Raw genomic sequence first — 43,093 nt, 5'->3', positions numbered from 1 at the left:
GTGGTGATTACAATTATATCTCTCTGAGGTGTTTTTTCATACTTTTAAGTGGCTAACTTCATTTTAGAACTTTTAAAGACAATAAAAACTGGTCAAAGACCAGCCTTTTATGATAATTTTTTGACGAATTCTGATTTGAGTTTCATCGCCCCAAATCCGTCCACTTTACAGTCGATGTTGTGGTCACCCTCAACCAAACGAATGTTTTTTACACGAGTGCCTTGCTTGATGTCTTTTGGTGCACCTTTGACTTTCAAATCTTTGATGACCATCACAGTATCCCCATCTGCTAAGCGTGTACCATTGCTATCTAAAACAACAAGTCCTTCTTCTTCGACTGCTTCTTCTGGATTCCACTCATAGGCACACTCTGGGCAAACCAAAAGGACGCCATCTTCGTAGACATATTCAGAGTTGCATTTTGGACAATTCGGTAAAGACATAGTTTCTCCTTATATATTAAATAGTGTCAATTTTTGAGAGTATACAATCTATTGTACCTAAAGTTGGCGCTATTTGCAATAGGTGTGAGACCTTTATTCAACTGTTACGGCTTTAGCGAGGTTACGTGGTTTATCAACATCAAGCCCACGCTGCAAGGACGCATAGTAAGCAATCAATTGCGTTGGAATAACCATTGAAATGGCACTCAAGAACGGATGCACTTTATTGACAATAATATCATCGCCTTCGCGCTCTAGACCTTCTTCTACAATAGTTAAAGCATTAGCACCACGAGCGACAACTTCTTGGATATTACCGCGTGTGTGCGCTGCTACAGCTTCATTTGATGATAATAGTGCAAGAACTGGTGTTCCCTCTTCAATCAATGAAATAGTACCATGCTTAAGCTCACCTGCTGCAAAACCTTCACATTGGATGTAAGAAATTTCCTTTAATTTCAATGCAGCTTCCATGGTCACATAGTAATCTGAACCACGTCCAATGTAGAAAGCGTTGCGTGTTGTCGCCAACAGTTTTTCAACCTTGTCTGCGATAAGATCCTTCTCTGATAGCGTCGCTTCGATAGCTTGCGCAACAATAGAGAGCTCATGCACCAAGTCAAAGGACTTAGCCACAGGACTGTTATTAGCTTCACCCACTGCTTTTGCTAAAAAGGCAAGTGTAGCTACTTGAGCTGTATAGGCTTTTGTAGAGGCAACAGCAATTTCAGGACCAGCGTGAAGTAACATGGTGTGCGTTGCTTCACGAGAGAGGGTAGAGCCTGGGACATTTGTAACGGTCAAGCTAGGAATTCCCATTTGGTTTGCCTTAACCAAAACTTGACGGCTATCGGCTGTTTCACCGGACTGGCTGATAAAGATAAAGAGCGGTTTCTTGCTTAAAATCGGTGTGTAGTATCCCCATTCAGAGGCAATCCCCAGCTCAACTGGCGTATCTGTAAGAGCTTCTAAGAAATTCTTTGCCGCAAAACCAGCATGATAAGACGTTCCAGCTGCGATGATATAGAGACGATCGGCCTCTTGCACTGCCTTGATAATCGCCTCATCTACAGTAACATTGCCATTTTCATCTGCATAAGTTAAGATGAGTTTACGCATAACAGTTGGTTGCTCATCGATTTCTTTTAGCATGTAAAATGGATATGTACCTTTACCAATATCAGACAAGTCAAGCTCAGCTTGGTAGCTGTCACGTTCAATGACGTTGCCATCATAATCTTGAACAGTTACTGTATCCTTGGTAACAACAACAAGCTCTTTGTCATGGATTTCCATGAATTCACTTGTTTCACGAATCATCGCCATAGCATCAGAGCAGACCATGTTGTAGCCGTCACCTAGTCCGATAAGAAGTGGTGATTTATTTTTAGCGACGTAGATAACCTCGCTGTCAGTAGCATCCATAAGTGCAAAAGCGTAAGAACCTTCGATAATGTGCAAAGCTTTTTTGAAGGCTTCCAAGACAGATAGACCATCTTCTTCGACAAATTTACCGATAAGGTGAACCGCAATTTCAGTATCGGTTTGCCCTTTCAAGTCATTACCAACCAAATAAGTATCTTTGATGTAGAGGTAGTTTTCAATCACACCATTGTGCACCAAAACAAAGCGTCCTGTCTTTGAGGTATGCGGATGTGCATTGTCCTCACTTGGTTTACCATGAGTTGCCCAGCGTGTATGCCCGATTCCAGCCGTTCCTGATACTTTTCCGACCACTTTTGCTTCCAACTCAGCGATACGTCCGACAGATTTCACAAGTTGTGCCTTGTTCTTATCCGCAACAAAAATACCAGCTGAGTCATAACCTCGGTATTCTAATTTTTCAAGTCCTTGAAGTAAAATATCTGTTGCGTTGGAATTTCCAACAACACCAACAATACCACACATAATTCTCATTGATGAGGAGTTCCTCATCTCTCCTTCTTATTATTTTGAAATTGGTATAGTTCAATTTCAACGCCTTATTTGACGGTAAAATAAGTATATAACGTTTTTCTATCCTTGTCAACTTAAAAATTGGTATAGTCTCATTTGGGTAAAAAAAGAGATTAGAAAATCTAACCTCTACTCTGTTTTAACAAAACCAAACTCGCTAAATGGATAGAGTTTGAAGCTAATAACACCTCTAATTTGGTTCTTTGAAATTAAACCAAATCGACGGCTGTCATTAGTATTTTGGCGGTTATCATTTAGCACAAGATATTTTCCTTTTGGAATGGTCTCATACTTACCATCTGTCAAACTGCTGACAGATAAATCCGATGTAAACGCCACCTGACTATCATTAGTCGACTGGAATTTGGCTTTTATACGCTCGATATAAGGTTCTTCTTGGTGAAGGTTATTGACATAAAGGATATCATCCATGACTGTAACTTGCTCCCCAGGTGTCCCAATCACACGGCTAATATAGTAAATGCCCTTTTCCTCATAAACAACAAAATCCTTGTACTGTGGCTCTTTATTTTTGTTAACCAGTACAATATCACCAGAAGATAGATAAGTATTTGCCGCATCATCGTGTACCTTAAAGGTTGAAAAGACGAAACGATGTAGCAAAAATATCGCTAAAATAGCTATGATGACTAATATAATATTACGAATAAAATCTCTTTTAACCATGACACTCCCTACTTTTTATCTATTATACCATGAAATAAAAAATAAAAAAAGAGAAGCCAAGTTAAAAACACAATTCAATTTTCAAGTATATTTTCACTTTTTATAAGCTATTTTTACAAAACAATAAAAGACTAGAAAACTCTAGCCTTTTATTGTTATTATTTAACAGTGCGGATACGCATTGTGTTAGTACCACCTGAACCAACTGGAACACCAGCAACGATAACGATGTTATCGCCAGATTGTACCAAACCAGATTGAAGAGCAACACGTTCAGCAACTTCGAACATATCGTCAGTTGAAGCTGGTTTGTCAGTCACAACTGGAATAACACCCCAGTTAAGCATCAATGAACGTTGTGTCAATTCATCAAATGTAACAGCCAAGATGTCTGTATCAGGACGGTATTTAGAAATCAAGCGAGCTGTGTTACCTGATTCTGTAAGTGCAACAACCAATTTGATGTCCATTGAGTTAGTAGCATCTTTTACAGCTGAAGCCACAACTTCAGTCTTAGTTGTACGGCTGAATTTAGTTGAGTCAAGACGACCGTATTCGTTAAGAAGTGTTTGAGCGTTCTTATCGATAGTTGCCATTGTAGTTACTGACTCAAGTGGGTATTTACCATTTGCAGACTCACCTGAAAGCATTGTAGCGTCTGTACCGTCGATAACAGCGTTGAAGACGTCAGATACTTCTGAACGAGTTGCACGTGGTTTGTCAGTCATTGTTTCAAGCATGTTTGTTGCTGTGATAACAACTTTACCAGCAGCGTTTACTTTGTCAATGATGATTTTTTGGTAAACTGGAACCATTTCAAATGGTACTTCGATACCCATGTCACCACGAGCAATCATGATACCGTCAGCTGCTTCGATGATTTCATCAAGGTTATCAATACCTTGTTGGTTTTCGATTTTAGCAAAGAGTTTAACGTGACCATTTCCAGTTTCTTCACAGATAGCACGCACTTCGTTAACGTCTTTTGCAGTACGAACGAATGAGATTGCGATGAAGTTGATACCTTGCTCTAAACCAAAGCGGATATCTGCGTTATCACGGTCAGCAAGTGCTGGGAATGGGATTTTAGTGTTAGGGATGTTAACACCTTTTTGTTTAGCGATGATACCGTCGTTTTGTACTTCTACTTCAAATTCACGAGTAGCAGCATCTTTTGCAAGAACTGTAAGACCAAGTTTACCATCGTCGATAAGGATAGTTTGACCTTCTGCTACATCATCAAAGATATCAAGACCACCAGCAACGTTCAAAGCGATAAGGTCTTTAGTTGATTTGATACCTTGTTTTGTCGCAACACGAAGTTTGTCACCTGTTTTGTAAGAGTATTCTTTAGCGTCGCCTTCGAACAACTCTGTACGCATTTCAGGACCTTTAGTGTCAAGCAAGTAACCAACACGTTGTCCAGCAATTTCTTCGGCACGACGTACAGTAGCCATACGTTCACCTTGCTCAGCGTGATCACCATGTGAGAAGTTGAAACGGAAAGTGTTTGCTCCAGCTTCGATCAATTTAGCAATATTTTGTGCTGAAGCTTCAACGTCAAGTTTTTCACCCCAGTAACCATCTTCACCAAATTTTTTACCGCCGCGAAGTTCTACCGCAGGACCAAGTGTTGCAACAATTTTTACACGTTTATTCATGATAAATATGAACTCCCTCTATTTGTGTTATTTTAATAACGTATTAAGAATAGTGATGATTTAGTGTGCTAAATCACGGTTAAGTGCCGCAAAGTCAAGACGTGCTTTGTGCGGAGTATTAACTTTGATTTTGCCATCGTCTGTAAGACTAAACAAGGCACCTTCTTCTTTAGTTCCTAAAATAGGACTCTCAACCAACTCTTCGTTGTGAATACCAACGGCTACCCCACCACGTCCTTCTTTTAGCAATTCGACTGCATGCGCACCCATCCAAGATGCTAACACACGGTCACGAGCTGTAGGTGTTCCACCACGAAGGATGTGACCAAGGTTTGTCACACGAAGGTCGCTTGTATCGCCAGCTTCTTTCATCTTAGCGGCGAACTCTTCACCACTCATAACCCCTTCAGCAAGAACGATGAGGTGATGTGATTTGCCTTTGTTTTCATAGCCATCACGCACATTAGCAACGACAGTGTTAATGTCGAATTCTTCTTCTGGGATGATGATTTGGTCAGCACCAGCAGCGATACCAGACCACAAAGCGATATCTCCTGCATTACGTCCCATAACCTCAACAACGAAAGTACGGTGGTGACTTGCAGAAGTGTCACGGATTTTATCCAAGGCTTCTGTAGCAGTTTGAACAGCTGTGTCAAAACCGATAGTGTAGTCTGTACCTACGATATCGTTATCAATAGTTCCTGGAAGACCTACTGCTGGGAATCCATGCTCAGTCAAGCGCATAGCTCCGTGGTAAGAACCATCTCCACCAATAACAACGACACCTTCAATGCCATGTTTTTTCAACTGCTCGATACCAGCCAATTGCCCTTCTAATTGAGCAAACTCTGGATAACGTGCTGAACGCAAGAAAGTTCCGCCGTGTGAAAGCGTGTTTGACACACTGCGAGCATCTAAAGGAAAGATGTCGCCATCAACCATACCAGCGTAACCTCGGTTGATACCATAAACTTCCATTCCCTCAGAAATTGCTTTACGAACAACCGCACGAATGGCAGCGTTCATCCCAGGGGCGTCGCCACCACTGGTTAATACAGCAATACGTTTCATTTTGCTTGATACTCCTTTAAATATTTTAACGTTACTATTATAGCACATGCGACACAAAATGGGGAAGTTTATGTCGTTTTTTTATCGAAAAACCGTTTTCAGCACAAATTTATGCAGTTCTTCTTCTAAAAAAGCGCTTTTTTCTACCATGTGATGTTGGCTTTGGAGCGTTTCTTTACTATCTTGATAGTGAAGAATGACTGGAATGTTGCCTGGGTATTTTTTGAGAATCTCCGAAATGGCTTGGTCATGCTCGTGATTTTCAAGTAAAAGCCACAAGCGCTCACTGATCACTTCTTCTGCTGTTTCTAACACCATTTGTAAGTGATTGTCCCGTTCGTTGATTTTGCCAGTGAGATAATAGTAGCTTTCTTCGTGTAAGCTCGCTTTGTACTTGGCGTAAACTTCAGGGAAAATAGTGACATCCAACCTTTTATTGGTATCTGTCACGCTTAGAAATGCCATTTGTTGCCCTGTTGACTTGGTGCGAATAATCTTGATACGCTCAATTTGGATGAGAATCGTTGCTCTTGATGATATCTCTAGACTGGATAGACTGGTATAAGGACGTGTAGCCTGCTTGGCTAAGACCTTTAGCGGATGTGGGCTGACGCCTATTCCTAATATGTCTTGCTCAAGTTTATATTTTTCAGCAGCGCTATAATCTTCAGCTTCTTGCCAATTATAAGAAGACTCAGCAAAGAGACTGCCTAGCTCATTGACAAAAACGAAGAGATTATCTAAATTATCCTGAACTTTTCTGCGATTGGGCTCAAAACTGTCAAATAAACCAATAGCCACCAGAGGCTCGATAATATCCTTTTTACGAAAATGAACTGGCAGACGAGTGAGGAAGTCCTCGATACTCTCAAAAGGACGATTTTCAATAATCCAATAGGCAAGTTCTCTTGGAAAACCCTTGATGTTATTCAATCCTAAGTGAATCTTCTTGTCCTTAACCTTATCCTTATAGGGAATAGTATTTAGCGATAGTTTTGCCAGTTGATAGCTAGCTTCAAGAGCGTCTGTAATGTAGTCAGCGCTTGAGTAGTTGAGCATGATGTCGTAAAAAATATCGGGATAGTGGGCTTTAAAGTAAGCAATCTGAAAAGCCAGTGCACAGTAAGCATAGGCATGACTGCGGTTAAAACCGTAGCCAGCAAACTTAGCCATACGCTCAAAAATCTGCTCAGCCATGTTACGCTCATGCCCCAAAGCTAACGCCCCTTTGATGAAATCAGCGCTCATCTCCTGCATCTCATCGGCTTTTTTCTTGGACATCGCCCTACGCAATAAATCGGCTTTTCCCAAAGTAAAGCCAGCATAGACCTGAGCGATTTGCATGACCTGCTCTTGATAGAGCATAATGCCGTAGGTCGGCTCTAGGATAGAAGCAATAACAGGGTCAAGCAGGTCCACTTTTTCCCGTCCAAAGCGTCGATTGATGAAATTGTCAATATAATCACTAGCGCCTGGGCGGTTCAAACTGGTTGTTGCAACGACATCCTCAAAGCAGGTAGGCTTGACACGTTTTAAAAGATTGATGGCGCCTGCCTGCTCAAACTGAAAGATACCTTTTGTGCGACCGCTGGCAAATAGGGCTAACGTCTCCTTGTCCTCCAAGTCAATGCTAGCAATATCGATGGTAACGCCGTAGTCTGCTAAGACTTTTTCTTTCATTTTTTGGACAAAGGTAAGGTTACGCAGTCCCAAAAAGTCCATCTTGAGCAGACCATTTGCCTCAACAGCACCAGCGTCGTACTGCGTAATCATCATATCCTCACCGCTCTTGAGCGGAATATGGTCAGTTAGTTCGTCATCACTCATCACTACACCAGCTGCGTGAATGGAGGTCTGGCGAGGATTACCCTCGATACGCTTTGCAATCGCAAAAGCCCTTTGGTATTCTGGACGGCTGTTCATCAACTGACGAAAGGCAAGATTTCTCTCATAAACTGTAGTCAAGGTGTCTCGAAAGCCTATTTTTCGGGTGATATTCGTCAGTTCATACTCTGGTGTGCCAAAGCGCTTAAACACGTCACGTATAGCCTGCTTGGCACCAAATGTCGAAAAGGTAACAATCTGCGCTATATGCGTACTTCCATAGCGGTCACGGACATAATGAAGAAACTCACTACGGTAAATATCTGGCAAATCGATATCAATATCAGGCATGCTGAAACGCTCTTCATTTAAAAAACGCTCAAAGAGCAATTTATTGCGCACAGGGTCAATGCCTGTAATATCAAGAGCGTAAGCGACCAAACTCCCTGCTGCAGAGCCACGTCCCATTCCCATATAATAGCCACGACTGCGCCCAAAGCGCAACAAATCCCAGACAATTAAAAAATAATCATCAAAGCCCATACGATGAATAATCGCCAACTCATGCTCAAGTCTTTCTTGATAGGCTTTTGTCCAAAGATTTTTCTGCTTGAGCCCATCCTCTGTTCGCTTGCGCAACTCTTCATAAGCAGGCATTTGACGGTTGAAACGTGGCAATTTTAATTGGCTATCAAAGCTATAGCTGATAGGCTCCACAAGCTTTTCGAGGTTTGTAAGCGCCTGTGGGTGCGACTGTTGAAACATGTCCTCAACAACATGATGGGGCAAAAAAGACTCTTCCTGCCTAATGGTAGGGACTTCTCTGAGGGTGACATTGTCTCTGATAGCACGAAGCACCTGCAAGCTCTCAATATCGCTACTATCAAAGTAACGGACACTCAACATGGCAAGAGTCGGTCTATCATAGTCTTTTATAGGAGACTTTGGAGACACACCCCAAAAAAAGGCAAGCCCTAAATCTAACCACTCCAAGTCCTCTTGGTAAGGCACAACCACAGCCAAATCCTCTTGGTAATCAATCAAGTCTTTATGCTCTAAGCCTGTTGTCATTGCCTTTGTCGCTAACTTCATCAGATGACGATAGCCTGTGCTACTGCGTGCTATCAGCTGGATAGGCACGTCTTTCTCATCCAAAGCAAGCTGGAACTCAGCACCAATCACGGGCTTTAAGCCTGCTTTTTGAGCCTTTTGAGCAAAATGATAGGCAGCGTACATGTTATTATCCATGATACCAATCGTTTGGTAGCCAAGCTCTTTTGCTTGTGAAATATAATGGTCAATGTCAACCAAACTGTCCATAAAGGAATAAACGGTTTTTGTATTTAGCTGCGCAAACATGACTGCCTCCAAAACTAGTGCTTCTTTTTTCTTACTATTATACTAAAAATTTGTATTAAGGGGAAACACTAACTAGGTGTAACACCTCGTTAATAAAGGCCAAGTCTTGACTTTTTGGTTAGGCTATTGTATTATAAAAATGTAACATAGTTTGCAAAGCTTTTTAGCTAATATTAAAACATCTCGAAAGGAGTGTCCTTGTATGGCCTGGACTTTTGATGAAAAGTTACCTATCTATGCACAAATTGCTCAACATATCAAGCTTAAAATTATTAGTCAAGAAATCAAGACAGGCGAAAAATTACCAACTGTCCGTGATTATGCCCAAGAAGCTGGTGTCAATCCTAACACCATGCAACGAGCTTTTACCGAGTTAGAGCGTGAGGGGATGGTCTACTCAAAAAGAACATCGGGGCGTTTTGTGACTGAGGATGAAGCATTGATTGCAAAAGTGCGTAAAGAAGTTGCAGAGACAGAGTTGGCTCAGTTCGTCAAAAAAATGACCAGCATTGGTTTTGAACAAAACGACATTGTCCCAATTTTGGATGATTACATCAAAGGAGAATAATGAGATGACGGATATTTTACAAGTGCATCGCATCACTAAAAAATATGGGAAACACACTGCTTTAGAGGATGTTACGCTAAACCTGCCAAGCGGGAAAATCATTGGTCTACTAGGACCAAATGGTAGCGGTAAGACAACACTTATCAAACTCATCAATGGGCTACTAAAGCCAACCAGTGGTGAGTTGGTTGTTGATGGCTACAAGCCATCTGTTGTAACAAAAAAGATTGTCTCTTACCTGCCTGATACCACTTATCTGGACGACAACATGAAGATCAGAGATATCTTTGCCTACTTCAAGGCTTTCTATGATGATTTTGATCAAGAACGTGCAGAACATCTCTGTAAAGATCTTGACCTAGATTTGAATGATCGCCTAAGAAACCTCTCTAAAGGTAATAAGGAAAAAGTACAGCTCATCGTTGTGATGAGTCGCAACGCTAGACTGTATGTTCTAGACGAGCCAATCGGTGGGGTCGATCCTGCGACACGTGACTACATCCTAAAGACTATCATCAATAACTACTCTGAAGATGCGTCTGTTATTATCTCGACGCACCTCATTGCAGATGTTGAGCCGATATTAGATGAGGTTGTCTTTTTGAAAAATGGTCACATCGTCTTAAATGGCAATGCAGATGATTTGCGTGAAGAGTATGGTCAGTCTATTGACCGTATCTTTCGTGATACCTTTAAGGCTTAGGAGGCAAGTATGTTTGGAAAATTAGTCAAATATGAATTTAAGTCCATTGGAAAATGGTACCTTGCCATTAACTTGGCACTTATTGCTGTCGCACTTATCATTGGGATTTTGCTAGGACAGTCAGCAGGTAGCATCTCAAGCAGTGGAGAAATCTCTTTTGCCAATGATTCTTCCACTGTTAGTGGTATCATCGGTGGAGTTTTAATTCTCAGCTTTGGTTTCTTGATTGCAGCATCTGTTATCGGGACACTTGTAATTATCATCAGACGTTTTTATACCAATATCTTTGGACGTGAAGGTTATCTCACACTGACACTTCCCGTCTCTAGTCATCAGATTATCCTTAGCAAATGGTTTTCTGCTATGATTATTGAGTTTATCAGCTTCATTGTGATTGTCATCGCACTTTTATGTGTGTTTACGCCTATCGCTGGTGTTGGTAATCTTCTAGCCATTTTACCATCTATTGGCAAAGTAGCAGCCACCTCAACTGGTATTTTAACGATTTGCTATTTCTTTGTTTCCTTTGTGACTTCGATTATCTTTTACTACTTAGCGATGGCAATTGGACAACTCTTCCAAAATCACCGTATTGTCATGGCAATCATAGCCTATGCGCTCATCTCTCTCATCAATAGTATCCTTGAAGCATGGGTGCACCTAGACTCTACGGATTTATTCCTCAATAGTGGCGGAGTTGTCAATAATCACTACCTCCTCTTTGGTATGGGGTATGATATCATCGTAGCTATCATCGCTTATTTCTTAACCAACTACATTATTCAAACAAAATTGAATATCCAGTAAAACAAAAATCCTTAGCTCAGCTAAGGATTTTTTATATTACACTGCCTCTTCTTCTAAAATCAAACGCAGTTGAAAGGCACTTGGTGAGACAACAGGAAGAAAGGCACCTTCATTCCAACGTCGACTAAAGCTAGAGGTTGAGTGTTTAAAATAACCACGTCCGCCGCTTGCCTGCAATTCTAAAAGCAAGCTGGCTGCTACAACATCTACGATGTCAATACGCAATTGAAAAAGAGCACGTGGATTGTCTAAAAATTGCTTGCGATTTTCTAAACCATCAAAGACACGCTCCTTAATGCCGTTTAAACTGTCCAGCGTTTCTTGGTAGCTAGTGCTTAAAATGCTACGATTACAGCTCAAGGTTTTCTCAACCTCGCTGAGTGAGCGCTCCGCTAAACCAAATGCCAAGCCAAACTGATAACCCAAGAACTCTGGACGTGTTTCCGCTAGAAAAGCTTGCGCATCATCGGATAAAATCCAGCGCTCATCAAGAGGCACCTTGTCAAAGGTCAGCGCAGCCGTGTTTGACCCTTGAAGGGCAATAAACTCTAAATCTTCTGAGCGAGAAAGGTTCTGTGCTGTTGAGGGAACTGTGACAATCAAAGGCTTTTTCCTGTCATCTTCAAACTTGGTCGCAAAGACAGCGATGAAGTTGTCCGACCGTAGATTGGTCACCCAAGGCAGACGCCCCTTGAGGTAGTACTGTCCGTCTTCCTCGATGACAGTGACGTTTAAGTCCTCGATGTCTGATAAAAACTTGGTAGCATTTGACAAAGCAGTGCCTGCCGTCAGCTTTCCAGTCAACAAATCCTCTAGCCAAGTCTCTCTGGCGTAAGGGTTGCTGCTACTTAGGATATTTTCAATAAAAGTGCGCTGCCCCCAAGAAATAAAGGAAGCTGTTAGCGAGTAGCCTGCTAGCTCTGACAAGAAACCAATCACGTCCTTGGCATCTCCGCCTCGTCGACACCTAGACCAAAGACGCCTTCTGCTGCTATTTTCTCTAACAACTCATCTGCTGGACCACCAGATTCTTGGTCAATAGTTGCTGCGTTTGCTTCTAACCACTGGGTAAACTCTTCTGATAAATAAGTCATATCATAATCTCCTTTGTCTATTATCCTAGTCGAGTGCGTAGGGTTGCAACTCTGGGTTGATTGGGGTGTTTGCTAGATTGTTAGCGTAGTTACACAGGGTCGCTAGACTGACGCCCAAGATAACATCAAGCGCATTTTCATGCGTGTAGCCAGCTTCCAGAAAATCAGCTAACGCTTCGTCACCGACACGACCCTTGGTATTGATAACAGCGATGGTAAATTTCGCCAAGGTATCAAGCTTAGGATCGTCATCGATTGGCGTGCGGTTTCTGAGTGCCTCTAGTAGGTCATCAGACATTTGGATTTGCTTGATGGAAAATGCCGTGTGCCCTGCCACACAGAAAGCACAGCCATTGGTCACCGCAGCGGTAATCTGAACCACCTCACGCTCTGTTGGTGTTAGGCTATTTCGACGGTTAATCGCCCCCACCGTACGATAAGTCTCAAGCGCTGTTGGCGCATTGGCAAGTAAACCGATGAGATTTGGGATATAGCCACCATTGTCACGCTCAACGGTCTCTAAAACTTCCTTAACTTCTTCTGGCGCGGACTCCTTGGTATGGATAATAAACTCTGACATACTAAAACCTCTTTTCTTTTGTTATGCTAATCATCATAACACAGAAAAGAGGTGCTGACTAATATATATTCTATATCACGCTGATAGATAAATCTTATCTAAGCCTTATAGATCACGATTGAAGTCGCTATCAATATCACGAAAAGACTTGATGTCTTTGACATACTCTAGAACACCTTGAAATTCCCCTGCTTCATCTCTGACAGCAGCGTAGGTGACATAGACAAACTTCCCAGAACGCTCAGACTTAAACCACATCTCGACCTTATCACGCTCACCACTACGCAAAAGCGCAAAGACTTTCTTGACCTTGTCTAAAACCTTTGGAGGATGGCAAAGCTCTACATGACGCCCAATCTGGCTCGGCGTACGCTTAAAAATCATCTCTTGAGCTGGAACGCTGTCATTGTAATATTGGAAAATGTCGTCTTTATTGACAAAGGTAATCTCCAGTGGCAGGTGATTTAAAATCAAGTTTGCCTGCTCTAAGGAGCAGTTTTTTCCTCCACAAAAGTTTCACGATGGGGCACCCATTTTTCGGTTGGCTTGATGATAGCGTAGCCGTAAGCATCGCTTTCCTTGGCGATTTGCAGCCAATCATCCTGCGTAAAGGGCTCCAGTAAAATCATCAAGAGAATAGACTCTTCCTTGAAAATCATCTCCTCAAACTCTTTGGCAAAGGCTTCAAAAGCTGATGAAACTTCCTCAATAGAAATATCTGGCAGGCTGTCTACTCTTTGCTGTGCTGTTTTAAAGAGGGCTCGGATGTCATCATCCACCCCCCCACATGACCTTAGGCGGTGCATCGTGCCCGTAGCGCTCCATGACTGGGAAAAAGAGCTTTTCCTTTCTCGTGTAATGCAGGTCAAACTGCCCTAACAAGTCAAACTGGTGCTTGAGCCCTTTGAGCAAATCACTACGAAAGTCAGCATTTTCTGGCTTGGCATAATTGTCCAAAATACGACGAATGCGAAGCAAAGCCGCACGCAGGGCGAGATTTTCCTCTTTGAAAACATAGACAGGGTGTCCAGGATTGTCCGTATCAACGACCTCTACACCTTGAACAGCTCCCTTAAAGAGATTGGCATGGACATTGCAGAGCTTCATGACATCTTCAAAAGTAACCCCTGTATCAGACGTCATCAGCTCATGCTCCATCATGGAAATCTCCATAGCCGACACTCCTGTAAAGTGCTTATCAAAAGCTTCTTGGACAGATTCTGGACTGGCACCGTGATGTAAATCCAGTAGAATATCTCTTAGTATTGTAATACGATTATCTGTCATCATTACCTCCAATCACTTCATAGCCGTTAAACTCAAGCGTTTTGATGATGGTCTCAAGTGGGATTTTAGCTAGTTTTGATCCTGCTTTTAAACTGGTGACCTTGCCAACGGTATTGAGCATGGCTGGGTTAGCTAGAGGTTTGAAGCCCAAATCCACCAAGATATCCTTGACCTCAGGGTGTTCCTTTAGCGTTTGTGCAACGGGTTTTGATAAATCTATAGTGTTCATGATGATACCTCACTTTTTACTGCCTTTATTATAGCGAAATTTTAGCCAATCATCCATAGTAGAAGCTGTTTTTACTCAATCAAGGGAATAAGCAAAGCCAAAAGTGCCTTTTTCAAAGCCGTATTGCTCATAAAAAGCGTGGGCGCCAGTCCTTTGTTCACTGATACCGCTGTTTAAGGCTAACGCCTTACTGCCATCTCTTTGAGCGCTTTCTTTGACAGCATTCACTAAATCCGTAGCAACTCCCTTGTGTCTATGCTTCTTTGCAACAACCAGCGCCAAGATACGATGATAACTGCCTCTGCGCTCAACAAAGTACAGTTTTGTGTGCACGATAAACCCTAAAAGCTGATTCTCCTCCTCCATGACTAGAAAGGCATAATCGGGCTGAGCCAACAAGTTTTGCAAAATCTCTCGAATCTCTGTAGCCTCCATAGGATAGCTCAAATCCGCATACAAAGGCACTAACTGTGTACAGTCTGATAGTCTAGCTGGTCTTATCATGTCTCTTTCTCACTTATCCTTTAGTTCTTCAAATTTAGCTCGCATGGTTGGGTTTTTGCGGGTCAGTTTTTTCACGGAAACGTCTTCGAGCTTGTTATTAGCGAGACGCAGTTGGTTTTCAGAGGTCGTCAGTGCTGCCTTAACCGCTTCCATGCGCTTGATGGCTTTGTCAATCTCATCAATAGCTTTTTGGAAATTTTTACTTGCCGAATTGTAATTCTTGGCAAAGGCAGTCTTGAAAACATCCAAATCTTCCTCAAAGTGGGTGATGTCAATATTTTGCTCGCGCATTAAAGCTAGTTCTTGCTTGTATTGTAGGGCATTTAGAGCGGCGTTACGTAAGATACCGATGAGCTGAATGAAAAACTGCGGACGGACCACATACATCTTGTCGTACTTGTGACTGATATCAACAATTCCTGTATTGTAGTAATCATTGTCTGCCTCAAGCATGGTGACAAGCACCGCATACTCACAATGTTTTTCACGGCGGTCTTTATCGAGTTCCTTGAAAAAGTCCTCGTTTTTATGCTTTTTCTGCGTGTTGTCCGCTTCGTTTTTCATCTCAAACATAATGGATAGTATTTCAATACCATTATCATTTGTTTCCCGATAGATGAAGTCTCCTTTTGAGCCACGGCTGGACACTTGATTGTCTTTTTCAAAGTAGGCATTTGGAAAGGCAATCTGGCGCACCTTGTTAAACTCTGTCTCTGCATAAATCTCTAGGCTCTCTCCGATAGCCTTGGTGGATTGCTGGGCTTTGAAGTTTTTATAGAACTCAACTTGTTCATTGGCGGCTTTTAGCTGGGCTTCGTACTGGTTTTTGACTTCAGATAGCGACAGAGCCTGCTCTTTTTCTTGGAGTTGCAGCTGATTTTGCAGCGCATCTCGCTCTTTCTCGATAGCACTGACAGAACTTTGCAGTTTATTTTCTTGCTCCAGTTGCCATTTGTCAATCTGCGCTTGCATTTCTTGGAGTTGGGCATCTTTTTTGGCTAATTGCTCGGATAGGCTGCGCTCGTTGTCTTTGATAAGCAGGGACTTTTCAGTATCAAACTGCTTAATCTTAAAGGTCAAGTCCGTGATTTCTTGGTCTTTTTCAAATATAGCTTGAGCGAGCTTGATTTCTTGCTGATTTTCTAGGTCAGTGAGCTGGTGCTCTAAGGTTTCAATTGCTTTATCTTTTTGATAAAGACTTTCTTGCAGTTGATTTTTTGCTTTCTCCTCTAAAAGAGCTGTTTCACGCTCTAGCCGCTCATGCACTTCCTTCTCAAAAGCATCGCTACGCACCTGTGCTAAAAGCTGGCTGTATTCGGATTCATTGATAGTAAAAACGGTGCCACAATGTGGGCATTTAATCGTGTTCATAGGCTTCTCCTTTTTGATGTAGAAAAAGAAGCGAGATGACCTCGCTTGCTTTTCCTTACCCTAACTTCAATAAGGTCAATAATTCTTGACGCAAGAGAGCGTCTTTTTGGTAACACCCTCGGCTAGCGGTTGTTATGGTTTTGCTACCTGGCTTTTTAATGCCTCGCATGGTCATGCACATATGCTCAGCTTCCACAAAGACATAAACGCCTTGCGGTTTCAATGCCTGCTCAATACCATCTGCAATCTCTGCAGTCAATCTCTCCTGCACCTGCGGACGCTTGCTTGCTGTCTCGACACAACGGGCTAACTTGCTAAGACCAGTCACTTGTCCATCTGTATTTGGCAGGTAAGCGATGTGAGCTTTTCCGTAGAAAGGCACCAAGTGGTGTTCACACATGGAGTAAAAGGGAATATCACGCACGATGACCGCCTCACCATTACCTTCATTGAAAACAGCTGTAAACTCATCTTTCGGGTCTTTATGCAAGCCTTGCCACATTTCTTGGTACATGCGAACCACACGAGCTGGTGTCTCTTTTAGCCCCTCACGCTCTGGATTTTCCCCCAAGGCTTCAAGAAGTTGATAAACCGCCTGCTCTGCCTTTTCTAAGTCCATAACAACCTACTTTCTAAACACTCATCTATACTCTATAATTACTGTCAAAATATGCTTTATTCTACCATAAGTCTCTAAACAGAGCAAGCACTCTCTATAAAAAGAGCTGGCGCTCAATATCTGCTTGAATTTTCTCCCACTCTTGATTGGCACGGGCTAGTTTGCGCTTATAATCTGCTAACCCCTGCACATAGCGCTGCGCCATATAGCTTTGCTTGACAGGTTGGGTATTTGGGATTTTAATACTAGATAATTCTTTGGTATTGATATTCATCACAGCACGTCCGTGGTCTGCTGCTTTTAGCTGACGTCTGCCCTCTTCGGAGTCCAAAAAGAACTTTAGATAGTAACCATTAGTTCCTTCTTTGGGACGCAAAACAGTGATATTGGCACTGGCAACAACTGGAAACTCCTGCCCCTCAAAAACGGCTACCTTGTGCTGTGTGCCTTTTGAAGCGACAAGGACGTCCCCTGCTTCTAGTAAATAGGGCGAGAGCGTCTTTGTATCTGCTGCAAAAGTCCGCAGAGCTTCATAGGCAATGCCTAGCGGGGTCATATCAACCAAATTGATAATAGCCACTTCGCCCGGTTCAGCCTTAGCTGGCACTGCTTTTCCTTTAAAAATATCAGCAAGCTCAGACAAAAGAGAATAATCCTTTGGCATCTCAAATAACTCCTCCTCAATAACTCTTTTAGTATTATAACATTATTTTAAGATTTGGTCATCTCTTTCAACTAAAAAGACTAGAGTCTATCTAGTCTTTAATGGATCTTGGAATAATGAGAACCAGCGCTGTGATGAAAACAGACCACATCATAGCAGATGGTAACAGTGTCAAGGTCAGCAATAAGCCAATCACCTTGATGATAATATCTAGCGCCATAACCTTGTCATTATGACTGATGATGACCTTTTGGTCCTCATCGTGGTGGATAGGTACTTTAGCCAGCTCGTCATACATCCAGACGTTTGTGAAAGTCACTAGCAGAACAACGATACCGTAGACGGCTTGTCCGACAGGATTGTAAAAGTCTGAAGCGACGACACTCGTCACATAAGGAAAGAAAGAGGCAAAGAACAACAAGAGTATGGAAATCCAAACCAGTTTATTGTTGATTTGCTTGACACCATCCCAAGAGCGGTGCATATTGACCCACATGGTGCCTAGCCAGAAAAAGGAAATGGTGTAGGCAAGAAAATTCATCCGCAAGTCCCAAAATCCTTGCCAAGAAATGTGCTCTGGCTTTTCAAGCTCTAAGACCAAGATGGTCATGATAATGGCTAAAACAGCATCTGTAAAAGCTACAAGGCGTTCTTTGTTCATCCTAATTTGTGTCTCCTTTTTGCTAAGTATTTTTCATTTTACCGCAATTTGAGACGATTGTAAAGGGGACTAATCCACGGATTTCAGTGCTTCTAGCATATCCACACGACGTAAGCGTCGATTAACCATAAAGCCTAAAACAAGAAGGATAAGGATAATCGTGATAATAGGTGTTGCATAAATGCTGAGTCCAACTTCTGTTCCAAACAGGATATTGCTGGAGCCAATCATGCCCATAATGACTTGATGGAGGATTTTTCCTGCCACAAGCCCCAGCAGGATACCGACAAGAGAAAGGCTGATAGTCTCACGGTAGATGTACATGGTCACTTCATTATTGTAAAAACCAAGTACCTTAATCGTTGAAAGCTCACGAATGCGCTCGGCAACGTTGATGTTAGTCAGATTGTAGAGGATAACGACAGCCAGCATGACAGAAACAATCACAAGGATAGTCATAGCGCCGTTTAAGGACTTGACGACAGACTGCACGGTCTTAATCAAGGAAGCATTTTGCAGGACGGCTGTGACATTATCCTCTTTTAAGAATTTTGTAGCTTGGTCAGCGATGTTGCTTGACGAAGCATTTTTGAGCTTGATAAAGTAGGCATTTGTGCTTGCTTTTTCACCAAATAGCTCTTGATAGTAGCTATCTGTCATAAAGAGATAATGTCCGACATTCATCTCGGCAACAGCTGCTATCTTGACCTTTCTTTTTTTGCCGCTATCATCCCTTATGCTAATGCTGTCTCCTACTTTGACCTTGTAGAGTTTAGCAAGTTTTTCTGAGATGACAGCACCTTTGTCTGACAAATGCAGTGCTTTTTTCGTTTTGGCGTCTTTAAGATTAACAAATGAGCCAAAGTTTTTGCTCTTTGTCGCCATGACAGAGACAGTCTGTTTCTCTGTAACGCCCGATATGGTCTCGGTCAGGCTCTTGTAGGTGATACCTTTTTCCTTAGAGACATCTTTCGAGTCTAGAAATTTATCTAGGGACGCTGGTGTTTGACCGTTTGTAACGACCATCATATCATAAGGCATTAAAGTTTTGAATTGATTGTCCACAATCTTGCCTAGAGAGGACTGGATACCAAGCCCTGCAAAGAGGAGGGAGACTGAGCCTGCAACCCCAAAAACGGTCATCAACATCCGTGTTTTGTAACGGAAGATATTGCGCACGGTCACCTTATGTGTAAAGCTGAGGCGGTTCCAGATAAATGGCAGGTGCTCCAACCACACTTTAGCTCCCTTAACAGGAGGTTTTGGAAGTAAGAGCTGAGAGGGCTTTTCGCTAAGCTCACGCCTAGCAATGAGATAGGCAGGAAGAACCGCACTGATAAGCCCAAGGAAAACAGCAAGGAGCGTATACGACCAGTAAAAAGCGTAGTGCGTGTTGCCTATAGTCATGCTGCTAGCGATGATTTCAGCGATGATACGAGACAGAAGATAATGCCCAGCAACAATCCCAATCAGCGTTCCAATCATGGATGCCACAAAACCATAGATGACAAATTTTAGTATCACGGCTTTGTTGTCATAACCAAGCGCCTTTAAAATCCCTGAGTTGGTCCGCTCTTCATCGACAAAGCGGGTCATGGTCGTAAAGGTCACAAGTGCAGCCACCAGATAGAGCACGACAGGAAAGAGATTGCCGATACTGCTGATACTGTCTGTGCTAGAGCCGTAAGTTTCATACCCTTCACCACCAGGTAGCGTTGAGCGAGTGTAGCTGGTGTAGCTAGGCTTTGTGAGTGCCTGCATGTCCGTCTTGGCGCTAGCTAGCGCTTTTTCATTGCTTGTGATGGTGGCTTTTGCTTGGGTGAGTTGCGCTTGAAGCGCAGCTGCTTGTTCTTCTGGCAAGCTTGATAGAAGTGCTTCCTGCTGAGCAACTTGTGCTTTTGCTGCGTCTAGCTGTTTCTGGCTGGCATTGATTTGGCTTTGAGCGCTTGATTTTAGGCTAGACAGACGCTTCTCACCATTGTCTGCTAACAGCTTATCCAGTGCTTTTTGATATTTGGCTAATTTTTGACTATAAGCGTCCGTGAAAGGATTGAGCGCCTTTAGGTCATTATAGCGTATGCGTGCAATGGTATAAACATCGCTCGAAAAAGCTGATGGTGCTACAATAGCATAGCTTGATAGCAAGCCATCTCCAGCAGTTGATGAGCCAAGACTGGTCGTTGAGAGAATCTCAGAAGAATTGGCAAAACCAACGACTGTAAAGGGGTTCTTTTTCAGCGATTTTGTTTGCCCTTGTGAAAAGGTAATGCTGTCTCCGATTTTGTAAGTGCCTTTTAGCTGCGCTGAGAGGACAATCTCGCTTGATGTCTTGGCAAAACGCCCTAACACCAGCTCAAAAGTCGAGATGTCCTTGGTCTTTGAAAAGACTCGCACGGCGTCATCTGTGCCTTTGATGGTCACATCCGTTAGAAAGCCATACTCAACAGTGGCACCCTTGATACTGCTCAGCTCTTTTTGGTCATCGCTAGATAAACCATAGTCAGACATGACCGCTAAGTCCATGGTGTTGTGCTTTTTGAGATAGCTGCTTGCTGTGGACTGCATGTCTGGTCCTGTCACCTTTAGCCCGACAAGAGCAAAAGAACCTAACATCATCAGTAACATAATGGACAAAAAACGTCCCTTAGACTTGCCAAAAGCACGCCTAATATCTTTCCAATAAGTCTGTTTCATAAGCTCTCCTAATATTCTAAGGTGTCAATATCCTGCGGATGACTGTTGAGCTCAATGCTGCTCACACGAGCGTCGTGCATGTGAATGACACGATCTGCAATCGGAGCGAGAGCTGAATTGTGCGTGACGATAATAACAGTCGCTCCCTCTTTGCGAGACATATTTTGCAAGATTTTCAGCACTTGCTTACCTGTCTGATAGTCAAGCGCTCCTGTCGGCTCATCACAGAGGAGAAGCTTTGGATTTTTAGCGACAGCCCTTGCGATAGACACCCGCTGCTGCTCACCACCAGATAGCTGCGCTGGGAAATTATTGATACGCTTTTCCAAGCCGACATCTGTCAGTGTCTCCGTCGCGTCTCTAGCATCCGCTACAATCTCAGAAGCCAACTCCACATTTTCTTTGGCAGTCAAGTTGGGCACTAAATTGTAAAACTGAAAGACAAAGCCAACGTCATTGCGTCTGTAGGTGGTCAGCTCTTTTGCGGAATAACCAGAAATGTCCTTACCGTCAATGATGACTTGCCCTTCGTCATTGGTATCCATACCCCCTAGAATGTTTAGTACCGTTGACTTTCCAGCCCCAGACGAGCCAAGAATAATCACAAGCTCTCCCTTTTCAATCGCAAAATTGATGTCGTTATTGGCGACAATCTCTGACTCTCCCACCTGATAACGCTTGTAGGAATGTTTCATTTCAATATAAGCCATTAGAACTCCTTCTCTCTAATTTTAACACTGTGTTGATTTAAGTTTATCATTATTATATAATTAAAAAATGGACAGAACAAGAACAAAAATCAACAAAGTGTTGATTTAAAAAAGGGACTTATGGCTGCGAAACGACACACTGAAACAAAAACTTATCTCAAAGACGCTCTGGCACGCCTACTCCTTGAGAAGCGCTTTGAGGACATCACCGTCTCTGACCTTACCCAGACTGCAGGTATCAACCGTGGCACTTTTTATCTGCATTTTACCGATAAATACGACATGATGGAGCAGTTCAAATGTGATATTTTAGACGATATGTTTGCTCTGCTCAAGTGTAATTTTGACAATGAGCTAGAGACGAGACAGGTCCTTGAGCAGGGGTTAGAGTATCTCAAAGAGCACTTTGACTTTATCTATGCCGTCTCAAAGTCCAGCTATGTCAATTTCCCGCAGACCATCAAGGATTTCTCGCACCACTATCTCTTGCAGATGAACCATTATGATAGAGAGCTCATCACCGAGCATTATCACCTTCCTGCTGATTACGCCATGGAGGTGCATTTAGCTATCATCGAGAGTATCATCTCGCACTGGGTGGCAAATGGTGGTAAGGAAAGCCCAAAAGAAGTCACGCACATCATCCTTCAAGCACTTCGTTTGTATTAAAAAATCCATTCCAGTCGGAATGGATTTTTCTATCTTAACGAAACGCCTTAACGGCTTCAATGGCTTTGTCATAGTTTGGCTCAGAGTTGACATTGTCAAGATACTCTGTATAGACCACTTTGTTAGCCTTATCAAGTACAAGAACGGCACGTGCCAAAAGCTGCCACTCCTCCATCAGTACGCCATAAGCTTTGCCAAATGAAGAGTCAACATAATCAGACAACATCACCGCATTTTCAAGCCCTTGTGCGCCGCACCAGCGAGCTTGCGCAAATGGCAGGTCTTTAGACACTGTAATCACGACTGTATCGTCTAAGTCAGAAAGAGTCTGGTTAAAAGTGCGTGTTTGGGTTGAGCAAATACCCGTGTCGATAGACGGAATGATACTGATAACCTTGACTTTATCAGCAAAGTCTGAGAGAGATTTCTTGGTGAGGTCAGTCGTTGTGAGGGTAAAGTCTGGCGCTGTGCTGCCAACGGCAACTGCTTGACCAGCTAAGGTAACTGGTTTTCCTAAAAATGTCGTCATAAAAGTACCTTCTTCCTAGTAGATACTCTCATTATAGCCCTTTTGCTGGCTTTTGACGATTATTTTGCCTAGAAGTTTTGATAAGCCTCAAAGAGCGTGAGGATTTTCTCTGGGATGATTGCGGTGTCCTCGACTTGCTCATCTGCGTAGTCTTTTAGTAAATGATAGTCTCCGATTTGAACGCTGTACTGAGCGAGCTTAAACATGTCGATATCGTTTTTATCATTGCCAAAGGCGACAAATTGATTGCCGATGATTTGCGAGAGGGTGCTGGCTTTGGTGATACCGTCTGGATTGAGATAGAGGCATTTTTCATTTTCATGATAGCTGATATTGGCAAGCCCAACCTTTTTCAATTCATCCACGAGAAGCGGCAAAAGCTCTTCATGCTCACCCATGTAGAGCACCATTTTGATGGGATGATGAAGCTGCGTAATGTCCAGTGCAGTCGCTAGGGACAAGGGGTCAACACTCTTGATAAAAGGTATCTTATGCGCCCTGTGACTAGCGTAGTTAAAATCGTCATCCACAAAATAGGGGATGTGATAATGGTTGCAAAAGTCAATAGTCCTTTGAAAAACAGACTTATCTAGACGATGATAGGTAAAAAGCTTGCCTTTATCGTAGACCACACCACCGTTGAGCCCAATGACCATGTTTTGACTCAGCGACTCTCCTAAAACGTCAATGCAGTCTCGATAAGAGCGTGCCGAAGCAAAGAGAAGCTCATGCCCAAAGTCAGGCGCCTGCCCTAACGCTTCCTTGATAGAAGCTTCAATCGTAAACCCATCAAAGCAAATCGTCCCATCTAAATCAAAAACAAAATGCATGGTATTATCTCTCCCCTAAGCTAGCGTGTTAAAATCCCAGACGTCATCCACCCAGCCTTGGTAAAAGTCGGGCTCGTGGCAGACCATGAGAACAGAGCCTTTGTAGGCTTGTAAGGCTCGTTTCAACTCGTCCTTGGCGTCCACATCGAGGTGATTGGTCGGCTCATCTAGGACGAGGACATTGTTTTCACGGTTCATCAAAAGGCAAAAGCGCACCTTGGCTTGCTCACCACCAGAGAGCACTTGGATTTGGCTTTCGATATGCTTGCTGGTCAGACCACATCTAGCGAGTGCTGCACGCACTTCTGCTTGATTCATAGCTGGAAAAGCGTCCCAAACGGCTTCTAGCGGTGTTTGACGATTAGCGTGAGCCACTTCCTGCTCAAAATAACCTAGCTCCAAGTAGTCCCCACGCTCAACTTGCCCAGCAAGTGGCGGGATAATGCCCAGTAGACTCTTTAGAAGCGTCGTCTTACCAATCCCGTTTGCTCCGACAATGGCGATCTTTTGATTGCGCTCAAAAGTCAAATCAAGCGGAGCGGTCAGCGGACGGTCGTAGCCGATTTGCAAGCCCTGCGTCTGAAAGATGAAGCGGCTCGGTGTTCTCGCTTCTTTGAAAGAAAAGCTTGGCTTAGGCTTTTCAGCTTTCAGCTCGATTTTTTCCATCTTGTCCAATTTCTTCTGACGAGACATTGCCATATTGCGTGTCGCCACTCTGGCTTTATTGCGGTTGACAAAGTCCTGTAGATCTGCGATTTCCTTTTGCTGACGCTCATAAGCTGCCTCAAGCTGTGCTTTTTTCATGGCATAAACTTCCTCAAACTGATGATAATCCCCTGTATAGCGCACCAAGTCGAGATTTTCAACGTGGTAGACGATATTGATGACATCATTTAAGAAAGGAATGTCGTGCGAGATAAGCACAAAGGCATTTTCGTAGTCTTGCAGGTAGCGCTTCAACCACTCGATGTGCTCCGCATCCAGATAGTTGGTTGGCTCATCAAGCAGGAGAATGTCTGGTTTTTCAAGCAAAAGTTTAGCCAGTAAAACCTTAGTTCTCTGTCCACCAGAGAGCTCTGTGACATCTGTATCCATGCCAAAGTCCATAACACCAAGCGCACGAGCTACCTCATCAATCTTGGCATCTAAGGTATAAAAATCACGGCTTTCTAGACGGTCTTGCAGCTCACCGACCTCCTCCATGAGGCTATCGACATCAGCGCCCTCTTCAGCCATCGCCATGTAAATGTCGTTGATACGCTCTTCGGTCTTAAAGAGGTCATCAAAAGCTGTACGCAAGACATCACGGATGGTCTGACCAGCGTTAAGCACTGTGTGCTGGTCAAGATAGCCTGCTGTCACATACTTAGACCACTCGACTTTTCCCTCATCAGGCTGCAATTGCCCTGTGACAATAGACATGAAAGTTGATTTACCCTCACCATTTGCCCCGACAAGTCCGATATGCTCACCTTTTAACAGGCGAAAAGAGACATTCTCAAAAATCGCACGGTCGCCAAAACCGTGACTAAGATTTTTCACTTCTAAAATACTCATAATTTCCTCATTATCATTATGTCCGTAAAAAACGAGGCGAGGAACCAGTCCCAGCCTCTATTTACTCTTAGTACCTTGTTTTTTATCAATACTAACACAATCTCCAAAACGACGAATGCTATTTCAATCTTTCAAAATGCAGATGAACAGCTAAATGGTCTGAATAGCCACTGCGCTCCAAATCACGTTGCAAACGATAAGCAATGTAATGCTCTGCTATGGTGATGTAGCCTGCATCTAGCAAGCGATTTTCAACCAAAGACTGCACCATGCTAATAGTCGGGCGCTCCACTTGCGCTTCTTGCAAATCAATGACAACCTTTTTAGTCACTTGCGCTAAGTCCTTGCGTAGCTTGTCATCTAGCGCATAAACAGTCTGTGCAGCTTTTAGTATGGCTTGATAAATCTTGTCTGCATCAAAGTCGACGACTTGACCATTACGTTTTGTTACTTGCATAGACTATCCTCCAATCCTGCTTTTTATCTATAACTTTATTATGCAAATGTTTTCATCATTTGTCAAGTTTTAGGACTGAAAAAGCGTGAAAACTTGAGTACATGCGCTTAGTAGTCTGGACGAAGGACACCTGTCACATAGTGAGGGCGCTTGGTCTTTCCTAAAACAACTCGGATAATCTTGTCCGCTTCCTCCTCTGTACACGATACCAAAGGAAGGCGGAGTGGTCCCACATCAAAGCCAAGGTAATTGAGCACAGCCTTGACTGGTGCAGGGCTCGCCACAGAAAAAAGGGCATTGACTTTTGGCAAGAACTGACGCTGAATCTTAGCGGCTTTTTTAATGTCACCAGCCTCGATGGCTTGAAGCATCTCATACATCTCATCACCATTGGTATGCGAAGCTACGCTGATAACACCGTCAGCTCCCAGATTCATAGCATGAAAAGCTTCGCCATCCTCACCGGTATAGACAAGAAAATCATCTGGTCTATTTTCAATCAAGTAAGCCATATTGTCCAAGGTCGTGCATTCCTTGACACCGATGATATTTGGGTGCTCGGCGAGTCGGAGCATGGTATCTGGCGCTAGCTCAACAACCACACGCCCTGGGATATTGTAGATGATAATTGGAAGACTGCTCGCATCTGCAATTGCCTTGAAGTGATGATAAAGCCCTTCTTGCGTTGGTTTATTGTAGTAAGGAACGATAGCAAGCCCCGCAGTAAAGCCACCAAACTCTGCCACTTCCTTTGCAAAATCTACCGAGTCACGAGTGTCGTTCGTGCCGACACCAGCAATCAAAGGCACTCGCCCAGCCACAATCTTTTGCACCGCAGCAAAAAGCTCTAGCTCCTCATCGTGTGTGAGCGTTGGGCTTTCTGCTGTCGTTCCTGCTAATAGCAGAGCTTCTGTATGGTGGTCTAGCAAGTGTTCAATCAACTTTGGAAGCGCATCAAAATTGATTGAACCGTCTTCGTTAAACGGCGTTACCAAGGCTGTAATCAACTTCACATCTTTTAAATCCATAATTGACATAGGCTTCTCTTTTCTATTGTTCCAAATACCTTTTGACACAACGTTATTTCAATGGAAATTTCAGGTCTTTTGTTGGGCGAACAAGGTTACGCTCGTGAAGTGTCTCTGCGATTTGAACAGAGTTCCAAGCAGCACCTTTAAGCAAGTTATCAGAAACTATCCACATGTGAATGCCTTTTGGTGCGTCCAAGTCTTTTCGGATACGTCCGACAAAGGTCTCACGTTTACCAACGGCGTTGACTGCTTGTGGGTAAATTTGCTGTGATGGGTCGTCTTCTAGCACAGCACCTGGGAAGCTTGCGATAGCTTTTTTAACCTCATCAATTGGTGCGACCTCTTTTGTCTCGATGTAGACAGACTCAGAGTGTGCTGACAATACTGGAATACGCACACATGTCGCTGAAACCTTGATCTCATCATCTTCCATGATTTTCTTGGTTTCATTGGTCATTTTCATCTCTTCGTAGGTGTAGTCATTGTCTGTAAAGACATCAATCTGAGCAAGGGCATTAAAGGCAATTGGATAGTGCTTTTTATCGCCACCTGCTGGCAAGATATCTGCTTTCAAGTCTTTAGGGTCGACACCATCAACGACAGCTTCTTTGAGTTCACGCTTGGTTTCCTCAATAGCACGAGCGCCTGCACCAGAGACAGCTTGGTAAGTGGATACGATGATACGCTCAAGTCCCCATTTTTGGCGCACTGGCTCAAGAGCGACCATCATTTGGATGGTTGAGCAGTTAGGACAAGCAATGATACCATTGTGAGCGTCTAGCGCATGCGCATTGACCTCAGGAACAACCAGTGGCACATCTGGATTTTGGCGGAAATAAGACGTGTTGTCTACAACGACAGCACCTGCTTTGACAGCATAAGGTGCGTATTTGGCAGAGGTTGAGCCACCAGCAGAAAAGAGGGCAATATCAACACCCGCAAATGACTCTTCTGTCGTTTCTTCGACAACGATGTCTTGTCCCTTAAATTGTAAAGTCTTTCCTGCAGAGCGACTTGATGAGAGCAAGCGAAGCTTTTTGATAGGAAGTGTCGACTCCTCTAACTGCTTGATCATCTGTGTCCCCACAGCTCCTGTAGCACCTACAACTGCAACGGTATAAGCCATAAAACGTACCTCCAAAATCCTTTTCACGTTCAAAATTTTCTAAAATTATAATAACACCATTATACTACTTTTTAGAGCGCTTGAAAAGACTGAAAATGGTGAAATTGCTAACAAAAAAAGCCGAGAAAACTTCTCGGCACAAGGGCACTTTTTCAAGTGTGGTTAGCAGGTTCACACAACTAACCAAAGTCCGCTCCTGCGTTAATGACCTCCCTAAACGAAAGTGGCAATGCCACTTATCGACTCATCGCATAAAACTAGTATAGCAGATTTTTGCCTTCTTGGCTACTATAAAAGTGGAGCGATGGTTTTGACAAGAGAACCAGCGATTTTCTGGTGCAAGGGACGCTTTTTCAACATCTCAACAGTCACCAACTCAGACTTTTCTTGGGTAGCAAGGAAGTCCGCATAGATGTCCTTGATGGCGTCCACTTTGTAGAGATAAGTCGCACACTCAAAGTGATGGTAAAGACTGCGATAATCAAGGTTAATCGTTCCCACCACAGCCTTGGTATGGTCACTGACAAAGACCTTGGCATGGACAAATCCTGGCGTATACTGATAAATCTTGACTCCAGAGTTCATGAGTTGACGGTAGTAAGTCTTTGCTAAGTTGTAAGCCATTGGCTTATCTGGGATACCTGGCATGATGATACGCACGTCTACACCCCGCTCAGCCGCAAAGCGAATAGCATGCTCAAGCTCGCTATCAAGGATAAGGTAAGGTGTCATGATGTAGACATACTGTCTGGCATGGTTCAAAATATCGATATAGACATTTTCGCCGACCTTGTCTCGGTCAAGCGGTGAGTCTGCATAAGGAATGACATAACCGCTAGTGTCTGGCAGAGCCTCATGCTCAACCAGATAAGGCTCAACGATCAACTCACGCTCGGTAGTAGACCATAGCTGTAAAAAGATGACAAGGAAACTATCCACCGCATCGCCTTTTAGCTTGATAGCTGTGTCTTTCCAGTGTCCAAAGCGGTCAATAGCATTGATGTATTCGTCTGCAAGATTGACACCTCCCGTATAGGCAACTTCACCATCGATAACAGCAATTTTGCGGTGGTCACGGTAATTATAGTAAGTGGATAAAAAAGGTGTTACTGGTGAGAAAGCCTTGGCTTTAATGCCTACTGCCTCTAGTCTCTTAGCGTAGTCGGTTGAGAGCTTGGTAATCTCAATCAAGCCGTCATACATGACACGCACCTCAACACCCTCAGCAACCTTTTGCTCAAGGATATTTAAAATCTCCCCCCACATCAGTCCCTCATCAATGATGAAAAATTCTAGGAAAATGTATTTTTTCGCTTTTAGCAGCTCTTTTTTAAAGTCCTCAAAGAAGTTTTCTCCCAACGGGAAATAAGTAACCTGTGTATTTTGATAGGCTGGAAAATCGCCACGGCATTTTTCAAAATAACGCACCAAGTGGTAAGTGGTCGAAGCATTACTCTTTAGAGCAGCTAAAATCTCAGGCTTTGTCTGTAAAAACTGCGCTGACTCCTCAGTCACGACGTCTATGCGCCGCTGTAGCCCACGATAACCAAGGTCAAGCCGTGTATAAAGAAGGAGAGCTGACCCTAAAAAAGGCGCTATCATAATCAAAATGAGCCATGTCACTCGTGATAGAGCGTCCATCTCCCCGTTGATAAGGTAAAAAATGGCGACAAGTGACAAAGCACGCTCAACAATGAAAAACCATGTCCGATACTGATCTAGCCAGAGATAAGCTGCCGCTAAAAAGATGACCTGTATCAGCAAAAGCACGATAATCAATATCGACCGACTAAACAACATCCGTTTTAGCCCACGCTGTCCTTTTTTCAGCAGGTAAACGGGTTTTGATTGGGATTGACTTTGGGTTGCGATTGCTTTATCCTACCTTTCTATAAAAATGACATTTGTTCCATTATAGCATAAATCGCTATCCTTGTGAGTAAAATTGACCAAAAATTTACAGAAAGAGAGAAAGTCATGACAACTGAAAAAGCCAAGCTAAGCTTGACTTTCTCATACATTAGAAAAGTCCGATAGCTGTGCCGTCAGGAGCGACATCCATATTGAGCGCAGCTGGTTTTTTAGGTAGACCAGGCATGGTCATAACATCTCCTGTCAAAGCAACGATGAAGCCGGCACCTGTTTTTGGTACAAACTCACGGATGGTGATGTCAAAGTCTGTTGGCGCTCCAAGCTGACTTGGATTGTCAGAGAAGCTGTACTGTGTTTTTGCCATACAAACTGGCAATTTATCCCAACCAAACTGGGCGAATTGTTTGAGTTGTGTTTTGGCTTTTGGACCAAAGGTCACTGCTTTTCCGCCGTAGATTTCTGTGACGATTTTAGTGATTTTGGTTTCCAAATCATCGCTATCGTCATAGAGACGTGTGTAGTTAGCTGAGTTTTCTTCGATGGTCTTGATAAGTGTTTTGGCAAGGTCAACACCACCGTCGGCGCCATCAGCCCAGACGCTAGCAAGCTCTACAGGGACATCAATTGAGCGGCAGAGTTCTTTCAAGGCATTGATTTCATCAGCTGTATCTGTGACAAATTCATTGATAGCAACGACAACTGGAATGCCGTATTTGCGCATGTTTTGCACATGGCGTTCAAGATTGGCAAAACCGTCTTTGACAGCTTGAACATTTTCTTGAATGAGGTCTGCCTTAGCCACACCACCGTGCATTTTGAGGGCACGAAGCGTTGCCACAACGACAATCGCATCTGGTGTTGTTGGTAGATTTGGTGTCTTGATGTCCAAGAACTTCTCAGCGCCAAGGTCAGCTCCAAACCCTGCCTCTGTGACAGTGTAGTCCGCTAGACGAAGTGCCGTTGTTGTCGCAAGAACAGAGTTACATCCGTGAGCGATATTGGCAAATGGACCGCCGTGAACAAGGGCAGGTGTACCATAGATGGTTTGGACAAGGTTTGGCTTAATAGCGTCTTTTAGGATAAGCGTCAAAGCACCTTCTACTTGCAAGTCCTTGACATAGACCGGTGTGCGGTCATAGCGATAGCCAATAACAATGTTTGCTAAGCGCTCTCTCAAGTCCTCAAGGTCAGTTGCTAAGCACAAGATTGCCATGATTTCAGAAGCTACCGTAATATCAAAACCATCCTCACGTGGGATACCATTGACTGGGCTACCAAGACCAACGGTCACATGACGAAGCGCACGGTCGTTGAGGTCAACCACACGTTTCCAGATGATACGGCGTTGGTCAATCCCTAGCTCATTGCCTTGATGGAGATGATTGTCAATCAAGGCTGACAGAGCATTGTTTGCCGTTGTGATGGCGTGCATATCCCCTGTGAAGTGGAGATTGATGTCTTCCATAGGAAGGACTTGAGCGTAACCTCCTCCTGCTGCTCCGCCTTTAATCCCCATAACAGGACCAAGAGATGGCTCACGTAGCGCAATCATGGTTTTCTTGCCGATTTTATTGAGAGCGTCAGCAAGTCCGATAGACATGGTAGACTTTCCTTCGCCTGCTGGTGTTGGATTGATAGCGGTCACAAGGATAAGCTTACCTGGTTTATTGTTCTTAACTTCTTCGATTTTGTCAAATGATAATTTGGCTTTGTATTTGCCGTAAAGCTCCAAATCATCAAAGCCAATCCCTACTTGCTCAACCACTTCAGTGATCGGTTTTAAAGTCACACTTTGTGCAATTTCGATATCAGATTTCATTTGGCACCCCTCTTTTACGTTATAATAACATTATAGCAAACATCTCTAAAAAACGCACGTTTTTAACATTTGTTATTTTAATGTTCGTTATTTAGTGCAACTTATCTTCCTTTTTGTGACCAAATGATTTTAACCTTTACGAATATCTCTTTTTTCGTTACAATAGAACTATGAACGTTTTAATTACTTCTGGCGGAACAACCGAAAAAATTGACCGTGTGCGTGGTATTACCAATCACGCTACAGGTAGACTTGGAAGTATCATGGCTAAGACTTTCTTAGACCAAGGACACCGTGTCACCTTGGTCACAACAGCGCAGGCAATCAAGCCGTCAGACCATGAAAATCTTACTATTTATCTTGTTTCTGATGTTGCTAGTCTCAAGGAGACACTTGAGCCACTGGTCAAGACGCATGATGTCATCATTCATAGTATGGCAGTTTCTGACTACAGCCCTATTTATATGACAGATTTTGAAACCGCTCGCAATTCTAGCGACCTTGCTCTTTTCTTGAATCAAGAAAACACAGAAGCTAAAATCGCTTCAAGCAGCGACTATCAGGTGCTGTTTCTCAAGAAAACGCCCAAACTGATCTCGTATATCAAACTTTGGAATCCAGACATTCTCCTTGTTGGCTTTAAGCTTTTGGTCGATGTGCCAAAAGAAGAGCTGTTTTCGGTTGCTAGAGCCAGTCTCAAGCGTAACCAAGCGGACTACATCCTAGCCAATGACCTCACTGAGATTGACGCTAAAAGCCATCATGCTTATCTCCTCAATGAAAATGAAGTCTTTGAAGCAAACAGCAAGGAGGAGATCGCGCAGCTTATTTATCAGAAAGTGGTGACTCATGACTAAACAAAAGATTCTTTTAGCTGTTTCAGGCAGTATCTCTGCTTATAAAGCAGCTGACCTCGCCAATCAACTGACAAAGGCTGGCTACGACGTGCATGTCCTTATGACACAGGCTGCTAGCCAGTTTATCACGCCGCTGACTCTACAAGTCCTCTCGAAAAATACCGTTCATCTAGACGTCATGGAAGAGAGTGACCCCAAGGCGATTAACCACATCGAGCTGGCTAAGACCTGCGACCTCTTTTTACTAGCGCCAGCTTCAGCCAATACTATCGCTCATCTAGCACACGGCTTTGCAGATAATATCATAACCAACACAGCCCTTGCGCTTCCCAAAGATACCCCAAAACTCATGGCACCTGCTATGAATACCAACATGTATGACAACCCTATCACCCAAGCCAATCTCTCTCTCCTCAAACAAGTTGGCTTTCATGAGATTGAACCTCGTGAGAGTCTACTTGCTTGCGGAGATGTTGGACGTGGCGCACTGGCTAATCTGGACGTCATCATCCAAGCTGTCAATGACACACTACACACACTTTAGGAGTTTTTATGAAAAGAAAAAAATCATCAGACGTTGCTATTATCGCTATCTTTTTTGCCATTATGCTCGTTATTCATTTCCTCTCGAGCTTGGTCTTTAACCTCTGGCCAGTACCCATCAGACCGACTATCGTCCATATTCCTGTTATTATTGCCTCTATCATCTACGGACCTCGCATTGGAGCGACCTTGGGTGGGCTTATGGGGCTTCTTAGCTTGATTGTCAATACCACAGTTCTCATGCCATCGAGCTATCTCTTCTCGCCTTTTGTAGAAAATGGGAACTTGGCTTCGCTTATCATCGCCTTTTTACCTCGGATACTCATCGGTATCTTTCCTTACTATATCGCCAAATGGATTCACGGTAAATTTGGCTTAGCACTGGCTGGTGCTGTTGGTTCTGCGACCAATACTATCTTTGTTCTACTTGGAATTTACATTTTCTTTAGCAGTTTTTATGGCAATGACTTTAAAAATGTCCTTGCAGTTATCCTCTCTGCCAATTCTCTTGTGGAACTTGTCATTTCTGTCATTTTGACAGTGGCTATTGTTCCTGTTTTAAAACGACGCTAGACAAAAAACTCATACTTGGTATGAGTTTTTTTAATCTCTTCTAAAAATATCACGGGTGTAGACTTTGTCTTTGACGTCGTCTAGGCTGCTGTCGTATCTGTTGGCGATAATAGCTTGGCTGCGTTTTTTGAAGCTCTCTAAGTCATTGACCACCTCGCTGCCAAAGAAGCGTGTGCCGTTTTCTAAACTCGGCTCAAAGATGATAACCTTAACACCCTTAGCTTTGATACGTTTCATGACACCTTGAATAGAGCTCTGACGGAAATTGTCGCTGTTGCTCTTCATGGTCAAGCGGTACACTCCGACGACGATGTCTTCTGCTTGTTTTTCATCAAAACCTGCCAAGGCTAAAACCCGCTCAGCGATGAAATCTTTACGTGTGCGGTTGCTCTCGACGATGGCAGACATCATGTTCTGTGGCACGTCAGAGTAGTTGGCAAGCAGCTGCTTGGTGTCCTTTGGTAGACAATAACCACCATAGCCAAAACTTGGGTTATTGTAGTGACTGCCAATCCGAGGGTCAAGACCAACACCTTCAATAATCTGCTTAGTATCAAGCCCTCTGCTTTCTGCGTAAGTGTCCAACTCATTAAAGTAAGACACACGCAGAGCCAGATAAGTATTGGCAAAAAGCTTGACCGCTTCTGCCTCTGTAAAGCCCATGATGAGCGTTGGGGTGTCTGGGTCGAGAGATTCTGCTTTTAGAAGCTCCGCAAAAGCATGCGCTTTTTGCGTCAACTCTTCGTCAGCCAAATCCGTCCCCACAATGATACGGGACGGATGGAGATTGTCCTCAAGGGCTTTGGATTCTCTGAGGAACTCTGGGCTAAAGAGGATACGATTGGTCTGGTATTTATCACGGACGTAGCTGGTGTAGCCGACAGGGATGGTGGACTTGATGACCATGATGGCTGTCTCATTGACAGATAACACCTGCTCAATAACCGCTTCAACGGCTGACGTGTCAAAGAAATTTTTCTGGCTATCGTAGTTGGTTGGCGCTGCAATGACGACAAAGTCCGCCTCACGATAAGCAGATGCCGCATCCAAAGTCGCTGTCAAATGGAGTTCCTTGGCCGCAAAATACTCCTCAATCTTGTCGTCTTGAATGGGTGAGAGACGCTGGTTAATCATCTCCACCTTCTCAGGAATGATGTCAACAGCAGTCACCTCGTGACTTTGTGACAAAAGTGTAGCCAGTGAAAGACCCACATAGCCTGTACCTGCAATTGCGATTTTCATTGTTGTCTCCTTGTATAATTAAGTCGAAGATTTTCGGTGAAACATGGCAAAAAGAGATGTTTTGAGGTCGGTTAATTCCCTTCTAAAGAGAAGAAGCAATAAGACGATTGCCACGCATTGTGAGAGATACATGAGACTGTCTCTTCCAATCACCATGAGAGCGACAGATTGGACGACTAAGATGAGATAAGCCAGACAGTCCCGTAAGAGAGCAATCTCAAAGGAGATGTACTTTTTCATCGTGTACAAGCGAATCACCCAAACAATAAAGTAAGACACCATAGTAGAGATAGCCGCCCCGATAACACCGATAGAGTAGACCAAAATCAGATTAAACACGATATTAGCGCCTGCTCCGATCAAAGTGGATACGCTGTAGATTTTAGAGTCTTTAGCCGCCGAGAAAATACCGCCTGCAAATCCTGAAATCGCTCCAAAGACATTGGCAATCAGTAAAAAGGGCACGTAAATCCAAGCCTCATAAAAAGCATTGGAATACAAAAAAGTCGCAAGCAGTTTACTGATGGCAATCAAGACAGAACACAAGACCACAAGCATCATGTTGTAGTTGCTGTAGATTTTTTCAAAAAAGACAGTGTCCTCTTTTTTATCAAACGATTTGACAGAGGACAGCACCCACGCTTGATTGAAGATATTAGCGAAAATATTTAAAATAGAAGGAATCTTGTAGCCGACAGAGTAGACACCGTTGGCTGCCACGCCACAAAAAGCAATGACAATGTAGCGGTCTGCGGCATTATTGAGCCACCAACCTAAGGAATTTAAAATTAGCGGATGGCTATAAGCGATAATCTCTCGCTCTAAGCCTTTATTTTGCCGTCTGGTCGGTCGAATCTGATAGCGATGAATCTTATAGATAAGGTAGACACTCGGCAGCAAAGCTCCTAAGATATTTGCCCAAAAATAGCCAATCAAGCTTCCTTTGATGACGACTAAAAATAAAATATTAAACACAAGAATAGCTACTGTGTTTAAAACAGACGCCACTGACAAAACAGCGACCTTGTCAATCCCCCTAATAAAAGAGGTCAATAGCTGGTAGAGCGCTGTGGTCAGATAGAGCAAGATAAAATAGAAAGCATATTCATTTAATAAAGGATAGACGTTGAAAACAGTGTTCAGCAGACAAGCTGCCACTAAGACTAAAAAGCCAATACCCGTCACTTTTAAGCCAATAGAATAGATAATGCTCTCGTCTTGATCCTTATCCAGCGCAAATCGCAGCACTCCCTCTGACACATTCAAGGTCAAAATCGGAAGCAACAGAGCAATCGAGGTGTAAAATAAATCGTAAGTCCCATAGTCTGCTGTGGTGAGCACACTCGTGTAGAGCGGCACCAGCAAAAAGACGAGGATTTTAGAGCCAAAGTTACTGAGTGTTAATAAGCCGATGTTTTTAAATAAATACAGATAATTTTTTTTCACTGGTGCCTCCATCCTCTACAAACGCTCATAAAGGGACAGAACAGCATTGGCATTTGCTGTATCTGAAAAAGTCTGCACTGCCTTTTTCTGTCCTGCTTTAGCGATTGTCTGTGCTTGCTCTAGATTTTCAACGACGGCTAGTAAAATGGCACTCAGCTCGTCTGCATTTCCCGGTGTATAGAGATAGCCAGTCTTGCCATCATCGATAATTTCTTTTGTGCCACCAGAGTTGGTCCCAATCACTAGGCCACCTGAGAGCATGCCCTCAACGGTAATGCGCCCAAAGGCTTCTTTTTTAGAGCAGACACAAAGGACATCTGCCTTTTCAAAAAAAGCTTTCGTATTTTTTTGAAAGCCATGAAAATGGACGTTGTCGAGATGATACTGGTCTTTGATGGACATAAGCTCATCAAAATACTCTTGACTTTCAACAATGCCAATCATGTCACAGGCAAATCTGTTGCGAACCTTTTCTGGCAAGGCAGCAAGGGCTAAAAGCAAATCCTTCTGCCCCTTTCCTGGCATGATACGCCCTGATGACAACAACTGAATGGGCTCGCTTGTGAACGGCGTCTTATCAATAAAGTAATCCTCAATAGAAACGCCATTATAGATGACCTCATGGCGATTAACAGCAAAAACAGAGGAAAACTTGTCATCAATTGCCTTGGAAATGGCAACGGTAGCGTCAGCTTGATTAACAAGAGACACTGCTTTATCGGGATAACAAAACTCTATTCCCAAGTCCTCTTCCATAAATTCACGCATGTGCCAGACCAGCTTGATCTTTTCTTTTTTGGCAATCTCAGCCCCAACAAAGGACGTCAAGGTGTTCATATGGATGATATCAATCTGATACTCTCGAGCGAGCTGTGCGATTTTTTGGACAGCAAGTCTATTGACTGCTTTTCGGAGCGGGTATTTGAGTCGATACTCCAGGTCCTTTTTGTCTACTATATTTTTCATCCAGACATTCCAGCTGCATTGTTTAACGACATAGTAGGAGATGTTTTCTTCTCGTAACTTCTCCTCTAGAGGACCATGTTCTGTCAAAATAACGAGGACCTTGTGTCCTGCTTTTTGCACCAAGGAGACTAACTTGACCAATGAATGACTCGCTCCCGAAGACAAATCGGAAACCGAGGAAAAATACATAATATTGTGTTTCATAATACCTCTAAACCTATCCAAATATCATCTCTCATCGCCTCTTATCAGCATCAAAGATACTATAAGAACAACGTAAAACAGATATAATACAACATAATTGGCAGTAAAATCAATGGTTAAGCTGGTCCATAAACTGCCAATGACTAATAGTAACACTAAGCGAGAAAACGGACTCCTAGCCCTTATCACCTGCACTAAAAGACCAATCAGTGAAAGAACAAGCAAGACCAGCCCCACTATCCCAGCTTCAACCAGCACTATGGTAATGGTGGAGTCCGCTGTGCTGTAACCAGAAAAGTAAGAATAGGTCCTCAAGTAATCTGAAATGCCCCCAAACCCTGAACCAAAGATAGCCCTCATACTGCTGATATCAAAATATTGCCCCCAATTCTGCAAAGTTCCAAAGCGCTGACCTAGCGAGCCGTCAGATAAACCATAGGAAAATAGAGATGTGAAGCGCTGGGTGATATAGTTCAAGAGAAATTGAAAGACGTTAAACACCACAGAAAAGACAAGCAAACAGACAAAAACAATCATCCCTTTGATGAGCTTTCCTTGTTCTATTCTTATCTTGGGTGTGTAAACCAGCCAATTGATAAGGAGTACAAAAAGAAGAGCAATCCAGACAATGCGAGACTGGCACAAAAATATAGCGATTATCAGCAAAAAACGATACAAAAGACTAAGCCATTTACGCCTATAAGGCAACACCAACTCCAAAATAAAGCCTAAAAGAAGCACATACGAAAAATAGGTATAATGCAAAAAGATAGAGCTGGTATAGTAAAATAAAGCGTTATTCATGGTAATCATCCACTCAACGGCGTCGATTTTGACGAAGTAAACCATGTAGTTAAAGTGAATCAGATACTCAATAACACCATATATCGCCGTCAGACCAATAAAATTGCGAAACTGCTTGAGAAGTCTTATCCTAGCCTGCCTTTCTTTTGGCGTCAAAACAGCCACAATAACAGGAAGACAGATAAAGCGGATGACAATCCCCATGATATTTTGACCATTCAATAAAGTAATGGTCAGATAATAAAAGATAAACAATAGTATGGGAATATCATCCTTAGACAGTATGACTTTTCGCTGAGAAATCGAGAAATAGACGAGCGCTAGCACAAAAGTTGCTATAATCAGCGCATTGATATTTTGCCCCAAGTACAACACTGCCATTAAAAGGAGCCAAAACGGTAGCATGATATTGGTCATCAGTTTTTTGAATAACAAAGCATCTCTCCACTTCTTTTAATCTTCTCGTAAAAGCCTCTCAAACTGTTGGCAAGAGTTCCTCCAGTGTAGTGATTTTACAGTCTGATAGGCTGCTTCTTGGATGTTTTTGAGTCTTTCTGGATCTTCTATCAGAGATAGCACGGCTTCTTCGATGTCCTCTAAGCGCTCAACGATAACAGCATTGCTGCTATTTCCCAGCTCAGCTAGAGCGCCTCGTTTTCTGCCGATAACGGCACATTTATTAGCCATTGCCTCGACAATAGGCAGTCCCCAAGACTCAATATCACTCGTAAACAAATACATGTCAGACCTGCGGTACATGTCCAAAATCACAGAGCGCTCTGGATTGACCGCAACACGGTATGCACTTGGCAATTTCTCTGGAATCCTGCGCCCAAAGATATTGACCTCTAGATTGGGATACTTCGCTTTCAAGCGCTTGATGATAGCTAAGCCATCTTGAGTGCGTTTGTGCTCGCTCTCGTGGTACATCATCACAAGACTTGGTGCCTTTTCTTGTGGCTTATCACCTGTGATATACTCCTCATCAGATAGCCCATTGTAGACCACATCGATGGGCTTTTTAGTGAATCGTACCAGTGTTTCTTTTAGCCCGTTGGTGACCGTAATCAAATGCAGGGGTAAGTCATAGGATACTTCCACCTGCTCTTTGTCCCCGTTAAAAATCTCGTAATCTTGGATAAAATAGAATTTTCGCCCCTTTTGGGCTGAAAAACGAGCAACATCATAAGCTGTTTGCCAAGCAGTCGCAATGGTGATATCCGCATCACGTATAAATGTGTCGTTGATATAAGGAACTAACTTTAACGAAAACTTCTGGTCAAACCACTGCTCTTTTTTGATGGTATTGCCTAAAGACGCCTTGAGACGATACAGCGCAGACTGTCCCTTACCTTTGTAGCTAATCATCGGCACATAACAGACAACGTCGTGCCCCTGCTCAACGAGGTAATTGGCGTAAATATAAACCACCCGAATGCCACCAGTCATGCGCTTAAAAGGGAGTATGATGTTAATCTTCATGTCGACCTCCTATATAAAGAGCAGCTCACCAATGACTTGCACCTTGCCTTGCTTGAGATAGCCGTACTTGGTGACTTGGTACATTCTGGATAGCTTATTTTTCTGCGGAATAGCGATAAAGCGCTCTAAAATCGCCTTGGACTTGGTGTCTAGCTGATTGACATAAACCTTGTAAAAGGCTTCTGCTTGTTTAAAGGACAGGGCTAGGGTCTTCTTGACGTGAGCATTGCCCATCAAGCGCTTGACAATAAAGCCGAGTGTGTTGACCTTAGTCGCTCCGACAACGTTATTGCCATGTTGGCGGTATTTTATGGTAGGCTTATCCAGAGCGATAATGTCACCGAAACTAGCTGCAACGAGCGTTATCCACCAGTCGTGCATGGCGACAGCGTCACTATCGAGGTTGAGATTTTCATTGAGGGCTTTGTTCCAAAACATGGTACAGCCTGTGACGTTATTTTGCACCAATAGGTGGGCTAGGTCTGTAACCGAAGCGTCTAAGGCACGGTAATCAAAAAAGGACTCCCCTAGCTGACTGAGATTGTGGTCCACAATCTCTAAATCCGTATGCACAAGGACAGGCTTGGTGTGGTAATTTGGAGCTGACATCAGCGTTCTGAGACTGTCCTCAACTTTGGTGTCGTACCAAAAGTCGTCTTGATCCGCAAACATAAAATAGTCAAAGTCATAATGCTCTGTCACCCACTTGTGAATGGCAGAAAAGTTTCTCTCGGAGCTGCCGCCTACCACACTGCTGTCTGTGATGACCTCAATCTCAGGGTATTTCTCGGCATACTCGGCTAATATCCTAGGCGTTTGATCGCTAGACTTATCATCGTGAATAAACAAGGTCCAGTCACGATTGGTCTGCGAGAGTATCGAGTCAAGCTGCTCTTTGATATAATTTTCCCCGTTGTAGGTTGCCATCATAATTGCAATTTTTGTCATGATTTACCCTTCTAAAAACAAGTCTTCATAGGCCACAACGATCGTGTCCCAATTGTAGGCACTTGCTACACGTTGATAAGCTTTGTCTTTCATCATTGCTAGCGCTTCCGTTGACAATTCTTCTGCCTGCCCTATGGTTTGTGTGAGCTGGTCTTTTTGCCAATAAAGGGCACCCTCTTCACCCACCTCACGGTTAAAACCAACATCTAAAAGCAGATTTAAAGGCGTAGACGCTAACGCTTCTAAGAGCGAGGGGTTAGTGCCTCCCACCTCATGCCCATGAAAATAGGCAAAAGCCTGCTCACGAATGTACTTGAGCAAATCTTGGTCATAGACCGTCCCCACAAACTTGACACGTGGGTCCTTGTCAAAGCCCGTTTCCCTGCGCAACTTGTCATAAAAAGCATTTTGCTCGACATTGGTAACCAAGACAAAGTCCTTCTTAGAATTTGATGCCATAAAGCCCTTGAGCATGGCTTCGTAGTTGTTCTCTGGGACAAAACGTCCAACGACAAGATAATAGTTACCTTCAGTGACTTCTTTGTCTGTGAACCACCGACGTACCTTGTCAGAATCTTGTATCAAAGAGGACTTGGCTAAGTCCGTGCCGTAAGCGATGTAGGTGGTCTGTGGATGGTACTTCTTGTAGTCGGTCTGGATGTACTTTTCGATGTTCTTACTATCACAGACCAAAAGGTCAGCGTGCTTAACCATCAACTGCTCAGAGATTTTCCAATAGCGACGCACAGGCGCTGACCACTTGTCACGCAACCACTCGTGACCATCGGGATTGACCAAGAGGGTGCCGTTAATGGCTTTGATTCTTTTCTTAATGCCTTTGATAAAAGGACCAATCCGACAAGCAAGCACGTAAAAGATGGGCGCCTCATCCTGATTCTCAATTGCCATATCAATAGCACGATTCAAGGCTTTGATATCATAGGCGACAGCTCGCGCTGGTCCGATATTGGGAACATCGACGTTAAAACAAGTCGCACCGTTGTGTTCAAAGACATCTGCTGTGATATTCGACTTAGCTGAGTTTTCACGCATGCAAGCCACATAGTAGTGAATAGTCGTGTCTTTTTGGTGTTCCGTCAACTTTTCCACAAAGGTTTCAAAACCTCCATACTTAGCAGGTATGCCTTTAGAACCTACAATATAAACCGATTGAGGCATTTACTTACTCCCTTCTTTCACTAAAACGACTTTGATGGTCTTGAGAAAAATTTTGATGTCTAACCAAACAGACCAATTTTTGATGTAGGACAAATCAAGGGCAACGACTTCTTCAAAGTCCGTGATATTACTGCGCCCACTGACCTGCCACATGCCTGTGATACCTGGTTTCATGGCTAAGCGCTTAAAGTGATGTAACTCATACTTTTCGTATTCATTCAAGGTCGGCGGACGTGTGCCAATGAGTGACATGTCGCCCTTTAAAACATTGATAAACTGCGGCAGCTCATCCAGAGACCAATTGCGCATTTTCTGCCCAAAAGGAAAGATACGAGGGTCATTGTCCATCTTGAACATCAAGTCAGAGGTTAGCTCATTTTGCGCCATCAGCTCTTTCTTGCGCTCCTCAGCGTCTAGGTACATACTGCGAAACTTATAGATTTCAAAGACCTTGCCATTCTTGCCCACCCGCTTTTGCTTAAAGATAAGCGGTCCCTTAGACTGCATTTGCACAATGGGGTAGATGATGATGGCGACAAGCCCTGTAAGCACCAGACCAATCAGGCTAAAAACAATATCACACAAGCGCTTAAACAAGAGACTGCGGTAGTGGATATGATTAAGCGAGGAGGTGAGGGTCTCTATTGTGCCAATTTTGTGAAAAATTAAAGAGGGCATAGCATCCCCTTTTTCATCAAAAATTAAACTAACAGGTATCCCCAGAGTCGAAAAAAACGCACGTTGGCAGATAAAATCACTAAAGGCGTCGCTGGTGACAAAAACTTCCTGTACTTCATTGTGCGACAAGAGATAACGTACCTGCTCAAAATCGTGTAGTACAGGCACTTCAAGAAAAGTCGACGTTGGATTTTGGTGACTAAAGTAGACTAAGACACGATAGCCATTTTGCTCCAGTTGTTTAACTGCCCTCCTATCATCTGTAAAGTTAGTGAGGAGGATAATGTGCGACCTTTTTATAAACATCCTTTTCGTCACTAACGTGACCAGACAGCGCCCCAGAAAAAGCAAAGCTGTAAACAGCAAAAACTGACTAAGCAGATAAGGCAAAGTAGCTAAATGCCCCTTGAACGAAGCACTGTCAATGATGAGACTTATCAAAAGTAGCACAATGGCAAAAACACTTGCTGGCTTTAGCTCTTCTGCGTAGCTTCTTGATAAAATGTCTGAGTAGTGGTCAAACCACACCGCATAGAGCAGTCCTAGAAGCACGACACTCACCAAAAACTTCGGATTTAACAAAAAGGTGTAGCTAAAAAAATAGGATAATATCAGAAACGTGACCACAATCGCTAGAGCGTCTGAAAGAAGATAAAAACTCTTTTTTATAGAAGACTCACTATACATGTTGTTCCTTTCATTGTTTTATTTTCTTCTACGAGATTTCTTCTCTTTCTGTCCATACTCCCCATAATTACCGTAGTCACCGTAACTACCCACACTATG

Annotated in this window: 37 protein-coding genes and 4 pseudogenes; 7 read left to right on the top strand and 34 right to left on the bottom strand. The window is 43.3% G+C overall.

Annotation, left to right across the window (positions count from 1 at the left end; genetic code table 11):
* Window positions 1–107: 107 nt before the first annotated feature.
* The 6 genes from AALA56_RS05055 to AALA56_RS05030 all read right to left on the bottom strand — a co-directional run bounded on the left by AALA56_RS05055 (window position 108) and on the right by AALA56_RS05030 (window position 9,004).
* Window positions 108–443 (bottom strand): zinc ribbon domain-containing protein YjdM, encoded by a 336-nt coding sequence (locus AALA56_RS05055; RefSeq protein WP_369909062.1) that lies wholly within the window; start codon window positions 441–443, stop codon window positions 108–110.
* Between the two features lie 93 nt (window positions 444–536).
* Complete coding sequence (gene glmS / locus AALA56_RS05050) at window positions 537–2,351, bottom strand: glutamine--fructose-6-phosphate transaminase (isomerizing) (protein WP_369909065.1); 1,815 nt, start codon at window positions 2,349–2,351, stop codon at window positions 537–539.
* 177 nt (window positions 2,352–2,528) lie between these two features.
* Window positions 2,529–3,086 carry a signal peptidase I gene (lepB, locus tag AALA56_RS05045; protein ID WP_369909061.1) on the bottom strand — a complete coding sequence of 186 codons (558 nt, stop codon included), beginning with the start codon at window positions 3,084–3,086 and terminating at the stop codon, window positions 2,529–2,531.
* Window positions 3,087–3,244: 158 nt separating this feature from the next.
* Window positions 3,245–4,747, bottom strand: a complete 1,503-nt coding sequence (pyk, locus tag AALA56_RS05040) for a pyruvate kinase (protein WP_115269592.1) — start codon at window positions 4,745–4,747, stop codon at window positions 3,245–3,247.
* A 60-nt stretch (window positions 4,748–4,807) separates the two neighbouring features.
* Entirely contained in the window at window positions 4,808–5,821 is a 1,014-nt protein-coding gene (gene pfkA / locus AALA56_RS05035) for a 6-phosphofructokinase (RefSeq protein WP_115269590.1), read from the bottom strand.
* Between the two features lie 81 nt (window positions 5,822–5,902).
* Complete coding sequence (locus AALA56_RS05030) at window positions 5,903–9,004, bottom strand: DNA polymerase III subunit alpha (RefSeq protein WP_369909060.1); 3,102 nt, start codon at window positions 9,002–9,004, stop codon at window positions 5,903–5,905.
* A gap of 202 nt (window positions 9,005–9,206) precedes the next feature.
* Between AALA56_RS05030 and AALA56_RS05025 the strand changes: the two genes are divergently transcribed.
* From AALA56_RS05025 to AALA56_RS05015, 3 genes are read left to right on the top strand one after another with little or no spacing between them, the layout of a single operon-like run.
* The gene (locus AALA56_RS05025; protein WP_164683019.1) at window positions 9,207–9,572 is read left to right on the top strand and encodes a GntR family transcriptional regulator; all 366 of its coding nucleotides are present in this window, start codon (window positions 9,207–9,209) and stop codon (window positions 9,570–9,572) included.
* 4 nt (window positions 9,573–9,576) lie between these two features.
* Window positions 9,577–10,275, top strand: a complete 699-nt coding sequence (locus AALA56_RS05020) for an ABC transporter ATP-binding protein (protein WP_369909059.1) — start codon at window positions 9,577–9,579, stop codon at window positions 10,273–10,275.
* Window positions 10,276–10,284: 9 nt separating this feature from the next.
* On the top strand, window positions 10,285–11,082 hold the full coding sequence (locus AALA56_RS05015; protein WP_164683021.1) for an ABC transporter permease: 798 nt from the start codon (window positions 10,285–10,287) through the stop codon (window positions 11,080–11,082).
* A gap of 36 nt (window positions 11,083–11,118) precedes the next feature.
* Here the strand turns inward: AALA56_RS05015 and AALA56_RS05010 are convergent.
* The 12 genes and pseudogenes from AALA56_RS05010 to AALA56_RS04955 all read right to left on the bottom strand — a co-directional run bounded on the left by AALA56_RS05010 (window position 11,119) and on the right by AALA56_RS04955 (window position 21,495).
* Window positions 11,119–12,176, bottom strand: a pseudogene (locus AALA56_RS05010) (acyl-CoA dehydrogenase family protein).
* A gap of 25 nt (window positions 12,177–12,201) precedes the next feature.
* Window positions 12,202–12,756 carry a carboxymuconolactone decarboxylase family protein gene (locus AALA56_RS05005; RefSeq protein WP_369909058.1) on the bottom strand — a complete coding sequence of 185 codons (555 nt, stop codon included), beginning with the start codon at window positions 12,754–12,756 and terminating at the stop codon, window positions 12,202–12,204.
* A gap of 105 nt (window positions 12,757–12,861) precedes the next feature.
* A pseudogene (locus AALA56_RS05000) lies at window positions 12,862–14,043 on the bottom strand (DUF438 domain-containing protein).
* Window positions 14,033–14,275: a DUF1858 domain-containing protein gene (locus tag AALA56_RS04995; protein ID WP_369909064.1), complete on the bottom strand. Its 243-nt coding sequence runs from the start codon at window positions 14,273–14,275 to the stop codon at window positions 14,033–14,035. Before AALA56_RS04995 ends, AALA56_RS05000 begins: the two are co-directional and overlap by 11 nt.
* Window positions 14,276–14,347: 72 nt before the next feature.
* A complete protein-coding gene (locus AALA56_RS04990; RefSeq protein WP_369909057.1) occupies window positions 14,348–14,776 on the bottom strand; it encodes a GNAT family N-acetyltransferase in 429 nt (142 codons plus the stop codon).
* 9 nt (window positions 14,777–14,785) lie between these two features.
* Window positions 14,786–15,883: pseudogene (locus AALA56_RS04985) on the bottom strand (DUF2130 domain-containing protein); the annotation flags it as partial.
* A gap of 93 nt (window positions 15,884–15,976) precedes the next feature.
* Window positions 15,977–16,147, bottom strand: a pseudogene (locus tag AALA56_RS04980) (MJ0042-type zinc finger domain-containing protein); the annotation flags it as partial.
* A gap of 55 nt (window positions 16,148–16,202) precedes the next feature.
* Window positions 16,203–16,766, bottom strand: a complete 564-nt coding sequence (folE, locus tag AALA56_RS04975; protein ID WP_164683027.1) for a GTP cyclohydrolase I FolE — start codon at window positions 16,764–16,766, stop codon at window positions 16,203–16,205.
* A 94-nt stretch (window positions 16,767–16,860) separates the two neighbouring features.
* The gene (locus AALA56_RS04970) at window positions 16,861–17,430 is read right to left on the bottom strand and encodes a restriction endonuclease subunit S (RefSeq protein ID WP_369909056.1); all 570 of its coding nucleotides are present in this window, start codon (window positions 17,428–17,430) and stop codon (window positions 16,861–16,863) included.
* A 91-nt stretch (window positions 17,431–17,521) separates the two neighbouring features.
* Window positions 17,522–18,091, bottom strand: coding sequence for a TMEM175 family protein (locus tag AALA56_RS04965; protein ID WP_369909055.1), 570 nt, complete (start codon window positions 18,089–18,091; stop codon window positions 17,522–17,524).
* Between the two features lie 69 nt (window positions 18,092–18,160).
* Window positions 18,161–20,785 carry an FtsX-like permease family protein gene (locus AALA56_RS04960; protein ID WP_369909054.1) on the bottom strand — a complete coding sequence of 875 codons (2,625 nt, stop codon included), beginning with the start codon at window positions 20,783–20,785 and terminating at the stop codon, window positions 18,161–18,163.
* Between the two features lie 8 nt (window positions 20,786–20,793).
* Complete coding sequence (locus AALA56_RS04955; protein ID WP_369909053.1) at window positions 20,794–21,495, bottom strand: ABC transporter ATP-binding protein; 702 nt, start codon at window positions 21,493–21,495, stop codon at window positions 20,794–20,796.
* A 120-nt stretch (window positions 21,496–21,615) separates the two neighbouring features.
* Between AALA56_RS04955 and AALA56_RS04950 the strand changes: the two genes are divergently transcribed.
* A complete protein-coding gene (locus tag AALA56_RS04950) occupies window positions 21,616–22,164 on the top strand; it encodes a TetR/AcrR family transcriptional regulator (protein WP_369909052.1) in 549 nt (182 codons plus the stop codon).
* Window positions 22,165–22,198: 34 nt separating this feature from the next.
* Here the strand turns inward: AALA56_RS04950 and tpx are convergent, their stop codons facing one another.
* The 8 genes from tpx to AALA56_RS04910 form a co-directional block, all read right to left on the bottom strand.
* Window positions 22,199–22,693 carry a thiol peroxidase gene (tpx, locus tag AALA56_RS04945; protein WP_369909051.1) on the bottom strand — a complete coding sequence of 165 codons (495 nt, stop codon included), beginning with the start codon at window positions 22,691–22,693 and terminating at the stop codon, window positions 22,199–22,201.
* A 68-nt stretch (window positions 22,694–22,761) separates the two neighbouring features.
* Entirely contained in the window at window positions 22,762–23,523 is a 762-nt protein-coding gene (locus AALA56_RS04940; protein WP_369909050.1) for an HAD hydrolase family protein, read from the bottom strand.
* A gap of 15 nt (window positions 23,524–23,538) precedes the next feature.
* Window positions 23,539–25,080, bottom strand: a complete 1,542-nt coding sequence (locus tag AALA56_RS04935; RefSeq protein WP_369909049.1) for an ABC-F family ATP-binding cassette domain-containing protein — start codon at window positions 25,078–25,080, stop codon at window positions 23,539–23,541.
* A gap of 118 nt (window positions 25,081–25,198) precedes the next feature.
* On the bottom strand, window positions 25,199–25,537 hold the full coding sequence (locus AALA56_RS04930; protein ID WP_369909048.1) for an ATP cone domain-containing protein: 339 nt from the start codon (window positions 25,535–25,537) through the stop codon (window positions 25,199–25,201).
* Window positions 25,538–25,644: 107 nt separating this feature from the next.
* A complete protein-coding gene (gene dapA / locus AALA56_RS04925; protein ID WP_369909047.1) occupies window positions 25,645–26,574 on the bottom strand; it encodes a 4-hydroxy-tetrahydrodipicolinate synthase in 930 nt (309 codons plus the stop codon).
* A gap of 43 nt (window positions 26,575–26,617) precedes the next feature.
* A complete protein-coding gene (locus tag AALA56_RS04920) occupies window positions 26,618–27,694 on the bottom strand; it encodes an aspartate-semialdehyde dehydrogenase (protein ID WP_369909046.1) in 1,077 nt (358 codons plus the stop codon).
* A 288-nt stretch (window positions 27,695–27,982) separates the two neighbouring features.
* Window positions 27,983–29,566 (bottom strand): cardiolipin synthase, encoded by a 1,584-nt coding sequence (gene cls / locus AALA56_RS04915; protein WP_369909063.1) that lies wholly within the window; start codon window positions 29,564–29,566, stop codon window positions 27,983–27,985.
* Window positions 29,567–29,714: 148 nt separating this feature from the next.
* The gene (locus AALA56_RS04910; RefSeq protein ID WP_369909045.1) at window positions 29,715–31,385 is read right to left on the bottom strand and encodes a formate--tetrahydrofolate ligase; all 1,671 of its coding nucleotides are present in this window, start codon (window positions 31,383–31,385) and stop codon (window positions 29,715–29,717) included.
* Between the two features lie 170 nt (window positions 31,386–31,555).
* On the opposite strand from AALA56_RS04910, the gene AALA56_RS04905 reads away from it, so the two are divergent.
* Genes AALA56_RS04905 through AALA56_RS04895 form a run of 3 tightly spaced genes read left to right on the top strand, consistent with a single transcriptional unit; the run spans window position 31,556 to window position 33,358 of the window.
* Entirely contained in the window at window positions 31,556–32,242 is a 687-nt protein-coding gene (locus AALA56_RS04905; protein ID WP_369909044.1) for a phosphopantothenate--cysteine ligase, read from the top strand.
* On the top strand, window positions 32,235–32,786 hold the full coding sequence (gene coaC / locus AALA56_RS04900) for a phosphopantothenoylcysteine decarboxylase (protein ID WP_369909043.1): 552 nt from the start codon (window positions 32,235–32,237) through the stop codon (window positions 32,784–32,786). The genes AALA56_RS04905 and coaC overlap by 8 nt, the downstream gene beginning before the upstream one ends.
* 8 nt (window positions 32,787–32,794) lie before the next feature.
* Window positions 32,795–33,358 (top strand): ECF transporter S component, encoded by a 564-nt coding sequence (locus tag AALA56_RS04895; RefSeq protein ID WP_277281564.1) that lies wholly within the window; start codon window positions 32,795–32,797, stop codon window positions 33,356–33,358.
* 30 nt (window positions 33,359–33,388) lie between these two features.
* Here the strand turns inward: AALA56_RS04895 and AALA56_RS04890 are convergent, their stop codons facing one another.
* The 8 genes from AALA56_RS04890 to AALA56_RS04855 are packed head-to-tail and all read right to left on the bottom strand — an operon-like array spanning window position 33,389 to window position 42,994.
* Window positions 33,389–34,600 (bottom strand): nucleotide sugar dehydrogenase, encoded by a 1,212-nt coding sequence (locus AALA56_RS04890; RefSeq protein WP_369909042.1) that lies wholly within the window; start codon window positions 34,598–34,600, stop codon window positions 33,389–33,391.
* A gap of 18 nt (window positions 34,601–34,618) precedes the next feature.
* Window positions 34,619–36,046, bottom strand: a complete 1,428-nt coding sequence (locus tag AALA56_RS04885) for an oligosaccharide flippase family protein (protein WP_369909041.1) — start codon at window positions 36,044–36,046, stop codon at window positions 34,619–34,621.
* A gap of 15 nt (window positions 36,047–36,061) precedes the next feature.
* A complete protein-coding gene (locus AALA56_RS04880; protein WP_369909040.1) occupies window positions 36,062–37,216 on the bottom strand; it encodes a glycosyltransferase family 4 protein in 1,155 nt (384 codons plus the stop codon).
* Window positions 37,217–37,240: 24 nt separating this feature from the next.
* Window positions 37,241–38,455: an O-antigen ligase family protein gene (locus AALA56_RS04875; protein WP_369909039.1), complete on the bottom strand. Its 1,215-nt coding sequence runs from the start codon at window positions 38,453–38,455 to the stop codon at window positions 37,241–37,243.
* Between the two features lie 18 nt (window positions 38,456–38,473).
* Window positions 38,474–39,502 carry a glycosyltransferase family 4 protein gene (locus AALA56_RS04870; RefSeq protein ID WP_369909038.1) on the bottom strand — a complete coding sequence of 343 codons (1,029 nt, stop codon included), beginning with the start codon at window positions 39,500–39,502 and terminating at the stop codon, window positions 38,474–38,476.
* Window positions 39,503–39,511: 9 nt separating this feature from the next.
* Window positions 39,512–40,450, bottom strand: coding sequence for a glycosyltransferase family 2 protein (locus AALA56_RS04865; protein WP_369909037.1), 939 nt, complete (start codon window positions 40,448–40,450; stop codon window positions 39,512–39,514).
* Between the two features lie 3 nt (window positions 40,451–40,453).
* Window positions 40,454–41,629 (bottom strand): beta 1-4 rhamnosyltransferase Cps2T, encoded by a 1,176-nt coding sequence (gene cps2T, locus AALA56_RS04860; RefSeq protein WP_369909036.1) that lies wholly within the window; start codon window positions 41,627–41,629, stop codon window positions 40,454–40,456.
* Window positions 41,630–42,994 carry a sugar transferase gene (locus AALA56_RS04855; RefSeq protein ID WP_369909035.1) on the bottom strand — a complete coding sequence of 455 codons (1,365 nt, stop codon included), beginning with the start codon at window positions 42,992–42,994 and terminating at the stop codon, window positions 41,630–41,632.
* Between the last annotated feature and the right edge of the window lie 99 nt (window positions 42,995–43,093).

This window comes from Streptococcus hyointestinalis, from assembly GCF_041225505.1.
In the GTDB taxonomy this organism is placed as follows: Bacteria; Bacillota; Bacilli; order Lactobacillales; family Streptococcaceae; genus Streptococcus; species Streptococcus hyointestinalis_B.
Note: the sequence above shows the minus strand (reverse complement) of the source record. Positions and strands in the feature narration are given on the sequence as shown.

Coding starts and splice junctions, on each gene's coding strand:
- folE (WP_164683027.1), bottom strand. CDS start 16,766: ATGGACTTAGAAAAGGCAGAGCAGGCGGTTTATCAACTTCTTGAAGCC.
- coaC (WP_369909043.1), top strand. CDS start 32,235: ATGACTAAACAAAAGATTCTTTTAGCTGTTTCAGGCAGTATCTCTGCT.
- AALA56_RS04865 (WP_369909037.1), bottom strand. CDS start 40,450: ATGACAAAAATTGCAATTATGATGGCAACCTACAACGGGGAAAATTAT.
- pfkA (WP_115269590.1), bottom strand. CDS start 5,821: ATGAAACGTATTGCTGTATTAACCAGTGGTGGCGACGCCCCTGGGATG.
- AALA56_RS05055 (WP_369909062.1), bottom strand. CDS start 443: ATGTCTTTACCGAATTGTCCAAAATGCAACTCTGAATATGTCTACGAA.
- AALA56_RS04970 (WP_369909056.1), bottom strand. CDS start 17,430: ATGCCAAAGGATTATTCTCTTTTGTCTGAGCTTGCTGATATTTTTAAA.
- lepB (WP_369909061.1), bottom strand. CDS start 3,086: ATGGTTAAAAGAGATTTTATTCGTAATATTATATTAGTCATCATAGCT.
- AALA56_RS04895 (WP_277281564.1), top strand. CDS start 32,795: ATGAAAAGAAAAAAATCATCAGACGTTGCTATTATCGCTATCTTTTTT.
- tpx (WP_369909051.1), bottom strand. CDS start 22,693: ATGACGACATTTTTAGGAAAACCAGTTACCTTAGCTGGTCAAGCAGTT.
- AALA56_RS05020 (WP_369909059.1), top strand. CDS start 9,577: ATGACGGATATTTTACAAGTGCATCGCATCACTAAAAAATATGGGAAA.
- AALA56_RS04950 (WP_369909052.1), top strand. CDS start 21,616: ATGGCTGCGAAACGACACACTGAAACAAAAACTTATCTCAAAGACGCT.
- AALA56_RS04905 (WP_369909044.1), top strand. CDS start 31,556: ATGAACGTTTTAATTACTTCTGGCGGAACAACCGAAAAAATTGACCGT.
- AALA56_RS04955 (WP_369909053.1), bottom strand. CDS start 21,495: ATGGCTTATATTGAAATGAAACATTCCTACAAGCGTTATCAGGTGGGA.
- AALA56_RS04855 (WP_369909035.1), bottom strand. CDS start 42,994: ATGTATAGTGAGTCTTCTATAAAAAAGAGTTTTTATCTTCTTTCAGAC.
- cps2T (WP_369909036.1), bottom strand. CDS start 41,629: ATGCCTCAATCGGTTTATATTGTAGGTTCTAAAGGCATACCTGCTAAG.
- glmS (WP_369909065.1), bottom strand. CDS start 2,351: ATGTGTGGTATTGTTGGTGTTGTTGGAAATTCCAACGCAACAGATATT.
- AALA56_RS04960 (WP_369909054.1), bottom strand. CDS start 20,785: ATGAAACAGACTTATTGGAAAGATATTAGGCGTGCTTTTGGCAAGTCT.
- pyk (WP_115269592.1), bottom strand. CDS start 4,747: ATGAATAAACGTGTAAAAATTGTTGCAACACTTGGTCCTGCGGTAGAA.
- AALA56_RS04910 (WP_369909045.1), bottom strand. CDS start 31,385: ATGAAATCTGATATCGAAATTGCACAAAGTGTGACTTTAAAACCGATC.
- AALA56_RS04940 (WP_369909050.1), bottom strand. CDS start 23,523: ATGCATTTTGTTTTTGATTTAGATGGGACGATTTGCTTTGATGGGTTT.
- AALA56_RS05005 (WP_369909058.1), bottom strand. CDS start 12,756: ATGTCAGAGTTTATTATCCATACCAAGGAGTCCGCGCCAGAAGAAGTT.
- AALA56_RS04965 (WP_369909055.1), bottom strand. CDS start 18,091: ATGAACAAAGAACGCCTTGTAGCTTTTACAGATGCTGTTTTAGCCATT.
- AALA56_RS04930 (WP_369909048.1), bottom strand. CDS start 25,537: ATGCAAGTAACAAAACGTAATGGTCAAGTCGTCGACTTTGATGCAGAC.
- AALA56_RS05025 (WP_164683019.1), top strand. CDS start 9,207: ATGGCCTGGACTTTTGATGAAAAGTTACCTATCTATGCACAAATTGCT.
- AALA56_RS04880 (WP_369909040.1), bottom strand. CDS start 37,216: ATGAAACACAATATTATGTATTTTTCCTCGGTTTCCGATTTGTCTTCG.
- AALA56_RS04870 (WP_369909038.1), bottom strand. CDS start 39,502: ATGAAGATTAACATCATACTCCCTTTTAAGCGCATGACTGGTGGCATT.
- AALA56_RS05030 (WP_369909060.1), bottom strand. CDS start 9,004: ATGTTTGCGCAGCTAAATACAAAAACCGTTTATTCCTTTATGGACAGT.
- AALA56_RS04990 (WP_369909057.1), bottom strand. CDS start 14,776: ATGATAAGACCAGCTAGACTATCAGACTGTACACAGTTAGTGCCTTTG.
- AALA56_RS05015 (WP_164683021.1), top strand. CDS start 10,285: ATGTTTGGAAAATTAGTCAAATATGAATTTAAGTCCATTGGAAAATGG.
- AALA56_RS04935 (WP_369909049.1), bottom strand. CDS start 25,080: ATGAGTATTTTAGAAGTGAAAAATCTTAGTCACGGTTTTGGCGACCGT.
- AALA56_RS04890 (WP_369909042.1), bottom strand. CDS start 34,600: ATGAAAATCGCAATTGCAGGTACAGGCTATGTGGGTCTTTCACTGGCT.
- AALA56_RS04920 (WP_369909046.1), bottom strand. CDS start 27,694: ATGGCTTATACCGTTGCAGTTGTAGGTGCTACAGGAGCTGTGGGGACA.
- dapA (WP_369909047.1), bottom strand. CDS start 26,574: ATGTCAATTATGGATTTAAAAGATGTGAAGTTGATTACAGCCTTGGTA.